Origin of the sequence: Pseudarthrobacter raffinosi (genome assembly GCF_023913735.1) — a bacterium.
Taxonomy (GTDB): Bacteria; Actinomycetota; Actinomycetes; order Actinomycetales; family Micrococcaceae; genus Arthrobacter; species Arthrobacter raffinosi.
Window position 1 is genome coordinate 56247 of the sequence record NZ_JAMXBH010000012.1, and the last position, 55302, is coordinate 111548.

Annotated in this window: 57 protein-coding genes, 1 tRNA gene and 1 other RNA gene (2 of these 59 running past the window's edge); 35 read left to right on the forward strand and 24 right to left on the reverse strand. The window is 65.4% G+C overall.

The annotated features are described in order from the left end of the window. The 4 genes from manD to NG698_RS12640 all read left to right on the forward strand — a co-directional run. Positions 1–1031, forward strand: partial view of a D-mannonate dehydratase ManD gene (manD, locus tag NG698_RS12625; protein ID WP_056348669.1) — the 3' portion only. Its footprint begins 199 nt before the window's first position; only the last 1031 of its 1230 coding nucleotides appear in the window; its start codon lies off the left edge, out of view; its stop codon occupies positions 1029–1031. Between the two features lie 56 nt (positions 1032–1087). Beyond that, positions 1088–3367 carry a gluconokinase, GntK/IdnK-type gene (locus NG698_RS12630; protein ID WP_252610239.1) on the forward strand — a complete coding sequence of 760 codons (2280 nt, stop codon included), beginning with the start codon at positions 1088–1090 and terminating at the stop codon, positions 3365–3367. A 127-nt stretch (positions 3368–3494) separates the two neighbouring features. Then, entirely contained in the window at positions 3495–4076 is a 582-nt protein-coding gene (pyrE, locus tag NG698_RS12635) for an orotate phosphoribosyltransferase (protein WP_252602161.1), read from the forward strand. 70 nt (positions 4077–4146) lie between these two features. Next, entirely contained in the window at positions 4147–5187 is a 1041-nt protein-coding gene (locus tag NG698_RS12640) for an alpha/beta fold hydrolase (protein WP_141139321.1), read from the forward strand. Here NG698_RS12640 and NG698_RS12645 read toward each other — a convergent pair. Then, complete coding sequence (locus NG698_RS12645) at positions 5184–6014, reverse strand: HAD-IIA family hydrolase (RefSeq protein WP_252602164.1); 831 nt, start codon at positions 6012–6014, stop codon at positions 5184–5186. The genes NG698_RS12640 and NG698_RS12645 overlap by 4 nt on opposite strands. A 61-nt stretch (positions 6015–6075) precedes the next feature. Between NG698_RS12645 and NG698_RS12650 the strand changes: the two genes are divergently transcribed. The 6 genes from NG698_RS12650 (at position 6076) to NG698_RS12675 (ending at position 9894) form a co-directional block, all read left to right on the forward strand. After that, a complete protein-coding gene (locus NG698_RS12650; protein ID WP_256471047.1) occupies positions 6076–6759 on the forward strand; it encodes a TrmH family RNA methyltransferase in 684 nt (227 codons plus the stop codon). Positions 6760–6981: 222 nt separating this feature from the next. Further along, positions 6982–7185, forward strand: coding sequence for a hypothetical protein (locus NG698_RS12655; RefSeq protein ID WP_252602169.1), 204 nt, complete (start codon positions 6982–6984; stop codon positions 7183–7185). Between the two features lie 36 nt (positions 7186–7221). Beyond that, positions 7222–7899 (forward strand): lipase family protein, encoded by a 678-nt coding sequence (locus NG698_RS12660; RefSeq protein WP_252610076.1) that lies wholly within the window; start codon positions 7222–7224, stop codon positions 7897–7899. Continuing rightward, on the forward strand, positions 7869–8237 hold the full coding sequence (locus NG698_RS12665) for a lipase family protein (protein WP_252610078.1): 369 nt from the start codon (positions 7869–7871) through the stop codon (positions 8235–8237). The genes NG698_RS12660 and NG698_RS12665 overlap by 31 nt, the downstream gene beginning before the upstream one ends. 212 nt (positions 8238–8449) lie before the next feature. Beyond that, the gene (gene fbaA, locus NG698_RS12670) at positions 8450–9469 is read left to right on the forward strand and encodes a class II fructose-bisphosphate aldolase (RefSeq protein ID WP_056348649.1); all 1020 of its coding nucleotides are present in this window, start codon (positions 8450–8452) and stop codon (positions 9467–9469) included. A gap of 2 nt (positions 9470–9471) precedes the next feature. After that, on the forward strand, positions 9472–9894 hold the full coding sequence (locus NG698_RS12675; protein ID WP_252602174.1) for a DUF3151 domain-containing protein: 423 nt from the start codon (positions 9472–9474) through the stop codon (positions 9892–9894). 153 nt (positions 9895–10047) lie between these two features. Here NG698_RS12675 and NG698_RS12680 read toward each other — a convergent pair whose 3' ends face one another. Next, positions 10048–10677 (reverse strand): uracil-DNA glycosylase family protein, encoded by a 630-nt coding sequence (locus NG698_RS12680; RefSeq protein WP_056348638.1) that lies wholly within the window; start codon positions 10675–10677, stop codon positions 10048–10050. 308 nt (positions 10678–10985) lie between these two features. On the opposite strand from NG698_RS12680, the gene NG698_RS12685 reads away from it, so the two are divergent. From NG698_RS12685 to NG698_RS12705, 5 genes are all read left to right on the forward strand, one after another. Beyond that, the gene (locus NG698_RS12685; RefSeq protein ID WP_252610081.1) at positions 10986–12050 is read left to right on the forward strand and encodes a M14 family zinc carboxypeptidase; all 1065 of its coding nucleotides are present in this window, start codon (positions 10986–10988) and stop codon (positions 12048–12050) included. A 244-nt stretch (positions 12051–12294) separates the two neighbouring features. Next, entirely contained in the window at positions 12295–13584 is a 1290-nt protein-coding gene (locus tag NG698_RS12690; RefSeq protein ID WP_056348633.1) for an adenylosuccinate synthase, read from the forward strand. Positions 13585–13839: 255 nt separating this feature from the next. After that, positions 13840–14181 (forward strand): YegP family protein, encoded by a 342-nt coding sequence (locus NG698_RS12695; RefSeq protein WP_252610083.1) that lies wholly within the window; start codon positions 13840–13842, stop codon positions 14179–14181. Positions 14182–14461: 280 nt separating this feature from the next. Beyond that, a complete protein-coding gene (locus tag NG698_RS12700) occupies positions 14462–15013 on the forward strand; it encodes an RNA polymerase sigma factor (RefSeq protein WP_252602176.1) in 552 nt (183 codons plus the stop codon). Continuing rightward, on the forward strand, positions 15010–15792 hold the full coding sequence (locus NG698_RS12705; RefSeq protein WP_252610085.1) for a hypothetical protein: 783 nt from the start codon (positions 15010–15012) through the stop codon (positions 15790–15792). Before NG698_RS12700 ends, NG698_RS12705 begins: the two co-directional genes overlap by 4 nt. A 47-nt stretch (positions 15793–15839) precedes the next feature. Here the strand turns inward: NG698_RS12705 and NG698_RS12710 are convergent, their stop codons facing one another. The 4 genes from NG698_RS12710 to acs are packed head-to-tail and all read right to left on the reverse strand — an operon-like array spanning position 15840 to position 21089. After that, the gene (locus tag NG698_RS12710) at positions 15840–16334 is read right to left on the reverse strand and encodes a CoA-binding protein (RefSeq protein WP_252610087.1); all 495 of its coding nucleotides are present in this window, start codon (positions 16332–16334) and stop codon (positions 15840–15842) included. Further along, positions 16331–17686 (reverse strand): O-acetylhomoserine aminocarboxypropyltransferase/cysteine synthase family protein, encoded by a 1356-nt coding sequence (locus NG698_RS12715; RefSeq protein ID WP_252602182.1) that lies wholly within the window; start codon positions 17684–17686, stop codon positions 16331–16333. Before NG698_RS12715 ends, NG698_RS12710 begins: the two co-directional genes overlap by 4 nt. Further along, complete coding sequence (gene sfnG, locus NG698_RS12720; RefSeq protein WP_252610089.1) at positions 17686–18876, reverse strand: dimethylsulfone monooxygenase SfnG; 1191 nt, start codon at positions 18874–18876, stop codon at positions 17686–17688. Before sfnG ends, NG698_RS12715 begins: the two co-directional genes overlap by 1 nt. Then, entirely contained in the window at positions 18873–21089 is a 2217-nt protein-coding gene (acs, locus tag NG698_RS12725) for an acetate--CoA ligase (RefSeq protein ID WP_252610091.1), read from the reverse strand. The genes sfnG and acs overlap by 4 nt, the downstream gene beginning before the upstream one ends. A gap of 273 nt (positions 21090–21362) precedes the next feature. On the opposite strand from acs, the gene NG698_RS12730 reads away from it, so the two are divergent. Further along, the gene (locus NG698_RS12730; RefSeq protein WP_252602191.1) at positions 21363–21788 is read left to right on the forward strand and encodes a CoA-binding protein; all 426 of its coding nucleotides are present in this window, start codon (positions 21363–21365) and stop codon (positions 21786–21788) included. Here NG698_RS12730 and NG698_RS12735 read toward each other — a convergent pair whose 3' ends face one another. Then, positions 21789–22817, reverse strand: a complete 1029-nt coding sequence (locus tag NG698_RS12735) for an isopenicillin N synthase family dioxygenase (RefSeq protein WP_252610093.1) — start codon at positions 22815–22817, stop codon at positions 21789–21791. Positions 22818–22862: 45 nt separating this feature from the next. Here NG698_RS12735 and NG698_RS12740 point away from each other — a divergent pair, with 45 nt between their 5' ends. The 6 genes from NG698_RS12740 (at position 22863) to NG698_RS12765 (ending at position 26192) form a co-directional block, all read left to right on the forward strand. Further along, the gene (locus NG698_RS12740) at positions 22863–23279 is read left to right on the forward strand and encodes an MmcQ/YjbR family DNA-binding protein (RefSeq protein ID WP_252602197.1); all 417 of its coding nucleotides are present in this window, start codon (positions 22863–22865) and stop codon (positions 23277–23279) included. Then, positions 23240–23824 carry a DUF1990 domain-containing protein gene (locus tag NG698_RS12745; protein ID WP_252610103.1) on the forward strand — a complete coding sequence of 195 codons (585 nt, stop codon included), beginning with the start codon at positions 23240–23242 and terminating at the stop codon, positions 23822–23824. Before NG698_RS12740 ends, NG698_RS12745 begins: the two co-directional genes overlap by 40 nt. Before the next feature lie 14 nt (positions 23825–23838). Next, the gene (locus tag NG698_RS12750; protein ID WP_252610107.1) at positions 23839–24465 is read left to right on the forward strand and encodes a hypothetical protein; all 627 of its coding nucleotides are present in this window, start codon (positions 23839–23841) and stop codon (positions 24463–24465) included. 34 nt (positions 24466–24499) lie between these two features. Then, entirely contained in the window at positions 24500–24817 is a 318-nt protein-coding gene (locus NG698_RS12755) for a putative quinol monooxygenase (RefSeq protein ID WP_252602205.1), read from the forward strand. Positions 24818–24839: 22 nt separating this feature from the next. Then, positions 24840–25133 (forward strand): DUF503 domain-containing protein, encoded by a 294-nt coding sequence (locus tag NG698_RS12760; protein WP_252610110.1) that lies wholly within the window; start codon positions 24840–24842, stop codon positions 25131–25133. 117 nt (positions 25134–25250) lie between these two features. Beyond that, entirely contained in the window at positions 25251–26192 is a 942-nt protein-coding gene (locus NG698_RS12765) for a type IV toxin-antitoxin system AbiEi family antitoxin (protein ID WP_252610113.1), read from the forward strand. A gap of 70 nt (positions 26193–26262) precedes the next feature. On the opposite strand, the gene purL is transcribed toward NG698_RS12765, so the two are convergent. The 3 genes from purL to purS are packed head-to-tail and all read right to left on the reverse strand — an operon-like array spanning position 26263 to position 29616. After that, positions 26263–28593: a phosphoribosylformylglycinamidine synthase subunit PurL gene (gene purL, locus NG698_RS12770; protein ID WP_252610115.1), complete on the reverse strand. Its 2331-nt coding sequence runs from the start codon at positions 28591–28593 to the stop codon at positions 26263–26265. Beyond that, a complete protein-coding gene (gene purQ, locus NG698_RS12775; RefSeq protein ID WP_252610117.1) occupies positions 28590–29363 on the reverse strand; it encodes a phosphoribosylformylglycinamidine synthase subunit PurQ in 774 nt (257 codons plus the stop codon). The genes purL and purQ overlap by 4 nt, the downstream gene beginning before the upstream one ends. Before the next feature lies 1 nt (position 29364). Further along, complete coding sequence (gene purS, locus NG698_RS12780; RefSeq protein ID WP_056348600.1) at positions 29365–29616, reverse strand: phosphoribosylformylglycinamidine synthase subunit PurS; 252 nt, start codon at positions 29614–29616, stop codon at positions 29365–29367. A 261-nt stretch (positions 29617–29877) separates the two neighbouring features. Here purS and NG698_RS12785 point away from each other — a divergent pair, with 261 nt between their 5' ends. The 3 genes from NG698_RS12785 (at position 29878) to NG698_RS12795 (ending at position 33963) form a co-directional block, all read left to right on the forward strand. Beyond that, on the forward strand, positions 29878–30063 hold the full coding sequence (locus NG698_RS12785) for a hypothetical protein (RefSeq protein ID WP_252566883.1): 186 nt from the start codon (positions 29878–29880) through the stop codon (positions 30061–30063). 30 nt (positions 30064–30093) lie between these two features. Further along, positions 30094–30384 carry a hypothetical protein gene (locus NG698_RS12790; protein WP_308293036.1) on the forward strand — a complete coding sequence of 97 codons (291 nt, stop codon included), beginning with the start codon at positions 30094–30096 and terminating at the stop codon, positions 30382–30384. Between the two features lie 414 nt (positions 30385–30798). Beyond that, positions 30799–33963 carry a S8 family peptidase gene (locus NG698_RS12795; protein WP_445260436.1) on the forward strand — a complete coding sequence of 1055 codons (3165 nt, stop codon included), beginning with the start codon at positions 30799–30801 and terminating at the stop codon, positions 33961–33963. An 81-nt stretch (positions 33964–34044) separates the two neighbouring features. On the opposite strand, the gene NG698_RS12800 is transcribed toward NG698_RS12795, so the two are convergent. From NG698_RS12800 to NG698_RS12815, 4 genes are read right to left on the reverse strand one after another with little or no spacing between them, the layout of a single operon-like run. Then, positions 34045–34398, reverse strand: a complete 354-nt coding sequence (locus NG698_RS12800; RefSeq protein WP_252602213.1) for a serine protease inhibitor — start codon at positions 34396–34398, stop codon at positions 34045–34047. Then, entirely contained in the window at positions 34395–35327 is a 933-nt protein-coding gene (locus NG698_RS12805) for a 3-methyladenine DNA glycosylase (protein WP_252602215.1), read from the reverse strand. The genes NG698_RS12800 and NG698_RS12805 overlap by 4 nt, the downstream gene beginning before the upstream one ends. Continuing rightward, a complete protein-coding gene (locus NG698_RS12810; RefSeq protein ID WP_252610119.1) occupies positions 35305–35880 on the reverse strand; it encodes an SSI family serine proteinase inhibitor in 576 nt (191 codons plus the stop codon). Before NG698_RS12810 ends, NG698_RS12805 begins: the two co-directional genes overlap by 23 nt. Positions 35881–35920: 40 nt before the next feature. Next, complete coding sequence (locus tag NG698_RS12815) at positions 35921–36400, reverse strand: MarR family winged helix-turn-helix transcriptional regulator (RefSeq protein WP_252610244.1); 480 nt, start codon at positions 36398–36400, stop codon at positions 35921–35923. Between the two features lie 85 nt (positions 36401–36485). Between NG698_RS12815 and NG698_RS12820 the strand changes: the two genes are divergently transcribed. Beyond that, entirely contained in the window at positions 36486–36728 is a 243-nt protein-coding gene (locus tag NG698_RS12820; protein ID WP_252602220.1) for a hypothetical protein, read from the forward strand. 132 nt (positions 36729–36860) lie between these two features. Next, complete coding sequence (locus tag NG698_RS12825) at positions 36861–37076, forward strand: hypothetical protein (RefSeq protein WP_252602242.1); 216 nt, start codon at positions 36861–36863, stop codon at positions 37074–37076. A 144-nt stretch (positions 37077–37220) separates the two neighbouring features. Here NG698_RS12825 and NG698_RS12830 read toward each other — a convergent pair whose 3' ends face one another. Beyond that, entirely contained in the window at positions 37221–38579 is a 1359-nt protein-coding gene (locus NG698_RS12830) for an aspartate kinase (protein WP_252602223.1), read from the reverse strand. Between the two features lie 216 nt (positions 38580–38795). On the opposite strand from NG698_RS12830, the gene NG698_RS12835 reads away from it, so the two are divergent. Both NG698_RS12835 and NG698_RS12840 read left to right on the forward strand, forming a co-directional pair. After that, complete coding sequence (locus NG698_RS12835; protein ID WP_252610122.1) at positions 38796–39764, forward strand: ABC transporter ATP-binding protein; 969 nt, start codon at positions 38796–38798, stop codon at positions 39762–39764. Next, on the forward strand, positions 39761–40912 hold the full coding sequence (locus tag NG698_RS12840; protein ID WP_252602229.1) for an ABC transporter permease: 1152 nt from the start codon (positions 39761–39763) through the stop codon (positions 40910–40912). The genes NG698_RS12835 and NG698_RS12840 overlap by 4 nt, the downstream gene beginning before the upstream one ends. Before the next feature lie 134 nt (positions 40913–41046). On the opposite strand, the gene recR is transcribed toward NG698_RS12840, so the two are convergent. The 4 genes from recR to NG698_RS12860 form a co-directional block, all read right to left on the reverse strand. Then, the gene (gene recR, locus NG698_RS12845; protein ID WP_056348564.1) at positions 41047–41646 is read right to left on the reverse strand and encodes a recombination mediator RecR; all 600 of its coding nucleotides are present in this window, start codon (positions 41644–41646) and stop codon (positions 41047–41049) included. Between the two features lie 63 nt (positions 41647–41709). Further along, on the reverse strand, positions 41710–45051 hold the full coding sequence (locus tag NG698_RS12850) for a DNA polymerase III subunit gamma and tau (RefSeq protein ID WP_252610124.1): 3342 nt from the start codon (positions 45049–45051) through the stop codon (positions 41710–41712). 66 nt (positions 45052–45117) lie between these two features. After that, an RNA gene (gene ffs, locus NG698_RS12855) (signal recognition particle sRNA small type) lies at positions 45118–45214 on the reverse strand. Between the two features lie 205 nt (positions 45215–45419). Then, entirely contained in the window at positions 45420–45746 is a 327-nt protein-coding gene (locus NG698_RS12860) for a YqfO family protein (RefSeq protein WP_252610134.1), read from the reverse strand. A 311-nt stretch (positions 45747–46057) separates the two neighbouring features. Between NG698_RS12860 and NG698_RS12865 the strand changes: the two genes are divergently transcribed. After that, positions 46058–46145, forward strand: a tRNA-Ser gene (locus NG698_RS12865). Between the two features lie 102 nt (positions 46146–46247). On the opposite strand, the gene NG698_RS12870 is transcribed toward NG698_RS12865, so the two are convergent. After that, positions 46248–47165, reverse strand: a complete 918-nt coding sequence (locus NG698_RS12870; RefSeq protein WP_252610136.1) for an oxygenase MpaB family protein — start codon at positions 47163–47165, stop codon at positions 46248–46250. A 165-nt stretch (positions 47166–47330) separates the two neighbouring features. Here NG698_RS12870 and NG698_RS12875 point away from each other — a divergent pair, with 165 nt between their 5' ends. The 3 genes from NG698_RS12875 (at position 47331) to NG698_RS12885 (ending at position 50371) form a co-directional block, all read left to right on the forward strand. After that, positions 47331–48707: a M23 family metallopeptidase gene (locus tag NG698_RS12875; RefSeq protein WP_252610139.1), complete on the forward strand. Its 1377-nt coding sequence runs from the start codon at positions 47331–47333 to the stop codon at positions 48705–48707. 80 nt (positions 48708–48787) lie between these two features. Next, positions 48788–49315, forward strand: a complete 528-nt coding sequence (locus NG698_RS12880; RefSeq protein WP_308293037.1) for a glutathione peroxidase — start codon at positions 48788–48790, stop codon at positions 49313–49315. 123 nt (positions 49316–49438) lie between these two features. Then, positions 49439–50371, forward strand: coding sequence for a phosphodiesterase (locus NG698_RS12885; RefSeq protein WP_252610142.1), 933 nt, complete (start codon positions 49439–49441; stop codon positions 50369–50371). Positions 50372–50434: 63 nt separating this feature from the next. On the opposite strand, the gene NG698_RS12890 is transcribed toward NG698_RS12885, so the two are convergent. Continuing rightward, positions 50435–51850 carry a stealth family protein gene (locus NG698_RS12890; protein WP_374209909.1) on the reverse strand — a complete coding sequence of 472 codons (1416 nt, stop codon included), beginning with the start codon at positions 51848–51850 and terminating at the stop codon, positions 50435–50437. Positions 51851–52131: 281 nt separating this feature from the next. After that, positions 52132–53061, reverse strand: a complete 930-nt coding sequence (locus NG698_RS12895; protein WP_252610145.1) for a hypothetical protein — start codon at positions 53059–53061, stop codon at positions 52132–52134. Positions 53062–53210: 149 nt separating this feature from the next. On the opposite strand from NG698_RS12895, the gene NG698_RS12900 reads away from it, so the two are divergent. Next, the gene (locus NG698_RS12900) at positions 53211–53510 is read left to right on the forward strand and encodes a type II toxin-antitoxin system VapB family antitoxin (protein ID WP_181577293.1); all 300 of its coding nucleotides are present in this window, start codon (positions 53211–53213) and stop codon (positions 53508–53510) included. Beyond that, positions 53503–54174, forward strand: coding sequence for a LytR C-terminal domain-containing protein (locus tag NG698_RS12905; protein WP_252603152.1), 672 nt, complete (start codon positions 53503–53505; stop codon positions 54172–54174). The genes NG698_RS12900 and NG698_RS12905 overlap by 8 nt, the downstream gene beginning before the upstream one ends. Before the next feature lie 24 nt (positions 54175–54198). On the opposite strand, the gene NG698_RS12910 is transcribed toward NG698_RS12905, so the two are convergent. Together NG698_RS12910 and NG698_RS12915 are read right to left on the reverse strand one after the other, a co-directional pair. Next, on the reverse strand, positions 54199–54828 hold the full coding sequence (locus tag NG698_RS12910) for a TetR/AcrR family transcriptional regulator (protein WP_252610147.1): 630 nt from the start codon (positions 54826–54828) through the stop codon (positions 54199–54201). Positions 54829–54876: 48 nt separating this feature from the next. After that, positions 54877–55302, reverse strand: the 3' portion of a protein-coding gene (locus tag NG698_RS12915) for a DsbA family oxidoreductase (protein ID WP_252610250.1). Its footprint extends 282 nt past the window's final position; 426 of the gene's 708 nt are visible here — the last part of the coding sequence; its start codon lies beyond the right edge, outside the window; the stop codon is at positions 54877–54879.

Here is a 55302-nt window from a genome sequence, read left to right on the forward strand (position 1 = left end):
GGCAGTTCCTGTACCGCAGCTCCTACTGGCGCCGCGGGCCGGTCACCATGGCCGCAATCGCCGCCGTGGACATGGCCCTGTGGGACATCAAGGGCAAGATGGCGAACATGCCGGTCTACCAGCTCCTGGGCGGCGCTTCACGCAACGGCCTGCGCGCTTACGGCCACGCTTCCGGCGCTGACCTCGAGTCGCTGTTCGATTCAGTCCGTGAGCACCTGGAACTGGGTTACAAGTCCATCCGCATCCAGACCGCTGTCCCCGGCATCAAGGCCGTCTACGGTGTGGCCGCGCAGGCCCAGGCCTCGGGCGAACGCTACGACTACGAGCCCGCCGGCCGCGGCGCGTTCCCCCAGGAAGAGGACTGGGACACCCGCGCCTACCTGCGCCACCTGCCCACCGTCTTTGAAGCCGTGCGCAACGAGTTCGGCCCGGAAATCCCGCTGCTGCACGACGGCCACCACCGCATGACCCCCATCCAGGCCGCCAAGCTCGGCAAGGCCCTGGAACCGTACGACCTCTTCTGGCTCGAGGACTGCACCCCGGCCGAAAACCAGGAGGGCCTGCGCCTGGTCCGCCAGCACACCACCACCCCGCTGGCCATCGGTGAAATCTTCAACACCGTGTGGGACTACCAGACCCTCATCAAGGAACAGCTGATCGACTACGTCCGCGCAGCCTCCACCCACTTCGGCGGCATCTCCCCGCTGAAGAAGGTCATGGACTTCGCCGCCCAGTACCAGATCAAGTCCGGCTTCCACGGCCCCACGGACATTTCCCCGGTGGGCTTCGCCGCGCAGTTGCACGTTGGCTTGGCCATCCACAACTACGGCATCCAGGAATACATGCAGCACTCGGACAAGACCAACGAGGTCTTCGAGCAGTCCATGACCTTCAAGGACGGCTACCTGCACCCGGGCGACAAGCCCGGTATCGGCGTCGAATTCAACGAGGAAGCCGCGGCGGCGTACCCGTACCAGCAGGCGTACCTGCCGTACAACCGCCTGGTAGACGGAACGGTGCACGACTGGTGACCGCCACTACATCGCCTTCCACAGCAGGAGGAGCTTCCGGCCCGCGCGTCATTGTTATGGGCGTCTCCGGCTGCGGCAAGACCACCATTGGTGACCTGGTGGCCCGCGAGCTGGGCGTTCAGTTCCTCGACGGCGATTCCCTCCACCCGGTGGAGAACGTCGCCAAGATGGCAGCGGGCACTCCGCTGACCGACGAGGACCGCTGGCCGTGGCTCGCCACGGTGGGCTTTGAACTGGCAGCTGCCAAGGGCGGCCTGGTTCTGGCCTGCTCGGCTCTTCGCCGCAGTTACCGCGACGCCATCCGCGCGCAGGCGCCGGGTACGGTGTTCCTGCACCTGCATGGCAGCAAAGAGGTTCTGAGGGCACGGACTGAAGGCCGCTCCGGGCACTTTATGCCGCCCGCGCTGCTGGAATCCCAGCTGGCCACCCTCGAAGCGTTGGAAGCCGATGAGGCAGGCATTGTGGTGGACATCGCCGCTCCAGTGGACCAGGTCGTGGCCGACGCGTTGGCCGGCATCGCAGCTGCGGTGACTGCCGCCGTCGGAAATTCCGCCGACGAAAGTGCCGCTGGTGCCGCTGGCACCCCAGTGCGCCAGTTCGACGTCGACCTCCAGGCCGCGCCGTTCAACCTCGATGACGCAGCGATCACCTGGGTGAACACCACCCTGGAATCGATGACGCTTGAGGAGAAGATCGGGCAGCTGTTCATCAACCACAACAACGATTACTCCCCGGAGTACCTCGACGGTGTGCTGGAGAATTTCCATGTGGGCGGCATGCGTTACCGGCCAGGCCCCTCCGCTGCCGTGCAGGAACACATCCGGCACGCGCAGTCGAAGTCCAAGGTGCCGCTGCTGGTGGCGTCCAACCCGGAAATGGGCGGCGCCGGAAGCTGCGACGACGGCACGTTTGTGTCCACGCACCTGCAGGCAGGCTCGCACCCGGACAAGTCCATCGCACGCCGGATGGGGCAGGTTGCCGGCGTTGAAACCGCAGCCCTGGGCTGCAACTGGGCCTTCGCCCCGATCGTGGACATCCACTACAACTGGCGGAACACGGTCATCTCCACCCGGGCCTTCGGCAACACGCCGGAGATCGTGGTGGAACGGGCCAAGGAATACTTCGACGGCATCAGTGAATCTCCCACGGCCTGCGCCATGAAGCACTTCCCGGGCGACGGCATGGACGAGCGCGACCAGCACGTGGTCACGTCGTACAACACGCTCGGTTACGACGAGTGGAACAAGACGTATGGCCACGTGTACCGCGAAATGATCGGGCACGGCGTGCAGTCCATCATGATCGGGCACATCGGTGCGCCGGAGCTTTCCCGGCACTTCCGCCCGGGCCTCGCGGACAAGGACATCCTGCCCGCAACCCTGGCCCCGGAACTGCTCCAGGACCTGCTGCGCGGCGAACTCGGCTTCAACGGGCTCATCCTCACGGACGCCTCGCAGATGATCGGGCTCACCCAGGCCATGAAGCGCAAAGACCTGGTTCCTGCGACGATTGCCGCGGGTTGCGACATGTTCCTGTTCTTCCGCAACGCCGACGAAGACTTCCAGTACATGCTGGACGGCTACAAGTCCGGCGTTATCACCGAGCAGCGCCTGCATGACGCCCTGCGCCGCATCCTGGCCCTCAAGGCCTCGCTGGGGCTGCACCTGAAGGCACGCAACGAACTGGTTCCGCCGGTGGAAGCCCTGGCGAAGATCGGCAGCGCGGAGCACCGCGCCGTCGCCGCAGAGATCGCGGACAAGACCGTCACCCTGGTCAAGGACACCGCGAACAACCTGCCCATCCGGCCGGAGACGCACAAACGGATCCGCCTGTACGGCATCTCCGGCGGCCCGGACTTCACCATGGCGGACCCGCTGGCCTACCTGGACACGGTCAAGGACGAACTGGAAAAAGCCGGCTTCGAGGTGCACCTGTTCAAAACCGCCGCTCAGCGCGAAGCCGCGGGGGAGACTGGCGTGAACTTCATGTCGGTCATCTCCGAGGAAGCCACCGGCGACTACGCGGACAAGTACGACGCCGCGTTTGTCTTCGCGAACGTCAAGGGCTTTGCCCAGGAAGCGGCAATCCGGATCAAGTGGTCCACCCCGATGGCCGCGGAAATCCCTTGGTACGTTACCGAGGTTCCCACGGTGTTTGTGTCGCTGAACCAGCCCAACCACCTCATCGACGTGCCGATGGTCAAGACCGCCATCCACGCCCATGCGGGAACTGTGGAGGCCATCCGCGCCACCATCGAGAAGATCATGGGCAAGTCTGAGTTCCAGGGGACATTCAACGAGAATGTCTTCTGCGAATCCTTCGACACCCGGCTCTAGGGTTATCGCTGGGGTTCTAGACTGACGACTCGCAGACGGACTGGCGCTACGCGGATACGCGTAGCGCCGTTCCTTTTCTGCGTCACAGGGCCATTTCCGCGTCGAGGCCTCCAGTAAACTGGACACCATGACTGCCACCCCTGATGCTGCTTCCAACACTGCTGCCCGTGCCCGCCTGCTGGAACTGATCAAGGAACTTGCCGTGGTCCGCGGCAAGGTGATCCTCTCCAGCGGTGCCGAGGCCGACTACTACATCGACCTGCGCCGCATCACGCTGCACCATGAGGCCTCCAAGCTGGTGGGACAGGTCATGCTGTCACTGACGGACGACGCCGGAATCGACTTTGAGTGCGCCGGTGGCCTGACCATGGGTGCTGACCCCGTGGGCACCGCCGTTATGCACGCTGCGGTGGACGCCGGCCGCACCGTGGACGCGTTTGTGGTCCGCAAAGCCCAGAAGTCCTACGGCATGGGCCGCCAGGTTGAAGGTCCGTCGGTTGACGGCCGCAAGGTCCTGGTGCTGGAGGATACGTCCACCACCGGCGGCTCCGCCCTCACCGCTGTTGAGGGTGTCCGGAAAGCCGGCGGCAACGTGGTGGCCGTGGCCGTCATCGTGGACCGGGACACCGGTGCCAAGGAAAAGATCGAAGCCGAGACCGGCGTGCCCTACCTGTTCGCCTTCGGCAAGGACGAGCTGGGCCTCTCCTAGCGGGTTCACGCCAGGGGTTACACGGCGCCGGGGTTGCAGCGGCGGCTTCCGCTGTGGCTACGGTAGAGGTGTGCCGTACAGGGGGGAAGCAGATCCGCAGGAACAGCCAGGTGCTCATCAAGCCCGACTGCTGGCCAATGCCGCCGCACTCAAGCGGTTTTCGCGCCGCGGGTTCCTGGCCGGCACGGGCGCCTCGGCCCTGCTGGCGGCGGACATGCTGGTCACCCGCCATGTCCAGGCGGAGCGGCAGGTCAACCGGATACTGCAGGTCGCGGACGACTTCGCCGACGCCTACTACCCGAACGCCAGCTGGTTCCTCTTCCCCGGCTACAAGACAAGCTGGGAAGAGGCGCTCTGGATCCTGAACGCAATGCGTGGTGCGCTGAACAAGCGCGGCCAGCTGGCCGCCGTCGGCTATTCCAACCTAGGGCTGGACATCGATGAGGTGGTGATCGCCGTCATCGAACACGTCCGGGCGAAAAAGCTGACCAAGCTTTTTTTCTACGGCCACAGCTTCGGCGGCATGGTGGCCACCCAGGTGGCAGCGCGGCTCCGGGAATTCCACGGCGTGGAGGTGGATTTCATCCTGCTGGACTCCAGCCCCTACAGCCGGAGCGACGTGCTGGACGAGAGCTGGTTCGACGGCGTGGTGTTCCTGTACGAGAGCGGCTTCCGGGTCCCGTCCGTGGTCCGCGGCAGCTACGAACTGGGGGAGCGCGTCATCCACAAGGACGAGCGGACCTGGCGGCAGATCCTGGACCAGACCATGGAGCAGCTGTCCCCGATCGCCCCGTCCAGTGTGCTCATCCAGTCCGAGTCGGCCTACATCTACCACTTCGACGGAAACCGGTTTGTGGACAAGCTCGGCGCGACGCGGATGGCGTACATCGGCAACCCGAAAGACCGCACGGTCCGTTACCAGACGGCCAAGGACGCGTGGTCGGCAGCGTTCCAACCCCACATGGTCTCCATGGACCTGCAAACGGACGGGGCCCTGCCGGCGCACGCGAGCCCGGGCTGGAATCCGCTCATCTACCGGCCCATCGTGGAGCGGCTGATGGACGACTTTTTCCCGCTGCCCCGCGGTGGCTCGAAGGTGACGGTCTTCTAGATCTGGTTCTTCAGGTCGGCCACGGAGTCCAGCACCTGGTTGGGCCGGAACGGGTAGGCGGCAATGTCTTCGCGCTGCGTAATGCCGCTGAGGACCAGGACCGTGTGCAGGCCTGCCTCCATGCCGGCGATGATGTCGGTGTCCATCCGGTCCCCGATCATTGCCGTGGTCTCCGAGTGCGCATCGATCTGGTTCATGGCGGACCGGAACATCATGGGATTCGGTTTGCCCACAATGTACGGTTCCCGGCCGGTGGCCTTCGTGATGAGCGCTGCGATGGCGCCCGTCGCGGGCATCGGGCCGTCCTTGGACGGGCCGGTGGCGTCCGGGTTGGTGGCAATAAAGCGGGCCCCGGCCAGGATCAGGCGGATGGCCATGGTGATGGCCTCAAAGGAGTAGGTACGGGTTTCGCCGAGCACCACATAGTCCGGGTCCTGGTCGGTGAGGATAAAGCCTGCCTCGTGCAGCGCCGTCGTCAGCCCTGCCTCGCCGATGGTGTAGGCGCGGTTCCCGGAGCCGGAACCCCGCACCTGGTCCTTCAGGAAGGTGGCGGTGGCCAGCGCGGACGTCCAGATGTTCTCCTCGGGGATCTCCAGCCCGGAGGCCCGCAGCCTGGCGGCCAGGTCGCGGGGCGTGAAGATCGAGTTGTTCGTCAGCACCAGGAACCGCTTGGACGTGTCCACCCAGCGCTGGATCAGTTCGGCGGCCCCTGGGACGGCATGATTTTCGTGGACGAGTACGCCGTCCATGTCTGTCAGCCAGCATTCGATCTCCTGGCCGCTGCGGTAAACCGCCGGTGAACCCTGTACCTGGTCTGCTTCTGCCACGTTTACCTCCGCCGGTGATGAATGCTCCAGTGGTCCAGTCTAGTGTTGAGGCGTGAAACAAATGCCCGGAAACCCAGTCGAACCTCTTCCGATTCCAGCGGAGGAGCCAGCGCCCGAGGAGGCGCCGGAGCCAAAGGCGGAGGTCGGCGTCGGGCCCTGGGAGGGTTCGTGGCCGGAAGGTGACCACTGGGATCCGGACCTGCTCGCCGACGGCGACCGCCGCAATGTGGTGGACCAGTACCGCTACTGGAAGCATGACGCGATCGTGGCGGACCTCGATTCGAAGCGGCACAACTTCCACATCGCCATCGAAAACTGGCAGCACGACCTCAACATCGGCACCGTGGTGCGCACCGCCAACGCGTTCCTCGCCAAGGAAGTCCACATCATCGGACGACGCCGGTGGAACAGGCGCGGGGCGATGGTCACCGACCGTTACCAGCACGTCCGCCACCACCCGACCGTTGAGGACTTTGTGGTGTGGGCGCAGGGGGAGGGGCTCGCGATCATCGGGATCGACATCTTCCCGGATTCCGTGCCCCTGGAGACGTATGAGCTGCCCAAGGACTGCGTCCTGGTGTTCGGCCAGGAAGGGCCCGGGCTGACGCCGGAGGTCCACGAGGCGGCCCTTGCCACCCTGTCCATCGAGCAGTTCGGCTCCACGCGCTCCATCAACGCCGCCTCCGCCGCCGCGATCGCCATGCACGCCTGGATCCGCCGGCACGTTTTCAGCCAGCCCGTCTGACCCGCGCCACGTCTGACCCCCGCCGAGATGGCATTTCACGGCCGTCCCGGGCTCCGGCATTGCCGTGACATGCCATCTCGATGCAGGCGCGGCTGGCCCCGGCGCTGAATCCGAGACGAAACTATCGGTAATCTTCGCGAATCCCCAGGCCCACAAGTTATCCGCCAGTAGCATGTGGCCGGATCACACTCACTGGCGAGTGTGGCACTGACTGGAGGTTCAATGAAGCATCCTTCTGTACGCGTCTGTTCGGCCATTATGTTGGCCGCGGTTCTCACCTTCGGTTGTGGCGCGGTGGCCTACGCCGCTCCGGCACCTGCCCTTACACCGGCGACGACGGCCAACCCGCTCGACTTCTATTTCACCCCCGCCTCACTTCCGGCCAACAACGGCGACCTGGTCCGGACGGAGCCGTCTGTCTTCTAGGTCGATCCGCTCAAGACCATCCGGGCCCAGGCCTCCGTGCAGCGCATCATGTACCGCTCCGTGAACAGTTCCGGGGCGCCCGTCGCCGTGACCGGCACAGTGCTGGTGCCGTACGCGGCCTGGACCGGGTCGGGCCCGCGTCCGCTGGTCAGCTACGCCGCCGGAACCCAGGGGCAGGGGGACCAGTGCGCGCCGTCCCGGGCCATGGCCACCGGCGAGGAATACGAAGGAATCTTCATCGCCGGGCTGCTGGCGAGGGGCTACTCGCGGGCGGTGACCGACTATGAGGGCCTCGGCACGGCCGGCAGCCACACCTACATGGCGCGCGAATCGCAGGCGCATGCCGTTCTCGACGCCGCCCGTGCGGCCCAGCGGCTGGGGAACCCGCAGATCATGCCCGGCGGCCCCGTAGCCCTGGCTGGCTACTCGCAGGGCGGCGGCGCCTCGGCAGCCGCCGTCGAGCTTGCACCCCAATACGCTCCGGAACTGAACCTCAAGGGTGCGTACGCGGGGGCGGTTCCGGCGGACCTTCCCGCCGTCGGACGAAACCTCGACGGCGGCCTGTATACCGGCTTCCTGCTCTATGCGGTGACGGGCATGGGCGCCGCCGGCGGACTGGACCTGAGCCCCACCTCAACGCCGCAGGGCGGGCGAAGCTGGCGGCGACAGACAACGAATGCACTTTGCAGTCGATCGCCTCAAGCGGCTTCCTGAACACTGCGCAGCTCACGGTTTCGGGGCAGAAGCTGAGCTCGCTGCTGGAGCTCCCCGAGCTAAAAACCGTCATTGCCGCACAGAAGATCGGCAACGGCCGGGCGTCGCAGGTCCCCGTACTGCTCTCGCACAGCGTCCTCGATGACGTCATCCCCTACGACCAAGGCAGGCAGCTGGCCAAGCGCTGGTGCGCCGCCGGATCGTCGGTGTATTTCGATGTCACGGCCGGGGCCACCCACATCGGCGGCTACGCGGCCGCCATCCCGCAGGCGTTCATCTTCCTGGAGCGCCGCTTCTCAAACCGGTCCGCAGTGAGCAACTGCTGGCTGTACGGCTAAACCCCCTGCACGAGATGGCATTTCGCGGCAGTCCCGGGCTCCGACACTGCCGTGAAATGCCATCTCGGTGCGGCATGTGAGCGTAAGTGTTACCGGCCCGCGTGACCCGAAACACTGCCCCTGCACAGAAATGGCTAGGATGGTGGCTAGCCGTAAGAGGTCTACTCTCCAGGGTCACAACCCATAGACGAAAACTCAGCATAGGAGTCACCATGCCCATTGCAACCCCAGAGATCTACTCCGAGATGATCGACCGTGCCAAGGCCGGAGGCTATGCATTCCCGGCCGTCAACGTCACCTCCTCGCAGACGCTGAACGCCGCACTGCGCGGCTTCGCCGAGGCTGAGTCCGACGGCATCGTCCAGGTGTCCACCGGCGGAGCCGCCTACTGGTCCGGCGCGGCCACCAAGGACATGGTGGCCGGTTCGCTCGGCTTCGCCGCGTTCGCCCGGGAAGTTGCCAAGAACTACGGCGTCAACATTGCCCTCCACACCGACCACTGCCCCAAGGACAAGCTGGACGGCTTTGTCCTGCCGCTGCTCGCAGCTTCGGAGGCCGAGGTCAAGGCCGGCCGCAACCCGATCTTCAACTCGCACATGTGGGACGGTTCGCACGAGCCGCTCAACGAGAACCTCAGCACCGCGCGCGAACTGCTGGAACGCACCGCCGCCGCGAAGATGATCCTCGAAGTTGAAATCGGCATCGTGGGCGGCGAGGAAGACGGCGTGGAAAACGCCATCAACGACAAGCTGTACACCACGGTGGAGGACGCTCTGGCCACCATTGAAGCCCTCGGCGCCGGCGAGAACGGCCGCTACATCACGGCCCTGACCTTCGGCAACGTGCACGGTGTGTACAAGCCCGGTGGTGTGAAGCTGCGCCCGGAGATCCTCAAGGACATCCAGGCCCAAGTGGGAGCCAAACTTGGCAAGAACAGCCCTTTCGACCTCGTGTTCCACGGCGGCTCCGGTTCCTCCGACCAGGAGATCGCCGACGCCGTCTCCTATGGTGTGATCAAGATGAACATCGACACCGACACCCAGTACGCGTACACGCGTCCCGTGGTGGACCACATGTTCAAGAACTACGACGGCGTGCTTAAGGTTGACGGCGAAGTGGGCAACAAGAAACTCTACGATCCGCGCGTCTGGGGTGCCTCCGCCGAGGCGGGCCTGTCCGCCCGCGTCGTCGAGGCAACCAAGCAGCTGGGTTCCGCTGGAAAGACCTTCTAGGAATGTCCGACGAGTTCCGCAAGAACCTCATGGGCCCGGAGCCAACGCTCCTGCCTGCCGAGACCGACGTCTACGCGCAGCTGGACGCCGGCGCCGAAGCCCTGGACCTGGTTGAAAAGCACCCCACATCGTCGCTGTTGTGGGCTGTCCTGGCGGAGGAGGCGTGGGCCGAGGGCCGCACCATCGATTCCTACGCCTACTCGCGCGTTGGCTACCACCGCGGGCTGGACTCTCTGCGCCGCAACGGCTGGCGCGGCGTGGGTCCCATCCCGTGGGAGCACGAACCCAACCGCGGCTTCCTGCGCGCGCTCTACTCGCTGGGCCGCGCGTCCGCGGCCATCGGCGAGGCCGAGGAACCGGAACGCATCGAGAAGTTCCTTAACGACTCGGACCCGGCAGCCAAGGCAGCCATCGAGGGCAAGTAGTTTGAAGAGCAACGCGGGGTCACTTCCTGCCCAATAAACCACGTCTTTGGGCAGAAAGTGACCCCGCATTGCTTGTTAACGAACGACGGCGGGCGGTCACCTTTTCAGAAAGGTGACCGCCCGCCGTCGTTCGGTGGTTGAGCGTTCCGTTGGTTAGACCTTCGCGAGCCCTGTGCGGGCCATGGCGTCGGTGTAGACGACGCGCATTTCCTCAAGGTACTGTTCCTGCCGCGCGGGCGTCCCGGCGAAGGCGCGGCCGCTGAGGGAGCGGACCTTGTAGGTCTTCAGCCCGCGGCGCCAGAGCAGCGGAACTTCGGTCTTCAACAGCAGGTTGGCCAGGCGGTTGGCTTCGGTGCCGTGGGCCACGATCACCGAGGCGCGGGGGACCACGGCGAGGAACTTCAGGAGCGGCTTGAGGCCGGCGGAAATCTGGTCCGGCGTGAACTTGCCGTTGACCTCGCCGGGGGTGTGCCACGGGTGTACGTTCCACGGCATCACGAACTCGGGGCGGAGGCCCAGCTTCCACTGGATGCCGAGCATGCGGGTGGCGGCGTCTTCGTCGCCGGCGGTGATGAAGCCGGACGGGTCAGCCTCGCCGATGTTGGAGTAGAGGCTGATGATGCGGCACTCGTCCACGTCGTGCATGGGGTCGACGTACGGGACTTCGGTGTGGGGCTTGACGCTCTGCAGGGAATCGCACAGCTCGTTGACGGCGGCAACGTTGGGCTCGTAGCGGCGGCTCAGGAGCTGTTCACGGAGGGATTCGGGGGCCAGGGCTGTCATATAGTGCAATGTCTCCTGCGGGGCTCGGCGATGCTGCCAATCCGGAAAATGGGCGCGTGATGGGCGCGCCCGTCCGGCGTGGTTTGAAATGTGGTGTGGACCGATTCCTGGTCGATCTCTATCAGTTTAGCAAGCCCCGCGAAATGCGGGGCCCGGCCCTAACCTCCCGTGATGGACGGCACAGGGCGATCAGTCTTTGTCAAGTTAATTGACAGCTTTCGTTTAGCTTGATTGGCTTCTGTGACAGCCCGCAATAAGGACGTTGCGGCTGGTCGCACCCTCCATGCAGTCGAGAGAGGTAACGTACCGTGAACAAAACCCTGGCAACTTTAAGGACCGCGGCCGTATCCGGAGCCCTGGTTCTGACGGCACTCGCCGCGCCGGCACCGTTGGCCCAAGCCGTGGGCGAAGGCCCCAACTATGACGGCAACGGCCAGATCACCACCTCGAAACTGGCAACCTATGACGAGTTGGTCTCCTTCCTGAAGGATCAGGACACCCGCCAGCCAGCCATGGATCTGGAAGTGATCGGCCAGACTGTCAAGGGCCGGGACATCCACCTGGTGAAGTACATTTCGGACCCGGCCAAGCCCACCATCCTGTACCTGACCCAGCAGCACGGAAATGAGCAGTTGACCACCGAGGGTGCCATGGCATTCGTGAAACACCTGGGAACCGGGAAATCGGGGGACATCCTGGACGGAGTGAACATCCTCATCGTTCCCATGCTCAACGCCGACGGCGCGATGGGAGATGTGAACTTCCCGCTGGATGATTACCTGGCCAAGGGCGACCGCCACATGACGCGGTACAACGCCGAGGAGGTGGACCTGAACCGCGACCACGTCGCCAAAATCCAGCCCGAAACCCAGGCCCTCCACACCAACGTCATGCGGAAGTACAACATTGACTACATGATCGACCTGCACCACCAGGGCACCCGGAGCGAACGCGACGGAAAGCTGGTCTCCGGGTCCATCCTGTACCCCACCACGCCCAATGCCGATCCGGCTGTTGTGGAAATGTCCAAGCAGTTGGGCGCCGTGGTCTTCAACAACGTCGATTCCACCGGTTGGGGCCACTTGGGCAAGTATGTGGGCGGCAGCGCCGAGACCATCAGCCGCAACGGCATCGCAGTGGAGTACGGGATTGCTACCCTGCTCTTCGAAATGCGTGGCATGTCTGATCACTATCTGGACGGCTACGCCCTCGGGCTCCGCAGCAACGGTTACCTGATCCAGCAGACAGTGACCACGCTGACGGCCACTGCGGCGGCCATCGCTGACGGTTCGATTGCCGACGCCGATACGTCCTTCTGGGACAGCCTGGACACCCAGACGTCCCGTCCCGGCGAGGAAGCTGACGACGAGTAGTAGACGGCGGGAAGTCTGCCCGTGGTCCTTTGCCGCGCGTGAAGGGCCACGGGCACCCTATTGAGTGGACAAAGTCCGTGATCGGCTAAACTTGGGTGGTAAGAGCCCCGGACTCTTGCGTGGTTGGCCGCCGTAGAGGTCCGGCCAGGCTATGGCCTTCGGGGCATTCTCATGAACGGCGCTACGCAGGCCTGCCATTTCGGTGGACGGACCTGTGCGGCCCGAACGAATGGGGGAGGATCCCATGCCAGCAATCGTGATCGTAGGAGCCCAGTGGGGCGACGAAGGAAAAGGCAAGGCCACCGATCTTCTGGGCGGCCGCGTTGACTACGTCGTAAAGCCCAACGGCGGCAACAATGCCGGGCACACCGTCGTCGTAGGCGGTGAGAAGTATGAGCTCAAACTCCTTCCGGCCGGCATTTTGAGCCCCAACGCGATTCCGATCATCGGCAACGGCTGTGTGGTGAACCTCGAGGCCCTGTTCCAGGAGATCGAAGGCCTGCAGGCCCGTGGCGCGGACACGTCCAAGCTGCGCATCTCCGCCAACGCGCACCTCGTGGCGCCCTACCACCAGGTCCTGGACAAGGTCACCGAGCGTTTCCTCGGCAGCCGCGCCATCGGCACCACCGGCCGCGGCATCGGCCCCGCCTACATGGACAAGGTGGCCCGCCTGGGCATCCGCGTCCAAGACGTCTTCGACGAGTCCATCCTCCGCCAGAAGGTGGAAGGATCCCTGCGCCAGAAGAACGAACTCCTGGTCAAGGTCTACAACCGCCGCGACATTGTGGTGGACGAGATCGTGGACTACTTCCTGGCTTTCGCCGAGCGCCTGCGCCCGCTGGTCATCGACAGCACACTGGTCCTCAACAACGCCCTGGACGAGGGCAAGGTTGTGCTTATGGAAGGCGGCCAGGCCACCTTCCTGGACGTGGACCACGGCACCTACCCGTTCGTGACCTCCTCCAACCCGACCGCCGGCGGCGCGTCCGTTGGCTCGGGCATCGGCCCCACCCGGATCTCCCGCTCCATCGGCATCATCAAGGCCTACACCACCCGTGTTGGCGCCGGACCGTTCCCCACCGAACTGTTCGATGAGATGGGCATGTACCTGCAGAAGACCGGTGGCGAGTTCGGCGTAAACACCGGCCGCCCGCGCCGCTGCGGCTGGTACGACGCCGTCCTGGCCCGCCACGCTTCCCGCGTGAACGGCTTCACGGACTACTTCGTCACCAAGCTGGACGTCCTCACCGGCATCGAGCAGATCCCGGTCTGCGTTGCCTACGACGTTGACGGTGTCCGGCACGACGAAATGCCCATGACGCAGACCGAGTTCCACCACGCAGTGCCCATCTTCGAGTACTTCGACGGCTGGACCGAGGACATCACCGGTGCCCGCACCCTGGAGGATCTCCCCGAGAACGCCCGCAACTACGTGCTGGCCCTCGAAAAGCTCTCCGGCACGCGCTTCTCCGCGATCGGCGTCGGCCCGGACCGTGACCAGACCATCGTGGTCCACGATCTGATCAACGACTGACAGCCTGTAAAGCACGACGACGGCGGGTCACCTGAAAGGGTGGCCCGCCTTTGTCGTCACTTGGGGGAATTTACACAGGCTTAACGCAGCCGGTCTTGTGAGGCTGTAGACGGGCCGGACAGACTCTTAAGCACACCCTGAACTGATCAGTTGATCATTCGACCAGACCCGCAGGTGCCGGACGCAGAGATGCTTCCGGGACCGCCCGTGGCGACGATGCCGCCCGGACGGGACCCCAGACCGGAAGGATTTATCATGGCCGGGAAGTTTGAAGTTTTCTTGGATTCGGATTCACATTTCAGGTTCCGCCTCACGGCGCCGGATGGCACGGTGATGGCTGTGTCCGGGGCTTTTGAGGACAAAGCCGCAGTGGTTGCCGGTATCGCCGCCGTCCGCGAATGCGCCGGGACAGGGCTGGTCACCGATCTCTGCCCCGCCGCCAAAGTTTCGCGGACCGCCCCCGCCCCCACGTCCGTGGTGGTCCCCGCCCAACTCCAGCCGAACTGCGGGGACCAACGCGTCCCCGCCACCAGGGCGCACACTTTTGTTATGGCCAAGGCACCGCGCCTGGGGGTGGCCGCCCCGCGCTGGATTTGAGGCGCGCTGGGCCTGAGCTGGGCTGGGCCAGAACGCGCTGGACGTAGCCAGCCCTGCCCGACGTTACGCTCCCGGAAGGTTTTTTGTCCGACGGCGTAACCCCTGCGGTGCGAAGAGCGATTACCCCTATGAAGCGCCGGCCTGGAACTTGTCCCCCATCATGTTCCAGGCCGGCTCTTTTGTTACTGGAAGGTAAGGTTGGCTGGCGAGGGCATTCCGCGTGCGACGTGCGGGCCCCAAGCTGAGCAAGCCCAGTCCCTCCACCGAAGGCCCTGTGTCCGTGACCGATGCACTGACAGACGACGTTCTGCGTGCGCGCGCCCGCGATCCGGAGCTCTTCAGTATCGTGTACCGAACGTACGCGCCACAGGTCCTGGGCTACCTCACAGCCCGCGGGGTAGAAGATCCGGAGGCGGTTATGCAGGAAGTCTTCATCGCCGTCCTGCCACGGCTGCAGAAGGTTACCGGCGGCGTGGCCGGGCTGCGCACGTTTGTCTTCTCCGTGGCGCACGCCAGGATGGTGGACGATCACCGGAGACAGCAGCGCACCCCCAGTAAACTCCCGTTCGAACCCGACCTCGACGGACGCGAGGAGTCCTCGGCCGAGACTGAAGTGCTGCACCGGATCTCGCCGCAGGAAGTGGCCGATCTCCTCAAAGAATTGCCGGATGAACAGCGGGAAGTGCTGTCGTTACGCCTCGTCGCGGGCCTCACGGTGGACCAGGTGGCCGCTGTGATGGGCAAGAGTGCCGGCGCCGTCAAACAGCTCCAGCGCCGTGCATTGATCCGGCTGCGCGAGCAGTCCGCAGTGAAGGAGTACGTGGCGCCATGACCTCCAATGCCAGCTCCCTGATCGGTACTGTGGACGAAATGCTCCTTGACGCCGGTGGAACCGATTCCGCCGGGCTCCGAAAAACCCTGCTCGCGCTGGGCTCCCTCGCCTCCCTGCCGGTCCCCGAACCCGGCCCCGAACTGGCCGCACTCTTGTCTGGCCAGACCCACCAGCTCGCCCGGCACCGGCTCCTCCGGAAGCACCGGACCACTGTTGTGGGCCTTGCCGTCATCGCGGGGATGGGGCTGGGCGTCACCGGGGTGGCCGCCACCGGCACATCTCCGGACGCGCAGGCCAGCAGTTCCATCCAGAAGTTGTTGCAGGACTGGGCTCCCGGCTGGTCCATCGCAGGGACTCCCGCCGCCAGCGGGACCGCCGCAAATCGGACAGAGGCGCAGTTGCCCGCGGAGCCGGCAACCCGCGACGACGCAGCGCCGGCACAGCCGGAAAATGTTGAACGGGAAACTGCCCCGCCGGCGAACGGTCCGGAAAACGCAGGCCAGAACCGGGGCGCGGAGCCGGCCGGCCGCGGAAACGGTACGCCGTCCGGCAAGTCAAGGACGGACGACGGCGGCGTGCCGGGGAACGCTGCGAGCGTCACCCGTGACGCCGCTGCCGAACTCGACAAGGCCGGAAAGCTGGTTGCCGATACCCTGGCCGAAGCCGGAACAGCGGCAGAGTCCCCGACGTCGGCCATGGTACCCCCGGCACTGACAGAAAAAACCGGGGCCGGCAAGGCCGGACCCGGTTCAATCTGGCTGAAGAAGTTCAGCCGTTAATCAGGTTTGCTTCAGGGAACGCCTGTCCGCCAGGAAGAGCATCTCCGTCAGGAAAGCAGCTGCCGCTTGGAGGAGATCACGCCGGTGTCGAAGCCGGCCAGGTGCAGCCCGCCGTAGAACCGGGCATGCTCGATCTTCACGCAGCGGTCCATCACCACGTTGAGCCCGGCGGCTTCCGCGTCCGTGGCCACGTCCTCATGCCAGGAGCCGAGCTGCAGCCAGAGGGTTTTGGCGCCCGCCGCGACGGCTTCGTCCAGGACGCCCGGGAGGTCACCGTGCTTGCGGAACACATCCACGATGTCCGGGCTTTCGGGAAGATCGGCCAGTGAGGCGTACGTCGGTTCACCAAGGATCTCCTTGACCACGGGGTTCACGAAGTACACCTTGTACCGCGTGGACGATTGCAGGTAGGTTGCCACAAAATAGCTCGCCCGGGACGGCTTGTCCGAGGCGCCCACGATCGCAATCGAGGTGGCTGCGCGCAGCAGGTTCAGGCGCTCCGGAGCGGAAGGTCCGGTCCAGGTACGTTCGCCGGTTCTCATACGTTCGCTCCAACCGTGCAGGAATCCGCTTCGGCGGTTGAACTCGCCTCGGTGGTTGAGCCCGTCGAAACCGAGGCCGCGTCCAGTGCCTGGTCCAGGTCCCACAGGATGTCGTCGATGTCCTCCAGGCCCACGGAAATGCGGACCAGGTCCTCGGGAACGCCCGCCGATTCCAGTTGGACCGGGCTCAGCTGCTGGTGCGTGGTGGAACCCGGGTGGATCACCAGGGTGCGGGAATCGCCTACATTGGCCAGGTGTGAGGCCAGCTGTAGGGATTCGATGAACTTCTGCCCGGCCGTGCGGCCGCCCTTCACGCCGAAGGAGAAGACAGAGCCGGGGCCCAGGGGCAGGTACTTCTTCGCGCGCTCAAAATGCGGGTGCGAGGGAAGCCCGGAGAAGTTGACGTAGGCCACGCGGGGATCGGCCTCGAGCCATTCGGCCACTGCCTGGGCGTTCTTGAGGTGCTCATCCAGGCGCTGCGGCAGGGTTTCCACGCCCTGCAGCAGCTGGAACGCCGAGAGCGGGGAAAGTGCCGGGCCGATGTCGCGGAGCTGTTCGCAGCGCAGCTTGGTGAGGAAGCCGTATTCGCCGAAGTTGCCCCACCAGGAGACATTTCCGTAGGACGCCACCGGCTCGGTCATGGTGGGGAACTTGCCGTTGCCCCAATCAAACCGGCCGCTCTCCACGATCACGCCGCCCAGCGTGGTGCCGTGCCCGCCGAGGAACTTCGTGGCGGAGTGGATCACGATGTCGGCACCGTGTTCGATCGGGCGCACCAGGTACGGCGTGCTCAAGGTGGCGTCGACCACGAGGGGGACGCCGGCGTCGTGCGCTACCTTCGCGAGGGCCGCCAGGTCCTGGACTTCCGACGACGGGTTGGCCACCACCTCGACGAAGATCGCCTTCGTGTTCTCCTGGACCGCCGCGGCATAGTCCGCGGGGTCGGTGCCGGGAACGAAGGTGGTGTCCACGCCGAAGCGGCGGAGGGTCACGTCCAGCTGGGTGACGGTGCCGCCGTACAGCTGGGATGCCGCCACGATGTGGTCGCCTGACTGCGTCAGCGCGGCGAAGGTGATGAACTCCGCGGCCATGCCCGACGACGTTGCCACCGCTCCGATGCCGCCCTCAAGCGAGGCGATGCGCTCTTCGAACGCTGCCACGGTGGGGTTGCCGATGCGGGAGTAGATATTGCCGTACTTCTGCAGGGCGAAGAGGTTGGCGGCGTCCTGGGTGTCCTTGAACACGAAGGACGTGGTCTGGTAGATGGGCACCGCACGGGCGCCGTGCTCGGCGTCGGGAGTGCCGCCGGCGTGCAGCGCGCGGGTGCGGAAACCGAACTTGCGGTCAGCCATCAGACAGCCACCGACTCGGCTACAGGTGTGTTGGAGAGATCGAGCTCGGTGCCGTGTTTGCGGGCCAGGTCGGCTTCGAGTTCGCGGACGATCGGCAGGATGTCCTGGCCGAAGGCGGCGACTTCCTCCTGGAAGTGCAGGTAGCCGGTGAGGAAGAGGTTCACGCCGATCTTCTTGTAAGCCACGATCCGTTCGGCGATCTGCTCCGGGGTGCCGATCAGCTGGGTCTTGAAGCCGTCGTTGTACTGGACCAGGTCCTCGAAGCTGGAGTCGGCCCACATGCCCTTGCCGTCCTTGGTGGACGCGCCGGCTTCCTGCACGGCGTCGCGGAAGCCCTGGACTGCCGGCTTGTGTGCCTTCTCAACGATTTCGCGCAGCGTATCGCGGGCTTCCTTCTCGGAATCACGGGCGATCACAAAGCCGTTGAGGCCGAACCGGGGAGCGGCCAGGGCGCCGTCGGTGCCGCGCTTCGTCTCACCTGAAGCGGCCACCACGCCGGCGATGTTCTCCTTGAAGCCTTCCAGGTCCTTGCCGTTGGAGAAGTACCAGTCAGCCACGCGGCCCGCGGTGGCCTGGGCCGCCGTCGAGTTGCCGCCGAAGAAGACCTCGGGGTGGGCGCGGCCGGGAACGTCGACGGGGGCCGGATTCAGGGTGAAGTCCGTGATGTTGTAGTACTTGCCGGCCTGGCTGTACTCCTGCTCGGTCCACAGTCCGCGCAGCACCTTGATGAATTCCTCGGTGCGGACGTAGCGTTCGTCGTGCTCCAGCCAGTCGAGGCCGAAGTTGGTGAATTCGTTCTTGAGCCAGCCGGAGACGATGTTGACGGCGGCGCGGCCGTTGGAGATGTGGTCCGCGGTGATGATGTATTTGGCCAGCACACCGGGGTGCCACATGCCCGGGTGGACGGCGGCGATGACCTTGAGGCGCTCTGTGGCGGCGAGCAGGGCCAGGGAGAAGGACGTGGCCTCGTGCTGCTTGTCGGCTCCGTAGGAGGCGGCGTATCGGGTCTGCGTCAGGGCGTATTCGAAACCGGAGTTCTCGGCGATCTGCGCGAGCTTCTTGTTGTAGTCAAAGTCCCAGCCGGTGCGCTGTTCGATGGTGGAGACCACCAGGCCGCCGGAAACGTTCGGCACCCAGTACGCAAACTTGAGCGGCTCTGAAAGGCGGGCAACGTTGCTGATGTCTGTCATGAGTTTTCCTTTACTAGGGCCCGCTCGCGCAGGACGTCCTGGATTCCGGCGATCGCCGGTTCGTTTTGGAGGGAGGTGGTGTCGCCCAGGGCGGTCCCCTCGAATAGTTGGGTGAGCAGCCGGCGCATGATCTTGCCGCTGCGCGTCTTCGGTACGTCAGGAACGACGACGACGTCGCGCGGCTTCGCGATCGGGCCGATCGCCTTCGCAACGTGGTTGCGGAGCTCCTCGGTGGTTGAGCTTGTCGAAACCCCGCGCTTTAGTACGACGAAGGCGACAATCGCGTGCCCGGTCTTGGGATCGGCCACCGGACAGACGCCGGCCTCCACCACGTCCGGGTGGGACACCAGCGCCGACTCGATCTCGATGGTGGACAGCAGGTGGCCGGAGACGTTCAGCGTGTCGTCCACGCGGCCCAGGATCCAGATGTCGCCGTCGGCGTCGTACTTCGCGCCGTCGCCGGCGAGGAACCAGCCCTGCTCCACATACTGGCTCCAGTAGGAGTCGTAGTAGCGGCGGGGGTTGCCCCAGACGGTGCGCGCAATGGCGGGCCCGGGCGTGTCAACCACAATGAAACCCTGGACGCCTGGCGGCACCGTATTGCCGGCGTCGTCCACGATCCTGGTACTGACGCCCGGCAGCGGGCGGGCCGCGCAGCCGGGCTTGAACTCGGTATCCGTGGGGGCGGGGGAGAGGATGGTGGCGCCGGTTTCGGACTGCCACCACGTGTCCACCACGGGTGCGGTGCCGGCGCCGACATTCTGGCGCAGCCAGCGCCAGGCCTCGGGATTCACGGCTTCGCCCACGGTCCCGAGCATCCGGATGGAGGAGAGGTCGTAGCTGTCCGGCACGCCGTCCGGGAACCAGCCCATGAGGGAGCGGACCAGGGTGGGCGCGGTGTAGTACTGCGTGACGCCGTAGCGTTCGATGATTTCGAAGTGGCGGCCCGGGTGCGGGGTGTTGGGGGTGCCCTCGAAGATCACCTGGGTGGCGCCGTTGGAGAGCGGGCCGTAGATCTCGTAGGTGTGCGCCGTTACCCAGGCGAGGTCCGCGGTGCACCAGTGCACATCCTGGTCGCGGAGTGCGGGGTCCGGGTTGCTGAAGAGGTGTTCGAAGCTCCAGGACGCCTGGGTCAGGTAGCCGCCGGAGGTGTGGACCAGGCCCTTGGGCTTGCCGGTGGTCCCGGAGGTGTACATGATGAACAGCGGCGTTTCGGCGTCGAACGCCTCCGGTTCGTGGACTTCCGCGGCGCTCCCGACGGCGTCATGCCACCACACGTCGCGGCCTTCAATCATGGGGACGGCGGCCAGGTCCTCCGGCGCCGTGGTGCGGTTGATGACCAGCACGTGTTCGATGGCGTTGTCCCCGGCGACGGCGGCATCCGCGTTGTCCTTGACGGGCACGGCGACACCGCGGCGGAACTGGCCGTCCGTGGTCACCAGGAGCTTGGCGCCCGTGTCCTCGACGCGGAACTTCAGGGCTTCGGCGGAGAAGCCGCCGAAAACGAGCGAGTGGATGGCGCCGATGCGGGCCACGGCGAGGGTGATGATGACGGTCTCGGGGATCACCGGCAGGTAGATGACCACGCGGTCACCCTTGGTGATGCCCAGGGCCAGCAGGGCGTTGGCGGCCTTGGAGACTTCGCGCTGCAGTTCCGCGTACGTGATGGCTCGGCGGTCCCCGGGCTCCCCTTCGAAGTGGAGGGCCACCGTGCCGCCGCGGCCATTGGCTACGTGGCGGTCCACGCAGTTGTAGGCGACGTTGAGCTTGCCGCCCTCAAACCAGGTGATCTCCGGGCCTTTGCCGGCTGCGGGGTCGGCCGGGACGCGGCGGTGGGCCGTGTGCCACGGCTTGCCTGTGATTCCTTCGGGCTGCGCCCAGTCCAGGCGGAGGGCCTGCTGTTCCCAAAATGCCACATTGTCCGGCTGGGCTTCGCCGCGTGTTTCTTCGTGCTCCGCCGTGTGCTGAGTGGTGATGGTGCTGCTGTGGCGCGCCGGCCCTCCCGACGGTGCGCCGTGCACTGCGACGTCGTTGGGCTCGGTCGAGGACCATCCCGATGAGCTGCTGGAAGGGCCGGGCGCGTCACGCAGCCCTGCTTCGACCGCCGTCGCGTTCGAAGTGGATTGGGGAGAGCCCAGTGTGGCGGCCGCTGCTGCGGCGCTGACGGGACTCGGGGTGGATAAAGGCGTGGCAGAGGATACTTCTGATGTCATAGATGTGCTCCATCGATCCTGGCGGTAGCACCCTTCGCTGTGTGCCGAGGATGGTCGCCTCAACGGGTACAGCGTTTGGTCAGGGATGCTGCGGCTTCATCGATCCAGGTCTCTCGGCCGCTCGGGATGGTCACTACCACTACAGCCGAACCGCATGCCTTGCGCCAAATCATGGTCTGTGGGACGTAATATTCGCTCACGCGAGTATTGACGCCAGCTATTCATTCAAATATTCGATCAGGGGCCGCTCAGGGGACGATGTACGCTTGCATCATGGTCCACGTCAACGATCCTGCCGTTATTGAGCGCCTGATGCGAAACAAAGGGCGGTGGGCCATCGTGGGCCTGACCACCAACGAGTGGCGTGCCGCCTACGACACCTCGCTGTTTATCCGCGACCGGCTCGGGATGGACATCATCCCCGTCAACCTTCCCGGCGACGCCGTCCACGGCGAAACCGGGTACCGTACCCTGGGTGAAATTCCCTCCGAAAAGCAACCCCTCGACGTCGTCGACTGCTTTGTGAACTCGCAGAAGGTCGGTGCGGTGGTGGACCAGGCAATTGCCGTGGGCGCCAAAGCCGTGTGGCTGCAGCTGGGTGTTATCGACGAAGCGGCAGTGGACCGTGCCAAGGCCGCCGGCCTGGACGTGGTGATGGACGTTTGCCCCGCGCAGCAGGCGTGGAAGTACAACCTCTGATCAGCGCTGCATCAGCTCCGGGTAGTGGTGTTCGGTCACATCGGGATGGGCGCGCATGCGGCCCTTGAGCATGTTCAGGCCAAAGGACGCAAGCATCGGGTTGGACGGATCGTCGGAGATGCCGCGTGCCTGGGCTTTGAGCTCCGGAGGCAGCGGCACCGGATCGATGACAGCGTCCAGCCGCGGCGACCAGAAGAACGGGACTGAGTAGCGGTCCACGCCCGGTGGCGGCGCCTTGACCCGGTGGATCGTGGCGGCAAGGAATCCTTCCGTGGCCACCTCCAGCATTTCGCCCAGGTTCACCACGAGTGCCCCGGGAACAGGCTCAACCGGCGCCCATTCAGTTGTCCCGGGCGGCAGCACTTCGAGGCCGCCCACCTCGTCCTGGAGGAGGAGGGTGACAAAACCGTAGTCAGCGTGGGAGCCAACGCCCTGGTTCCCGGCCGCCTCCACCACACCGCCGACGTAATGCACCAGCTTGCCCATCCACGCGGGTTCGTTGCCGAAGGGCTCGTCGAAGTGGTCCTCCGGCAGTCCCAGGGAAACCGAGATGCCCCTCAGCAGCTCCATGCCCACACTGGACATCAGGTCGGCCCAGGCCATGGCCGCCGGCTTGAGCTCCGGCAACGCTTCATCGGGCCACATGTTGTGCCCTTGAAGAAGCCAGTACGGCTGGTCGGCCGGATAGTTGTGGACGGGCTCGCGCTCGGGGGAGTAGTCGATCTGCTCGCGGGCGTCGGCCCGTCCCTGCGTGACTTCGGTGCCCATCCGGGTGTAGCCGCGGAAGTGCGGGGAAATCCTGTTGTCCAGCTTCATCCGCTCCTCGAGGGGCAGATCGAAGAAGCGTTTGATGAGGGCCAGCAGCTCGTCGGCCTGGCCGGGGGCGGCGCCGTAACCGGTGATTTGGAAGAAGCCCACGTTGTGGGCGGCGTCCCGCAGCTGGTCAATGAATTCGGGGCTGAAGGAGCCGTACGGCTGGCGTGCGGCGCTCATGTCCAGAACGGGAATGGTGGCCTGATCGGGTGACATCTTCGCAGACTAGCACCGCCGGGAAGGGCTTTGTAGGCTCGGTCCATGGACGCAGCCCAACTCAAGGCAATATGCCTGTCATTTCCCGGTGCCTTCGAGGATTTTCCCTTCGGCCCGGAGACCTCCGTGTTCAAGGTCCGGGCTGCCGTGGCAGGTGGCGCGCGGCATGAAGCCAAGATGTTTGCCGCGTCCGCCATGAACCCCGACGACTGGTCCGTGAGCCTGAAATGTGAACCCGCCCTGGCTGAGCAGCTGCGGGCCGCCCACCCTGAAATCACCGGCGCGTGGCACATGAACAAGACGCACTGGAACGGCGTGCGGCTGGATGGAAACCTGCCTGATGCCATGGTCCGTGACATGGTGGAGGATTCCTACGACCTGGTGGTGGTCTCCCTGAGCCGCAAGCAGCAGGAGCAGCTGGGGTGGGCGCGGCTGTCCGGGTCTTCGGGCGGGCCCCGTTGACGGGGAAGCGCCTGGCTCCCGGCGGCCTCAACTATCCGGGCATCGGCTTCACCGAACACGGCCGGGCGCCGGAAGGTTACCCCTGCCTCGTATCGCGGGAGTACCTGGGCGATGGACCGGCGGTCTACCGCCGGGTGGCGCACGGAATCCTTATATGGGAACTGCAGCGTCGGTCTGGACTGCGCGTCCGGACCGAGTCCGACGTCGTGATCCCCGGCGCACGCGTGGTGAGCGGGTTCGGTGTCGGGCCTTTCCGTATCAATGCCCCGTGCGAGGTGGTCTGGGTGCGGCGGCCGGTGCCGGGAGACGGCCCCCAGTCAGCGGGCTTCGGCTACGGCACGCTGCCCGGCCATCCTGAACGCGGCGAGGAAGCCTTCGAAGTTGAGATCGGCGCTGACGGGCTGGTGTTCCTGAAGATCACCGCCTTCAGCAGGCACGCGAACTGGTTCTACCAGGCGGGAGGCCTGCTGGCCCGGGCGGCGCAACGGCACATCACTTCGCGATACGTTGGAGGGGCACGCCAACTCGCCGCAGGTGAAAGCTGATCAGGAGAAGGTACATGCTGGACCAATCGACCCTTGACCGCCTATGGAATTTTGGGGATCCCGAGCTGTCCGAACAGCGCTTCCGGGACGCCCTTACTGACCCGACCTACGACACGTACGAAAAGGCCGAACTCGCCACGCAGCTTGGCCGGGCCATTGGCCTGCAGGGCCGCTACGAGGAGGCGGATGCCTTGCTGGACTCCGTGGACGGCGAGGAAGAACCCACCGTCGGCGTGCGGATCCTGCTGGAACGCGGACGCGTCCTGAACTCCAGCGGCCACGCCGCCATGGCCGTGCCCCTGTTCGAACAGGCAGCCGAGCTCGGCGACCACCTCGGCGAGGAGTTCCTCGCCGTCGACGCGCTGCACGTGCTGGCCCTGGCAGACTCCGCCCACGCTGAACTGTGGACCCGGAGCGCCCTCGAATACGCGTCCACCGCCCACGATCCGCACACACGGCGCTGGATGGTGGCGCTGCACAACAACCTCGGCTGGACTTTCCACGGCGCCGGCCGGTTTACCGAGGCGCTGGTGGAGTTCCAGCTGGCCGAACAGTGGGCGGAACGGGCAGGAACCCCGGCGCAGCAGCAGGCTGCACGTGAGGCCATCCAGGCCTGTGACCTTGCCCTGGCCGCAGGTTGAACAACCCATACCCCTGCAACGGAAGGAATACCGCATGATCTTCATCGTCGTGAAATTCAAGGTCAAACCCGACTGGTCCGAGCGCTGGCTCGGCCTCGTGGACGCATTTACCCAAGCCACACGCGCGGAGCCCGGCAACCTCTGGTTCGACTGGTCCCGCAGTGTGGATGACCCCAACGAGTTTGTCCTGGTGGAAGCCTTCAAGGACGACGCCGCCGGGGACCACATCAGCAGCACACACTTCAAGCAGGCCATGGCGGACATGCCGCAGGCGCTGGCTGAGACGCCGCACATCATCAGCCGCCAGCTCGACGGCGACGGCTGGGACCGGATGGGCGAACTCACCATCTGACCCCGATCGATACGATTACTGTATGTGGATCGGCTGGATTGAATTCGACATCCTCCTGGGCGACGTCCAGAGCCTGAAGGAGAAACGCTCCGTCATCAGGCCGCTGCTGGCCGAGCTCAAGCGCCGCTTCGACGTGTCCGTCGCGGAGGTGGGGGACCACGACCAGTACCGGCGCTCGCAGGTGGGCGCCGGCCTGGTGGCAGCAGACCGGGCGCACCTGCTGGAGGTGCTCACCGCCGTCGAACGCTTTGTGGCCGCCCGGCCCGAGTTTGAACTGCTCAGCTCAAGGCAGCGGGAGCTCCGCAGCGACGACTGACCCCATCGATTGCTCCGTAGGCGCCCTTTTGAGTGCCCAAAACGGCGCCTACGGAGCAATCGATGAAGGCTGTGGATAACTTCTGCAGCGCACACCGTATTCTGCTCTGATGAATCCATGAAGACCCAGCGCCCGCTGCCCGAGGAACTACAGGACCGCCCGTTCACAGTTGTCGAGGCGGTGCGCGCCGGAGTGTCGCACAAGCGGCTGCGACACCGGACACTGCATCGGCTCGGCAAGGGGATCCGGTCGGAAAGCCCGACGGCGGAGCTCCCCTTGACTGACAGGGTCCGGCCCTTCATCGAGGTCAATGAGCGATGCGCCGCGTCGCACCTCACCGCGGCGGAGATGCTTCTGCTGCCGCGACGTCAGCAGAAGGGGACTCCAGAGATGTTTCATGTCATCAGGCCTGAGGGATCGGCACACCTGAACAGGCCGCACGTCATTGTGCACCGCATGAAGCTTTACAGCGATGAGGTCACCACAGTTGACGGGATTCCCGTGACCACTCCGGAGCGAACCTGGCTGGACATGGCGGAAATGCTCACGGTGGACGAGCTTGTGGCCATGGGGGACAGCTGTGTTCGCGTGCCGAGGGCGGCGTTTGAGGACAGGGACATGCCGCTTTGCAGTTTGGCTAATCTGCAGCGAATGATCGACAGGCACAAGGGAAAGCGCGGGCTACGCAGGGCCAAGGAAGCCATCAGACTCATCCGCGTGGGATCTGACTCGCCGCAGGAGACTCTGTTGAGGCTGGCCATTGTGAGGGCGGGGCTGCCGGAACCGGAGTTGAACGTGCCGATCATCGGCGACGACGGTATACGCCATCACGAGCCGGACCTGTCCTACCGCAAGTACCGGATCGGGATCGAGTACGAAGGTGAACAGCACGGTGAGGACGGGCAGATCGTCCGGGACATCACGCGTTCTGAAAAGTACCACACGCTGGGGTGGACTGAAGTCAGGATTTCCAAGCGGCACATGCTCAATGACGCCAAGCCTGCGGTCGCCAAGGTTCGTTCCGCCCTTGTCCAGGCGGGGTGGCGGCCCCGGCCTTAACGAACGATTGCTCCGGAACCGCCGTTATGAGGGTTCAAAAGGGCAGTTACGGAGCAATCGATGGAGGGTACTAGCCGAAGTACTTCGGCAGGGTCGCCTCGTGGGCTTCGCGGAGGGCGGCCAGGGACATGGTGTCCACGCCGTTGATCTCGAGGTTGCCGCTGGCTGCGTCCACCACGCCGATGCGGGTGTGGGCAAAGCCGCGGGCCGTGCACATGTCCTTGAACCGGACCTCTTCCGAGCGGGGCACGCCGACAACCGCGCGGCCCTGGGACTCGGAGAACAGCGCCGTGAACAGGTCCACGCCGTCGCGGTCCAGGACGTCCTGCAGGGCGATCCGGGCACCCACGCCGTAGCGCAGTGCGGACTCCACCAGGGCTGCCGCGAGGCCGCCTTCGGAGAGGTCGTGCGCGGAGTCCACCATGCCGTCGCGGGACGCGTTGATCAGGATTTCACCCAGCTCGCGTTCGGCGGCGAGGTCAACCTTGGGCGGCAGTCCACCGAGGTGACCACGCATGTTGGCCCACTCGGAACCGTCCAGTTCAGCCGCCGTCGTACCCAGCAGGTAGATGGCCTGGCCGTCCTCACGCCAGCCTGACGGCGTGCGGCGGGCAACGTCGTCGAGCTTGCCCAGCACTGCCACCACGGGGGAGGGGTGGATGGGCGTGGTGCCGGTCTGGTTGTACAGCGAGACGTTGCCGCCGGTGACCGGGATGCCCAGCACCATACAGGCATCGGACAGGCCGCGGATGGCCTCCGCGAGCTGCCACATGACGTCCGGGTCCTCGGGGGAGCCGAAGTTCAGGCAGTCGCTGACGGCCATCGGTACGGCGCCGGAGGTGGCCACGTTGCGGTAGGCCTCGGCCAGCGCCAGCTGTGCGCCGTGGTACGGATCGAGGTAGGTGTAGCGGCCGTTGGCGTCGGTGGCCAGGGCAACGCCCAGGCCGGTTTCCTCGTCGACGCGGACCACGCCGGCGTCGTCCGGGAACGCCAGGGCGGTGTTGCCGCCCACGTACCGGTCGTACTGGTTGGTGATCCAGTCCTTGCTGCACATGTTCGGCGAGGCCACGAGCTCGGTGACGGCGGCAGCCAGTTCCGCGGGGGCGGAGGGGCGGCCGGTGTCCTGGACGGAGCCGGTGAAGGAATCGGCCTGGACGGAGTCCTGCCATGAGGGGCGGGCGTACGGGCGGTCATACACGGGGCCGTCGTGGGCCACGGTGCGCGGGTCGACGTCCACGATGACTACGCCGTCCCAGGTGATGATCAGGCGGCCGGTGTCGGTGACCTCGCCGAGCCAGGAGTACTCCACGGCCCACTTGTCCATCACAGCTTCGAACGCGGCGATGTTCTCCGGGGTGACCACGGCCATCATGCGTTCCTGCGACTCGGACATCAGGATTTCGCCCGGGGTCAGCGTGGGGTCGCGCAGCAGGACGGAGGTCAGTTCAACTTCCATGCCGCCGTCGCCGTTGGAGGCGAGCTCGGACGTTGCGCAGGAGATGCCAGCGGCGCCGAGGTCCTGGATGCCCTCAACGAGGGAACCCTTGAAGAGCTCCAGGCAGCACTCGATCAGGACCTTCTCGGCGAAGGGGTCGCCCACCTGGACGGCGGGGCGCTTGGACGGCTTGGTGTCGTCGAAGGACTCGGAGGCCAGCACCGAGGCGCCACCGATGCCGTCGCCGCCGGTGCGTGCACCGAACAGGACCACCTTGTTGCCCTTGCCGGACGCGTTGGCGAGGCGGATGTCCTCGTGGCGCATCACGCCGACAGCCAGCGCGTTAACCAGCGGGTTGCCCTGGTAAACAGAATCGAAGACCATTTCGCCGCCGATGTTCGGCAGGCCCAGCGAGTTACCGTAGCCGCCGATGCCGGCAACGGCACCGTGCATAACGCGGGCGGTGTCCGGGTGGTCGATGGCGCCGAAACGCAGCGGGTCCATCACGGCAACCGGGCGGGCGCCCATGGAGATGATGTCACGGACAATGCCACCGATGCCGGTGGCAGCACCCTGGTAGGGCTCCACGAACGACGGCGAGTTGTGGGACTCGATCTTGAACGTCACGGCCCAGCCGTCGCCCAAGTTGGTGACGCCGGCGTTTTCGCCGATGCCCACCAGCATGTCCTTCTTCATCTCGTCGGTCACCTTTTCGCCGAACTGGCGCAGGTGGTTCTTCGACGACTTGTAGGAGCAGTGCTCGCTCCACATCACGGAGTACATGGCCAGCTCGGCGCCGGTGGGGCGGCGGCCCAGGACCTTCACTACTTCATCGAACTCGTTCTGCTTCAGGCCCAGTTCGGCCCACGGCAGGTCGGTGTCGGGCGTTTTGGCAGCGTTCTCGACAGTGTCGATATTGAACTTCTTGGTCTCGACAGGCTCGACCACCGAATTGATCTCGGTCATTTGTTGCCTCCCACAATCTTGTTCAGTACGGAGGTGAAGAAACCCAGGCCGTCGGTGTCGGACCCGCCGATCCCGTCCAGGGATTCGGGGCCGAAGCCAACTTCCACCGCGTGCTCGGGGTGCGGCATCAGGCCCACCACGTTGCCGGCGGCGTTGGAGATGCCGGCGATGTCGCGGCGCGAGCCGTTGGGGTTGAAGCCCACGTAGCGGAACACCACGCGGCCTTCAGCCTCGAGCGCGTCCAGGACCTTGTCGTCCGCGATGTACTGGCCGTCCTGGTTCTTCAGCGGAACCGTGATTTCCTGGCCGGCCGTGTAGTCGAGGGTCCAGGCGGTGTTGCTGTTTTCCACTCGCAGGACCTGGTCGCGGCACATGAACTTCAGGTGGTCGTTCTTGATCATGGAGCCGGGCAGCAGGTGCGACTCGGTCAGGATCTGGAAGCCGTTGCAGATGCCCAGCACGGGCAGCTTGGCATCGGAGTTGGCGGCGTCGATGATTTTGGACATCAGCGGCGCGAAGCGGGCAATGGCACCGGCGCGGAGGTAGTCGCCGTAGGAGAAACCGCCGGGGATCACGACGGCGTCCACGTCACCCAGGGTGGTGTCCGCGTGCCAGAGCGGCACTGCAGTGCCGCCGGCGAGCCGGACTGCACGGGCGGCGTCGCGGTCGTCAAGGGTGCCTGGGAACGTTACAACGCCGATCCGGGCACCGGCGAGCCGGGGCTCGGCGGCGACGGCGATTGCCTCGCCGATCAAGGGAAGTTCAGTCATCTCAGGCCTCGACGACCTCGACGTTGACGACGTCTTCGATAACGGGGTTGGACAGCAGGGTCTCGGCGGCTTCGCGGGCCTGGGCCAGGATTGCGTCGGTCACCTCGCCCTCAACCGTCAGTTCAAAGCGCTTGCCCTGGCGGACAGAGCTAAAGCTGGTGAAGCCCAGACGGGGGAGTGCACCCACGATGGCCTTCCCCTGCGGGTCCAGAATCTCGGGCTTGGGCATGACGTCAACAACGATCCGGGGCATCCGGCAACTCCTGTGCGTGAGCATTGGGTAAGGGCGCAGCGGAGTCACGCCGTCTTACGCCGTTCCGGGATGCTGGGGACGTTCTTTTTCGAACAGTGTGGACGGGCGCTCCGCGAGCTTGCTAGGCCATTCTACCGGGCCGAGCGCCGCACCCTGTATTCGGTGGGATCGGCCACAGTCATCGCGGCGGGGCGGGCTTTCGGGAGGTGGAGGACGACGGCGGCTATGGCCTCGTGGAGCAAGCGTCACTAGGATTACCGCATGGCTGAAAAATCGAAATCTCTGCTGTTGCCGATGATGGCCGTGGCCGTTTTTGCCGGGTTGGGCCGGATGGTTATGCAGAAGATCAAGGCGGACCGGGCTGCCCGGGAAACGCGCGTGGCCGGCCCCGTGGACGAAAAGACCCGCCAGTGGATCAGTGACGTGGTTCGGACGCCCAGGCAGTAGGCGCCCACTCCTTATCCACGCCTCAAGTCTTTGCCCAAGCCTCAACCGGGCGTCCCTGAGCGGGGGCGCCCGTTTTTGTGCCCGCTGCACGTGCCGGTGCTGGCTCTCCAGCCGTCGCAGCCCGAGACGGTCCCTGTCCTCGCCGTCCAGGACCTCGAGGAACAGGCGGCTCCGTTCGACCTCGGCACGCAGGACAAGTACCGCAACGGCCAGAAGGTGACCCTGGAGGGTTTCGACTACGGCCAGTGGTACTACGTGTACCTGAACAAGAAGAGCTACCGGATCGGCTGGATTTTCCCCACCACCGACAACACGGTGTAGTTCATCCTGCCCTCAGGTGTGCAGAGCGGCCGCGACGGCGTGGTGGTGCTGGACAAGGACGGCAAGCAGGTCTCCTTCGACCGCCTGCAGGTAACGCCCAAGGGTTGAGCCAGGTGATTTCCTAGCACCAAAGAAGACCTCCGCGCGGAGCTGGACATTTCCAAAGTCCGGCCCGCGTCGGGGTCTTTCTTTTGTGCCTTCCCGGCCCCGCCTTGTAGCTGCATGATTGACGTATACACCTGATGTGTCCTATGTCATATTCAGCTCTCAGTCTGTACTGTTTGTAACGGCTGGTCACAGCATTACAAAATCTGTAATGTCGTGTGCCGTTCCCAGCTGCTCCAGACCGGCAACGTGGCCGGCCGTTCCTCGTGAAAGGTGTAGTCGCTCGTGAAATCAACTGGAAAAAGCCCCATTCGGGGCGGGGGACTCCGGAAAGCAGCGGCATTGGCCGTGGGCTTGCCGCTGCTCCTTTCTTCGATGGCGATGAGCCCCGCTACCGCGGCGCCCGCTGAAGCAAACACGGCAGTTGCCTCAAAGAAGATCAACCCCGGCGACTACCCCGCCGGCCGCTACATTGTGGTCCTGGCCGAGAAGCCGGCGGCCACCTACGACGGCGGGACTCCCGGACTCGCAGCGACGAAGCCCCAGAAGGGCAGCAAGCTTGACGCCGACCGGCCGGAAGTCCAGCAGTACCGGGCGCACCTTGAGGGCAGGCAGAACGCTGTGGCCGGGTCCGAAAGCGTCCGGATCAAGCGCCAGTACACGGCTGCCATCAACGGGTTCTCGGCCGATTTGATCGCCGACCAGGCCGCTAAGCTCGCCAAGGACCCGGCCGTCCTCATGGTGGCACCGGACACGGAGAACGCGCCGGATTACTCCACTACAGACTTCCTTGGGCTCAGCGGTGAAAATGGCATCTGGAAGACTGCCTTCGGCGGGCAGGAGAATGCCGGCAAAGGCGTCGTAGTGGGCGTTATTGACTCCGGCTACACACCCTCCAACCCGTTCTTCGCCGGGGACGACGTGCAACCCCTCGCCGGCCAGGCCCAGATGGGCGCCCCGTACCGCACCGCAGACGGCAATATCGCCATGCTCAAGTCCGACGGCGACACCTTCGTTGGTGAGTGCCAGAAGGGGCAGGGGACCGGGGCTGCGTTTGACGGCAGCGCCTGCAACTCCAAAGTACTGAGTGCCCGCTACTTCGCTGACGACTTCATGGCGTACGTGGCGCCGGAGAACCGCGCGCCCGAAGAACTGATTTCGCCTGTGGATGTGGGAAGCCACGGGACGCACACCGCCAGCACTGCCGCGGGCAACGCGAACGTCCGGGCCAACCTTGGTGCAACCGATATGGGCATCACCAGCGGCGTTGCGCCGGCGGCTAAGATCTCCGTCTACAAGGTCTGCTGGGAGGACGACAACCCAGCCACAGGAGGGTGCTACAGCTCCGCCTCCGTGGCCGCGATCAATCAAGCCATCCTGGACGGCGTGGATGTGCTCAACTACTCCATCTCCGGCAGCACCTCAACCACCACGGACCCGGTTTCCCTGGCTTTCCTTTCCGCGGCGTCCACGGGAATCTTTGTTGCCGCATCCGCCGGAAACTCGGGACCCACGGCAAGCACCGTAAACCACGGCGCTCCGTGGCTGACCACAGTGGCCGCGAGCTCCTTCTCCACGGAGTTGCAGGGAACCGTCGAATTTGAGGACGGCAGCAAGTACCGCGGCGCCAGTCTTATGTCCGCTCCCGTTCCTGCGAGCAACGTTGTGCTGGCGGCAAGTGCCGCAGCCGCCGGCGCAGCAAACCCGGAACTGTGCGCACCCAAGGCGCTGGATCCCGCCAAGGTGACAGGGAAGATTGTTGTCTGCGACCGCGGGGTGGTGGACCGCGTAGCCAAGAGCGCCGAGGTGCAGCGCGCCGGCGGCATCGGCATGATTCTGGTCAACGTAACCACCTCCTCCGAGGACCTTGACCGCCACGCAGTCCCGACAGTGCACGTGAACCCGCCAGCCACGCAGCAGATCAAGGACAAGATCATCGCCAACCCCGGCATCAAGGTCTCCCTGGTAAACACGGACACCACCGGCCTTCCGGCCGCGCCTCAGCCTCAGATCGCCGGGTTCTCCTCCCGGGGCCCGCTGCTTGCCGCCGGCTCAGACCTGCTCAAGCCTGACGTGGCGGCGCCGGGTGTGGCAGTGCTGGCAGGCGTTTCGCCCATCGGTTCCGGCGGCGACCAGTTCGGCATGATGTCCGGGACGTCCATGGCCGCGCCGCACGTGGCCGGATTTGGCGCCTTGATCCTGGCCAAGAACCCCACATGGTCTCCGGCCACCGTCAAGTCAGCCATGATGACCACGGCAGCTGATATCAAGAACGCAGACGGCAGCCGGAACGGTGACGTGTTCGCAACCGGCGCTGGCCACGTGGACATTGCGCGGGTCCTGGATCCCGGCCTCGTCTACGACAATTCCGAGGACGACTACCTGAAGTTCATTCAGGGAACGGGCCTGGACATGGGCATCCGGGGTCTCGGAACAACCGCACCGCGGGATATGAATGTTGCCTCGTTCGCGCTGGGGGCACTCACCGGCAAGACAGAGGTCACGCGGACTGTCACCGCGCTGACCCCAGGCGTTTACCGGGCCAAGGCCAGCGTTCCTGGCGTCAAGGTGACGGTCACGCCGTCGATCCTTAGCTTCAATGCTGCCGGCGAGAAGCGCACCTTCAAGGTCAAGTTCGAGAACACCAGCGCTGCCCTGGGGCAGTTTGCCATGGGCAACCTCATCTGGCAGGGTGCCGGCAAGAACGTGGCATCGCCGGTGGCCGTCCGCCCGCAGTCAGTGGTGGCACCGGCAAACCTGGCGTTTACCTCGGAAGGAGGCCAGGGGCAGGGCGACATTCCGGTGGTTTCGGGCACCAACGCGCCTGTGAAGATTACTTTGGACGGACTGTCCAAGGCTGACTCCTCGGCCATCGAACTGGTGCCAGGGCCGCTGGCCCTGGAAACGGACGCGTCCAACTTCGCCAAGGAGGTCACCGTTCCGGCAGGATCGCCGTTGGCAAAGTTCTCCGTCTTTTCCTCGGACGAGGCCGCCGACTTCGACATGGTGGTCTTCAACCCGGCGGGCCAGGCCCTGCTGGCCCAGACGGCCTCTGCCAGTGAATCAATTTCGGTTCCGAACCCGGCTCCGGGCGTGTACACGATTTTTGTGAACCTCTACGCAAGCCCCAATGGGCAGCCCACGAAGGCGTCCGTGGACGCTGCGGTGTTGGGAGCCAACGTGGGAAATGCCACTGTGACCCCCAATCCGCTGCGGCTCGGGAACGGCCAGTCGGGCATTCTGAAGCTCCAGTGGAAGGACCTCGCTGAAGGCTCGTATATCGGCCGAGTGACGTTCGCGGGTTCGAGCGCGCCCACCTTCGTATCTGTGGTTGTCACACCAGGCAGTGCTTTGGTGGTCCCTGCTGATGAAACTGCCGATGACCCTGCCAACGACAAGAAGGACAAGGTCAAAAAGGAAAAGAAGAAGCAGGAGGTCCCGGAGTTCTCCGGAAACCGCAATATGGATCTCTAGCCCTTCAGCAACAGCATGGGAACGCCGCCGGACCGCTTGGTTCCGGCGGCGTTCCCGTTTTGCGGAGGCTGCCGCCGATGGTCAGATTTCGCCGCGGGAACCAGTTGTCCCGCCGAACAGGGGAGCCATGGCGCGCCAGCGGGAGATTTCACAGCCATCGGTTCGCCGGAAAGTCACACTGACGGGACGGCCGTTGATGGAGCCGGTCACAACGGCCACCTGCGGCCCGCCGTATTGCTGCGTGCAGAGTTTCGGGGGGGCCGGTTTGGGAAAGAAGATGTCCTCACCGAAGCGTTCCATCGCTGACAACGCTGCTGCGGAATCGGGCACGGTACAACCGTCAGCAGGGCGGCCATCGCGGACTATCAGCCGGAACTCGTACTCGGGGGAGTCGGGGTCTTCCGTGACCCTGATGGTCAGCTCGAGGTCCTTCATACGGTCCCCGCAGTTCGAAGCGGTGCCAAGGCCTGCGCCAGGCGACCTCGGAGCCCAGTAGCCTCACCGGCGAAGGCGCGCTGATGCTCAACGTAGGCCGCTTTGCCTTCCGCGGTTTCGATCCGAATGGGCGGGTAACCCCACTCCGCGAGGTCGTAGGGGGAGGCCTGCATGTCCATGGCCCGGATCCGCCAGGACAGTTCGAAGCAATCCATGACCAGTTCGCTGGGAAGCGCGGGCAGCAGTTTGTACGCCCACTTGTAGAGGTCCATGTTGGCGTGCAGGCAGCCCGGCTGTTCCATGTGCCGCTGGTTTTCGCGGCTGGGCGCCAGTTCGTTCAGCGCAATCGCGTCGGGCGTGTAAAAGCGGAAGGCGTCGAAGTGTGAGCACCGTATCCTGTTGTCCTCCACCACTTTGTCCGTGCCGGCCGAACCCAGCCTCAGTTGCAGGTATTCATGGCGCAGGTCGAATTTGTCCTGTCGGTAGACCATGGCCCATTCGTGCAGCCCGAAGCAGCCGAACTGCGCGGGCCGGGCAGCGGTGCCGCGAAGAATGATGTCCGCGAAGGCCACCGCCTCCTGCCGGTCGGCCAGGAACCGGGCGCGGTCAAAGGTCACGGCAGGGGTTCCTGGCGGCAGCCCAAGGGAGGCGAGTTCGCCGTCGTCGAGCGTTTTGTAGTGCTTCCAGCCCATGCGGGCGGACGCCGCTTCCGCGGTCAGTACGACGCCGGCTCCCGGGTGCCAGCGCAGCAGCTGGCCAGGCTTCTGGGTGTAGTAAGTGAAAAGAAAGTCCTCCACCGGGTGCTTCCTACCTGCCGAGCGGCGGGCAAGGTAGGGATCCGAGTAACGGCGGACGCGTTGGGCGTGCGCTTCTTCGCGGGCACGCCAGGCCTCGGCCGTCAGCAGGCTACGTTGCTCCACCGCTGGCACCCAGGACGTCCTGGGCTGCGTTCCAGGCACCGATTTCGCAGCCGTTGGTGCGCGCGAACGTGGCATCCACGGGAGTATCGTCCACAATCCCGGTGACCGTGGCGGTCTGCGGGCCGCCGTATTGTTCGGTGCAGGCCACGTCTTTGCTCTTGGGGGCCGGGCTGAGGAGCGCAGCGTTGTTCTTGAGGGCAGCGCACGCAGCCTCCGGCCTGGGGTGCTTGCTCTCAGCCGTGGGGAGGCCGCCGCGGCAGACCAGCGTGTAGTTCACTGCCGCTTCGGTGGGAGAGGGCCTGACCATGATGGCAAGCTCGGCGTTGCCGGCGCCGGGGCCTGCCGTCGGGGCCGGGGGTGCTGAAGGGGACGGCGCAGGGACGGTGGTCTCGGTGTCCGGAGCGGGGGAGCCGGAGGCGCCCGGGCTGGCGGAGGAGCTGGTTGTGGGGCTGGCTGTGGGGCTGGCGGATGAAGTCCCGGTCCCGTCAGGCGTGCCCGTACAAGCGGCGAGCCCGGCAATGGCGAGGACCGCCAGCAATGGCCGTACTGTTCGCAAACGCATGGACCCTCCTAGGTTGCTGCCATTTTACGCCTTGCCGCATTTATTCCCCGGCGGGTTGCCCGTTGGATCCGGCGGAGGCGGCGATGAGCCCCATCATGGATTTGTGCAGCGCGCCCACCTGCTCACGGGTCAGCCCCAGGCGTTCCATCATGGTGCCCGGGACAGCAATGGCCTGCTGACGCAGCGCGGCGCCGGCCGGGGTCAGGCCCACGGCAAGGGTGCGTTCGTTTCCGTCCACCCGCTGGCGGGTGACAAAGCCGGCCTCCTCCAGACGCCGAAGTAGCGGTGAGATGGTGGCCGGGGCCTGCGCCAGGGCTTCACTGATGCTGCGCAGGGTGCGGGGTGCTGACTCCCACAGGCACAGCATCACAAGGTACTGCGGGTGGGTGAGTCCGAGCTTTTCGAGGACGGGCTTGTAGGCGCCCACCACGCTTCTGGATGCCACGGTGAGGGCAAAACAGAGCTGTTGCTCCAAGAGGAGGTCATCGTCCTGCTGCCGCGCAGCGCCGGCCAGTACCATCATAACATTTCCTCCAATAGTTAGTGCACTAATTGTTAGCGTACACTGGAGCGGGTAATTGTGTTCTATCGAAGAGGTCACTTTCATGGGCAAAGGCAAGTCAGGCGATAAGGGCAACGCATCCCAGCGGTTCATGCGCGCAACCGGCAAGCTCAGGGCGATTTTCGGCCCGGCCAACCGCAGTTCCCTGGTGCATGACATGACCGAAGAGAACCGGGCACTCCTGGTTCAGCGCGAGCGGGAAACCCAGCAATGGGAAACGGTCACCCGCCCGGACGGCAGCACCTATGTTGTGCCCAGGAACCCGGACGACCAGTCCCTCCGCTGACGCTCCCCGGCCTCCCCACCATGCCCAACCTCACCAGACCAATTTTCGGGCGGCGGGCGTAAAATAAGGGCACTGACTCCACAAGGAGGCAGTGGCTCTTTCGCCCGCAACGCGGGAAGGGGGGTGGAAACAATGGGACATGCGCTCACCGGTTTTATGCACGCGACTGACAGGCTCCGCTTTGTCTTCGGGCCGGCAACGCGTCTGGACACGGATTCGCCCGTGGTCCACAAGCATGATGAGTTCGAGCAGGCCTCTGACGAGGATCTTTCTCACTTCGTGGTGGAAACCGATTCCGAAGGTCATCACTACGCCGTGCGCCGCGAAGAATTGGACAAACAGGGCTGAAACAAAAGCAACGCGGGGTCACTTCCGGCCCGATAACCTTCGTTTATCGGGCCGGAAGTGACCCTCCCCGCCCGCGCCCTAGCCTCGCAAGCTCGGCCAGGGAACCCTGCGGGGCGTGGGCCCTCGTTGCTTTCTAAGAGCGGCCTAGCGCCCGGTGCCGCCGTAGACGGTTGCCTCGTCCTCGCTGTCCAGGTCGAAGGCTTTGTGGATTGCCCGGACGGCGTCATCGAGGAGATCGGCGTGTGTCACCACGGAGATCCGGATTTCCGAGGTGGAGATCATGTTGATGTTGATCCCGGCGTCGGACAGGGCCTTGAAGAACGTCGCGGAGACGCCCGGGTGTGACCGCATGCCGGCCCCGATCAGGGACAGTTTGCCGATCTGCTCGTTGTATTCGATGTTCTCGAACCCGATGTCCGGCTGCGCGGCCTTGAGCGCTTCCAGGGCCTCCGCGCCTTCGACGATGGGGAGCGTGAAGGAAATATCCGTCCGGCCCGTGCCGTGCGTGGAAACGTTCTGCACGATCATGTCGATGTTCGAGTGGGCGTCGGCAATGACCTGGAAGATCGCGGCCGCCTTGCCGGGGATGTCCGGGACACCCACCACAGTGACCTTGGCTTCGGAACGGTCGTGTGCAACGCCGGAGATGATTGGCTGCTCCAAGGCAACTCCCTCTTGAGTGGTGATCTTGTCTTCGGCGCTGGGGATGACCCAGGTGCCTTCGTTCTGGCTGAATGAGGACCGGACATGCAACGGCACACCGAACCGGCGCGCATATTCAACGCAGCGCAGGTGCAGGATCTTCGCACCGGACGCCGCGAGTTCCAGCATTTCCTCGCTGGAGATGGTGTCGATTTTCTGGGCGGAAGGCACCACTCGGGGGTCAGCCGTATAGATGCCGTCAACGTCTGTGTAGATCTCGCAGACATCGGCGTCGAGTGCGGCCGCAAGCGCGACGGCGGTGGTGTCCGAGCCGCCGCGGCCCAGGGTGGTGATCTCGTTGGTGCTGCGGCTCATGCCCTGGAAGCCGGCCACGATCGCGATGTGCCCCTTGTCCAGGGCCGTACGGATGCGGTGCGGATCGACGTCGATGATTCGAGCCTTGCCATGGATGCCGTCGGTGATCATGCCGGCCTGGGAGCCGGTGAAGGACTGCGCCGAGGCGCCGAACTTGTTGATGGCCATGGCGAGCAGGGCCATGGAGATGCGCTCACCGGCGGAGAGGAGCATGTCCATCTCGCGGGCGGGGGCGGAGTCTGTCACCTGGGCGGCGAGGTCCAGCAGTTCGTCGGTGGTGTCGCCCATGGCCGAAACGACCACCACCACTTCGTTGCCGGCCCGCTGCGCGTCGACCACGCGCTTGGCGACGCGCCTGACTCCCTCGGCATCCGACACGGAAGAGCCGCCGAACTTCTGCACAATCAGCTGTTTGGTCACGGCAGTGCCTTCGGGCAGCTCCTGTGGCTGCGTTGCTGTGTGCACTTCGGAAGTGGGCGTACTCATGCGCGTACCTTCACTGGATCAATCGGAGTTCTGGAGGTCAGGCACGGCCTTGCGGCTGGACGGCGTGACGTGTCAGCCCAGTTTATCGCCGCCTGTGGCCGGACGCGGAATTGTGTCCAAATCTCAGCCTTCCGGCGGATACTGCGCCCGTCGGCTCAGGCGTAGGCTCATATAGTCAGTATGCATGAACGGCTTTGGGGGACAGGTGCTCGGGAAATGACAGAAAACTGGGACAGAATAGGCATTCCGGCCCAGCCGGAAAGCCCGCGCCAGGACGGCATCAGCGCCACCGCGGTGAGCCGCAGCTTCGGGCAGGTGCACGCCGTCGAGCACATGGATTTCCATGCTCCGGCGGGAAAAGTCACCGCACTGATCGGCCCGAACGGTGCCGGTAAAACCACGCTGTTGCTCATGCTGGCTTCACTGCTGGCGCCGGATTCCGGCACTGTCACGGTGGATGGGCTGGATCCGCAGAACCACCGCGCGGAAGTGCGGAAAAGAATTGGCTGGATGCCGGATACCCTGGGCGTGTGGGAGTCCCTGACCGCCCGTGAGATCCTCACCCAGATAGCCCGTTTCTACCGGCTGCCCAAGGCCGGAATCCCGCAGCGCGTTACAGAGATGCTGGACCGGGTCCGCCTGAGTGACCTTGCAGACCAGCCGGCCCGTGTCCTGTCCCGGGGGCAGCAGCAGCGCCTCAGCCTGGCCCGCGCACTGATACACGATCCGTCCGTGCTGCTGCTCGATGAGCCGGCGTCGGGCCTGGACCCGGGATCGCGGGTGGAGCTGCGCGTGATGCTGCGGCAGCTTGCGGCGGAGGGGAAGTCCATCGTTGTCTCCTCCCACGTGCTCAGCGAGCTGGACGAAATTGCGGACGCAGCGGTGTTCGTCAACCGCGGGAGGACGGTCCGGCACCAGACCACGGACGCGGCTGCCGCCTCCGGCAGGCGCTACGCCATCTCGGCAACCGACGGCGCAGCGCTCGCCGCCAAACTCACGGACTTGGGCCTGACGTTCCGGGTTGAGGACGGCCGCCGGCCGGCCGTCAGCCTGGTGTTGCTGAACGACGACGCCGCCCGCCTCCTCCGCGACCTGGTGCTCGCCGGCGTCGGGGTCAGCTCCTTTGCCCCCGCCTCGGGTGCCCTGGAAGAGACTTACATGAACCTTGAGGGGGAGCGGCGATGAGCCAGCTGACAGAACAAACGCAGCGCCCGCCGGCTTCCGGCTTTGGTGCCGGCTACCTTGCCGGCATCCGGGATGTGGTGGTCCTGGAACTCAAGCAGCGGCTCCGGTCCCGCGGCTGGTACATCATGCTGGCCATCTGGTTCATCCTGACGGGCCTGGTGACCTGGCTGACCTGGGCCAGCTGGAACGCCCAGCGCGAAGCCCAGCGCGCCTATTCCAACTTTCTGCCGCCCGACACCGGTCCGGGGTCCATGATCTTCGAAGTGGTCCTGGCTTTTGTCCTCCTCTTCGCATTGCTGGTGGCGCCCGCACTGTCTGCCAATGCCGTCAACGGCGACCGCGCCGGCGGGACCCTGGCCATCCTTCAGGTGACCCTGCTCCGTCCCGGCCAGATCCTGTGGGGCAAGTTCTTCGCCGCGTGGGCCGCCGCCCTGGCCTTCCTGGTTGCCAGCACGCCGTTCCTGGTCATCGGAGTGGCCCTCGGCGGCATGACGCCCGGCCATGTCATCGTGGCCCTGCTGATGCTCGCGGTTGAGGTGGGTGTGGTCTGTGCCATCGGCGTCGGAATTTCCGCGCTGGCGGGGCGTCCGCTGTTCTCGATTGTCGTCACGTACCTTGCCGTGGCCGGGCTGGTTTTCGGTTCCCTGATTGCCTTCGGCCTGGGTACCGGGCTCTCGCAGGGCACCGTTATGGCCAACCAGGCGCAGTACCGCAACTACGAACCGCTGCGGCCGGTACCCGACGAAACAGCGCCGCAGGAACCGGAGTACACCTGCTCCGGACCGCTGCGTGCCCAGCCAGCAGTTCGCACCGAAAGGGTGGCGTGGATGCTGGCCATGAACCCTTACGTGGTGGTGGCCGATGCCATCCCCTACACGGTCCGCGTCAACAGTGGCCTCGGAATGTCGTCACCGGTGGGGGCCATCGAATCCATCAGCCAGGGTGCACGCTACGCCATGGCCGGTCCGGAGGGCACCTACCCCTGCGCCAACGGGGAGGCCAAGCCGCAGTACCTGGCACAGTCCACTCCCTTGTGGCCGCTGGGGCTCGGCCTGCAGCTGCTGCTTGCCGGGCTGCTGATGTGGCTGGGCTGGCGCTCGCTGCGCACCCCGGCACACAGGCTGGCACGCGGAACCCGCATCGCCTAAGCCGGTGTGCCCGACGACGGCTCAGCCCGGCCCCCTGAACCCAGGCCAGGCTGGCCAGGCCGGGTCGGGGCGCCGGTCTTCCTTAGCCTGTCTGCCTTAGCCTGTCGGCCTGACCAGGTCAGGGGCAGGTCCGCTCAGGTCAGGGCGTTGCGGCGGCCTTCGAATGCACGCCCGAGGGTGACCTCGTCGGCGTACTCAAGATCGCCGCCCACAGGCAGCCCGGAGGCCAGACGGGTCACCACGATGCCGATTGTCTTCAGCATCCGGGCCAGGTACGTGGCCGTTGCTTCGCCTTCGAGGTTGGGGTCGGTGGCGATAATGACTTCCTGGATGGCGCCGTCGTTCAGCCGGGTCAGGAGTTCCCGGATCCGCAGCTGCTCGGGCCCAACGCCGGCAATGGGGTTGATGGCTCCGCCCAGCACGTGATAGCGGCCGCGGAAGGACCGGGTGCGCTCCACGGCGAGGACGTCCTTGGACTCCTCCACTACACAAATGACTGACGGGTCGCGCCGGGGATCCCGGCAGATGTTGCACAGTTCCTGCTCGGTGACGTTGCCGCATACAGTGCAGAACTTCACGCGTTCCTTGACCATGGTGATGGCTTCCACGAGTCGCTTCATGTCCTGCGGGTCCGCTTCGAGGATGTGGAAGGCAAGCCGCTGGGCGGATTTGGGACCAACACCGGGAAGCCGTCCGAGCTCGTCGATCAGCTCCTGGACTGCACCTTCGTACACGTTTTCCTCTTTTGGCTTGGCTTGGGTAGTGAATGGAGTTGCGGGAGTACGTGCGCCAGGTGCCTAGAACCTCGCAACGATGGGGCTTCCGTCCGGGGACCGCTCCTCGATCAGCTTCCCGCCCAGAATACGCTCGACGGCGGCGCGTCCAAAGACACCGGATTCCTCGATGGTTTCATCGTCCGCGCTCGGTATGTCCTGGACGTAGGTTGCGGCGGCAGCCCTGGCCGGCGCCTTGGCACGCCCGGCTTCGGCCTCGGGGCTGTTGGACAGGCGCTGGTAAAGACTCTGCCGGGCGGCAGCAGCGGACTCGGATGTCGCCGGTGCCGGCTGCAGGGGTGCGGCAGCCGGAGCAGTCGATGCCATGGCGTACTCACGAACTTCAGCCGGTTCGGGAACGGCTGCTTCCACTGGCGGGACTGCCGGGGCTTGGCTGGCTGGCGCCGGGTTGTTGGGCGCCGCGGATTCTGGTGCGGGGCCTTGTAGTGCGGGGGTCTCTGGCGCGGAGCTCTGCGGTGCAGCTGAATGTTGTGCTGCTGAATATAGTGCGGGGATTTCGGTGGTTGCGGTGGGGGCTACGGGCGGCAAGCCCCAGCTGGCGTCGGCATCGGACTGGCTGACGACAGCTGACGTCTTGGGGACCTGGGCGGTGGCCGGCTCGTAGCTGGGCGCAGGAGCGGTTTCCGCGGCCTCTTCCGGGACGGACGTGTTCAGGCTTTTGCCAACATTGGGCTCGGTGCCAACCACCCATACGCCCGGCGCCTGCTCGACGGCCCGGCCCCACGGATCCAGTGCCGGATCGGGTTGTGAAGGAGCGGCCGAAGCCGCACCGGAGGACCTGCTAGCTGGGGAGGTCTTTGCTGCTGCAGCCTTTGAAGCACCTCGAGCGGGCCGCTTGGCGGGTGCGGCCGCTGAAGGCTCAGGCTGTGAAGGCGACAGGCGTGGGGCAGCCGCAGCCGAGGGATCCCAGTCCATGGGTGGTTCCTCGTCCAGCGGCGGAGCATCTTCGTCGCGCGGGGGACCCCAGTCGTTATCGGAGTAGGCATACGAACCGGCGGTGGCATCCGGCTCAGCTGGTACCGGCTGTCCCTGGGCGGCCTCAGTGGCTGCCGACGCGCTGACGTCGCCAGTGTGCTGGACAGTTTCCGCAATAGCTGCTGCGCCTGCAGTCGGTGCAGGTGCAGCAGTGGCAGGAGGCACGGCCGGTTCGGGAGCACGCGTCGCGGAGGAGGGGGCTGGCGAAGGTGCCGGCGCGGTGGCCAGCACGTCAGGCGTGGAAACGGCGCTGGCAGGGGCCAGTCCCCACGCGACATCGGCTGAACTGGCCGGAGCTTCCGGGCTGGCTTCCGGACTAGCGGGAGCTTTTGGGTTTGGCTCAGCGCTCGCTGCCCTGTTGGCGCCACCGGCGACTGCGGTGATCTGGCAGTCGATGCCCACTGTTTTGTGGATCGCCTGCCGCAGGTTTTCAGCGTGATCAGCCCGGCCGAAGGCGCCAGCCAACCCGGTAGTGCTGAACGACAGTGTCAGGACCTGGCCGTCAAATGCACCCACCTGGGCGTTCGGCTCAACCAGGGCCCACGTGCTGCGCTTGATCTTGGAGAGTGTCTGCAGAACTTCCGGCCAGGCACGGCGCAGGACTTCGACGTCGCCTGTCCCGGCGGCCCCAGTGCTTGCCGCGCCAGTTCCTGTCGCACCGGTCGGTGCGGCAGTGGCAGGGGCATGGCCAACCGAAGCGGGCGCAGCCGGGGCAGGTGCAGCGGTGGCAGGAGCCGTGACAGCGTCGGTGCTTGCCGGCGGGGTAGCCGGGGAAACTGTGCGGGGGGCGTCTGCCCCGGTCTCTCGGGTGGGCTGACCGGATGCCTGCGGAGTGGGAGCGGGCGGCCTGCCTGTGGACTCGTCAACCGGCCAGTCGTTGGTGCTGACCTTGGGCGGCGTCAGCGACGGCCTGGTCTGTTCGGCTCCGGATACCTGTGGCCGGGCCGACCCGGGACCGGCAGCCGCTGGCCCTGAAGGCAGCTGCGCAGCAACCGGCGCCGCAGCGGGCGCCTCAGAAACGGCTGGCGCAGAAACTGGTTGTACGGAAACGGGTGCAGCAGGAGCCGGCGCGGAAGCTGCTGGTACGGAAACAGGTGCAGCAGGAGCCGGAGTTGCCGCTGTCGGCACCGCGGAAACCGCAGCGGGTCCAGCCGAAACCGCAGCACCAGCCGGAGCGGGAGCGCCGACGTCGTTCCCGGCGTAATTCAGGCGCCGCTCCACGCGGTCGATCCGCGCAGCGATGCCGCGTTCCGTCTGTTCCGAACTGGGGAGCAGGATGCGGGCGCAGAGAAGCTCAAGGTGCAGGCGCGGAGACGTGGCGCCGGTCATCTCGGTCAGCGCAGTGTTGGTGACATCAGCGGCGCGGGAGAGTTCGGAAGCCCCGAGGTTGTGCGCCTGGTTCTGGAGCCGGGCGATCTGGTCCGCAGGCATGCCGCGGAGGATGACCTGGGCGCTTTCGGGCATGGCCTGGACGATGATGAGGTCGCGGAAGCGTTCCAGCAGGTCCTCGACGAAGCGGCGGGGATCGTGGCCGGTCTGCACCACGCGGTCCACAGCCCGGAAAACGGTGGCGGCATCTGAGGCGGCCACAGCTTCCACGACGTCATCCAGCAACGATGCGTGGGTGTAGCCGAGGAGGGCTACGGCAAGTTCGTAGTCGAGGCCGTTGGGTCCGGCTCCGGCCATCAGTTGGTCCAGCACGGACAGGGAATCGCGGACGGAGCCGCCGCCGGCCCGGACCACCAGCGATAGAACGCCGGGAGCCACGGGAACGTTTTCCTGGTTGCAGAGCAGCTCCAGGTACGCCATCAGCGGCTCCGGCGGGACAAGCCGGAAAGGGTAGTGGTGCGTGCGGGAGCGGATGGTGCCGATGACCTTGTCCGGCTCCGTGGTGGCGAAGATGAACTTGATGTGCTCCGGCGGCTCTTCAACGATCTTCAGCAGGGCGTTGAACCCGGCAGAGGTGACCATGTGGGCCTCATCGATGATGAAGATCTTGTAGCGGTCGCGGACCGGAGCGTACGTTGCGCGCTCGCGGAGGTCGCGGGCGTCGTCGACACCGCCATGGCTGGCGGCGTCGATCTCGATGACGTCCAGGGAGCCTGAGCCGCCGCGGGCCAGTTCAATGCAGCTGGGGCACGTACCGCAGGGCGTATCTGTGGGGCCTTGGGCGCAGTTGAGGCAGCGGGCCAGGATGCGGGCGGAGGTGGTCTTTCCGCAACCGCGTGGGCCGGAGAAGAGATAGGCGTGGTTGACACGGTTTTTCCGCAGTGCCGTCATCAGCGGCTCGGTGACATGTTCCTGCCCGATAACGTCAGCGAAGGAGTCCGGGCGGTATCTGCGGTAAAGGGCGGTGGTAGTAACAGTCACGAGAAAACCCTACCAATCCGGGCAGACAATCAGGATCCCTCGCGGACGGCCGCCCTGTGGGGAAATAGTAAAGACCCCCCATGCACCCGCCAGAGCCCGTTTACCCTTGCTACCTTCCGGTCCTGGGGGAGTTCAACAGGATGACGCCACATGAGGGGCCGCAGACCAGTTTACCCGAAGATTCAGGAAGGTCCGGACGGCCCGGACTGCGGCCGGCCGTGGCCCGGCCGGGTGCCCACTCGCGGCCCGGAATTTCCTGATGAGCTGCCCGGACCCGCTTGAGCGGTGCTGGCCCGCACCGCTCAAGCGGGCCACGGCCGCGAAAGCTGGCGCAAAGGCGAAAGCGGGTTCAAAGGCCCGGACGCCAGCTAGCGTCGCCAGCCGTCCACCGGCCAGGTCATGAATGCGGGCTCCTCGTAAGGGTGCGCCGCGCGCAGGGCCAGCACAACGGCGTCGAGCATCTCTTCCTCCACAACGCACTCCACCCGGGTTTCCGGCACGCGTTCGACCGCACCGACGGCCCCGACGAACGGCTCGGCGCCAGGCGACGGAGTGAAGCGCCCGGTGCCGGGGGAGGTGAATGTGCAGTGCGAATAGTTCCCGATCCTGCCCGCGCCGGCGTCCCCGATTGCCGCGAGCAGCGGCTCCGTGTGTGTCTCCGGAACGTAAACCACCAGGGCGTGCAGCTGTGTCATGGCCTCATCCTGCCAAGAAGGCAGGCTAATGGGCAGCGATTTTCATTGCTTATCCGGCGGGTAGGGCCGATCATGGATATGTACACCGATTGGGGCAATCTCAAGGTTGTGAGCTGCGGGGCCTGGCTGGAGGGCCGGACCCGGCAGCTCAACGGTGTATCGGAGGAATGGGCGCATTGGGGGCGTCCATTTTTACGTTAACGGGCCAGCTGGAGCCCGGATTGCCGCGTGCGGTAACAGTCCGACGGGCCAATTGGGCGATGCCGGAATGTTCAGGTAGTCTAGTATCTGCTTTTGATTCGAAAGCAGCTGGAGAATTCGCCTAGCGGCCTATGGCGCACGCCTGGAACGCGTGTTGGGTTAACGCCCTCGGGGGTTCAAATCCCCCATTCTCCGCCAGCCAAAAACCCGGTTCTGACCTCGTCAGGGCCGGGTTTTTGCTGTCCTCCAGCCAGGCGATGACCCATGGCTGGAGCCCAGCTGCCCAGCTCGGCGGCCAGGTCACGTGCCCGCGTAGCCCAGGCGGTGGAGGCGCTCCCGGGCCGCTTGTTCGCTGGGTCCAGGCCCGCGTCCAAGGGCAAGATGTACGACGCCGAGAGTCACCTTCGTTGCCAGCCTCACGGGGAGCGGGAACGGCCCCAGCCGGGGGACCTGGAGCCCCAGCATGCGGCGGTACTTCGGCTCAAGGCTGTAGACGGCGCCGGCGAAGATGATCCGGTAGCCGGGGCGCAGCAGCGGATGCAGTGGCGGGTTGCGGATGAACTCAACGGTCTCGGCAACCCTGCTGTCCGCCACCAGCTCACCGTTGTTATACCAGCGGTCCAGTTGCTCCCGCATTTCGGCCTCGCTCAGGGGCGGATCCTCCACGCCCATCAGCCGTCCGGCCTGGGCCCACTCGCGGACATAGGCGTCGGGGCCGCCGGGGATCCCGGCACCCCAGATTTTGTGGGCCGAGAGGAAGGCGTCCACGAACGCGATGTGGACCCAGCGGGCGAGTTCCGGATCGTTGGCCGAGTAGCTCCGCTCGCCGCCGTGCCCGTCACTGTAGGTCCCCTGTACAGGCTCGTGCAGGCGACGGACCCGGGCGGAAGCCTCGTCGGCGGCGGCCTGTGGGCCATAGGTGACGGTGAAGATCCAGCGGATGGTCCGGGCCAGCCGGCTGAGCGGATCTGCGCGGAAGTCGGAGTGCTCGTGGATTCCCGCCAGCGCCCCGGGGTGCAAGGCCTGCATCAGGAGCGCGCGGACCCCAGCCACAATGGTAGCCATGGAGCCGTGCACCGCCCAGACGGCCGAGCCGGGAAGGTGATAGCCGGCGTCGTCCCCTTCGGCCAGCCGCGGAACCCAAGCGGGCTGACCGTCAGTGCTGCCGGTGAATACCCGTTTGATTTCGCCCTGCCATTCCCTGAGGAAATTTCGCATGTCACTATTCTCGTCCAGAAGCCGCGGGCACGGTTCTGAGGGGTGATCCACATAATGTCCGCAGCGGGACCGGCGCGGGGGTTCACAGGCCCGGGTCTTTGTGGTCCCATGAGATGGTAAGTCCGTCTGGATCCGGGGTCTGGCGGGCCAACCCGGGAGTAACGAGTGGGCAATCATCGGGGATCCGGCCGGGAGAAGGAGCCCGCGGGCGGCTGCGCCATAGCTGTGCGCGTGCTGGCCGCCAGCGCCGTTGCTGCCGCGTCACTCATCGCCGTCGGCCTCCCTGGATCGTCCCCCGTTGAACCCCGCCCGGCAGCTTCGCCGGCGGGTGCCGGACATGTTGGCCTGCCTGAGCTGGCCGGTGCTTTCCTGACGGACAGCCGGGCCTTGGTTCCGTTTAACCGCACACTGGTCAGGACGATCGCCAAGGGCGGGAGCGCTCCCCTCAACGTGGCCGCCACCGGGCTCACCCGCCCCCGGGAGGGGTCCCTCATGGCGCCCCTTGAGTTCCTCACTTCAAGCTCTCCATTCGGGTACAGGGTCAGTCCTATCACCGGTGCGGGCGGCGATTTCCACCTGGGCCAGGACTTCGCTGCAGGCTGCGGCACCAGGGTTTATTCGGCCGACGCCGGCGTGGTCCGTGCCGCCGGGTGGCACCCCTGGGGCGGCGGCAACCGCGTGGAACTAGACCACGGCAACGGGCTGATCACCACGTACAACCACTTGGAGGCTGTGGCGGTCCGGACGGGGGACTCCGTGCAGGTGGGCCAGGTCATTGCCCGTGTGGGCACCACGGGATGGTCCACCGGCTGCCATCTGCATTTCGAAACCATCCTCAACGGCAAGCACACCAGCCCGCTGAACTGGACACTTCTGCGCATTCGTCAGTTGGACGAACTCGAGGACATAGCCATGGTCAGCTATGCCAAACCCGTGGACGTCGGCGCGCAACGCTGGGCCATCCCGGTCGCAGAGGACAACAGCCACACGGTCCTGGGCGGCGAAGAGGAACTGTCCGAACCGCCGCCGGTGGAGGGATCAGTGACAACGTCGGGACCGCCGGACGAGGCACCCACGGAAGAGCCGTCGTCGGACGCTACCTCGCCTGAATCCGCATCGCCGGACCCGACTGCGACTGAAACAGCGACAGAATCTTCGACAGAAACAGCCGCTTCGACGGCATCGCCCTCCCCAACGCCTTCCACGCCCCGGGCAACGAGGACGCCGACGGGAACCTCAAGCGCCACGCCGACGACGACGTCACCCACCCCCACGGGCACCTCACCTGCCCCCACGGGCACTTCGCCTGCGCCGACGACGAGCGCGTCGCCGTCTCCGACGCCCACTGTCTCCAGGTCGTCGCCGTTCAGGCCTACCTCGCGCCTGACGCCGACGCCGGCGCCAACGGTGGAGCCAACAGCAACAACGAGTAGCGGGTCCTCAGCCGAAACAGCGTCGCCCTCGCCCTCGTCTTCTACGACAGCTACATCCACCGCCACGCCTACCGACACCGCAACATGGTCCGAGTCGGCGGGACCCTGACAGAGAACTCCCAGACTGCACCCGTACCCTTGATGGTTGGCAACGAATCACCTGCATGACCGACCTTCAAGGACGGCGCTGTGACAGACCTATACACCATTCCGCTCACCCTCAACGACGGCACCGAAACCGATTTCGGCCGGTTCAAGGACAACGTGGTGATGGTGGTGAACGTGGCGTCAAAGTGCGGGTTCACTCCTCAGTACGCGGGTTTGGAGACGCTCTCCGAGAAGTTCCGGGACCGCGGCTTCGACGTGCTCGGAGTTCCGTGCAACCAGTTCGCCGGCCAGGAGCCGGGCAACGACAGCGAGATCGCCGAGTTCTGCGAGCGGAATTTCGGTGTTACCTTCCCGCTGACGGCCAAGGCCAATGTGCGTGGCAAGGACCAGCATCCGCTCTACGCCGAGCTGACCAGGTTCAAGACCAGTGTGCTGCCCGGCCTGGTGAAATGGAACTTTGAGAAGTTCCTGGTCAACCGCAAGGGCGAAGTAGTGGCACGCTTCGCGCCCGCCGTCGAACCGGACTCCGCCGAAGTTATCGATGCCATAGAAATGGCACTGGCCGAATTTGACGGACCGGCGGCCACAACGGCACTTTCCGGGGCGTAAATCTTTTGGTTTTTTCCAACTTGGCCGCAGTAATTTACCCACAGTTTGCCAATTGTCTGATTGGATAATAGTTACTGAAGGGTAGAAGGGAAACGCCGTTTCCCACCAACCACAGAGGCAGCAATGAAGCACATCGAGGCCGAACACCCCCGGCCACGCCACTTCCTTCTCCACCTGAGCGACCCCCACCTGTTGGGAGGTCCGGATCCCCTTCACGGCGCAGTCGACAGCGAAGCCAAGCTCATTCAGCTTTTTGAAGAGGTCAAGGCTTCCGGTGCCCGGCCCGAGGCCGTGATCTTCACGGGCGACCTCGCCGACCGGGGCGACCCTGAAGCCTACGCAAAGCTCCGGGCCATTGTTGATCCCGCCTGCGAAGACATGGGCGCCCAAGTCATCTGGGCCATGGGCAACCACGACAACCGCGCCAACTTCCGGACCGGGCTCTTGGACGAGCCGGCGAGCGATGCGCCGGTGGACCGAAGCTACTTCATCAATGGCCTGCGCATCATCACCATGGACACCTCGGTCCCGGGTTACCACCACGGCGAGCTAAGCCCGTCACAGCTGGGGTGGCTCACCCGCCAGCTGGATACCCCGGCCCCCGACGGCACCATCCTGGCGCTCCACCATCCGCCGGTCCCGTCGGTCTTGGACCTTGCCGTGCTCGTGGAACTGCGGGATCAGGCAAGCCTGGCCTCCGTGGTCCGCAACTCCGACGTCCGGACCATTCTTGCCGGGCATCTGCACTACTCGACCACCGCCACCTTTGCGGGGATTCCTGTCTCCGTCGCCTCGGCCACGTGCTACACCCAGGACCTCAACGTCGCCGTGGGCGGTACCCGCGGCCGGGACGGCGGGCAGGCCTTCAACCTGGTACACGTGTACGAGCACACCATTGTCCACTCCGTGGTTCCGCTGGGGAGCGCGGCCACCGTCGGCGAGCATGTCACCTCGGAAATGACTGCCGAGAGACTGGCCGCGGCGGGCGTCAGCATCCCTGACAACGCCAAAACAGGAGGCGTCAGGAAGGTAGCCCTTCCGAACTACGCTATCTAGCGCGCGAAGCCCGGCGGGTCGGAAGCCCTGACGTGGGCGCGACCAACGTCAGGGCTGCGAGCGTCAGAGCTCCCAGGGCGCCTTGATGGGGTAGTACTTCTCCAGGAAGTCGGTCACGGTCTCGGCGCGCTCGTCCGCGGGGACTTCGGGGAAACTGCCGTCGTTGAGGCAGAAGAAGTCCATGTTCCGCTTGGCCAGCAGCTTGGGCAGGGAGTTCAGCCCGGCGCGGGCGGTGGTGTCCACGTAACGCACCTTGGCTGCGGTCTGCGTGACCGCACGGCCTGTCAGCAGCGCGTAGTAGTGGTAGAAGGAATTGGTGACCGAGATGTTGTCCGCGGCGCGGAACCTGCTCGCCGCCGTCTTCTGGAACTCCTCCGGGAACTCACGCTCCATCCTGGCCACAACGCTGCGCCGCAGCGGGGCGGCGGTGTGTTCCAGGTGCCGCGTGGTGATCCGACCGAACCGGTTCCAGAGCAGCTTGCGGTTCACGCGGGCGGCGTTCTCGAAGCCACTGCGCTCGGCATCGTTGTCGCCCAGCCCGATCCGGGTCTCGGCCTCGATGAACTTCGTGACGCCGCCCGGGGTGAAGAACATGTCCGGGCCCACCGAGCGGCCGAAGAACATGTCGTCATTCGAGTAGAGGAAGTGCTCGGAGAGGCCCTCGATGTGGTGGAGCTGGCATTCCACTGCCTGCGAGTTGTGCGTGGGCAGCACTGCGGGATCGGCGAAAAACTCATCGCTGCGGACAATGGTCACCGACGGGTGCTCCGCGAGCCACTCCGGGGCGGGGGAGTCTGTGGCGATAAAGATGCGGCGGATCCAGGGCGCGAACATGTAGACGGAGCGCAGGGCGTATTTGAGTTCGTTGATCTGCCGGAAGCGGGCTTCGTGGTCGTCGCCTTCGCCGAGAACCACACCCTGCTGCTGGGCACGGCGGGCCGCGATGTATTCGGGAGAGCTGCCATCAACCCACGAAAACACCAGGTCGACGTCGAAGCTGATGTCGCTGGCATGGTCGGCGAACATGTTCTCGATGGTGGGCCAGGTGTGGCCGTACCGTTCAACCGTCCCGCGGACAGCGTCCTGGGACTGCATGGTGCGGCGGGTCAGGGAGTTTTCGATCGGGAGGATCAGCTGATCGCCCTCAAAGCTCCAGAGCTCAATCTGGACGCCGGCGGAGGAACCGAACTCGAAACCGCCGTCGGGTTCAACCCGCGGACGGTAGAGGCGGAAGATGCGGGCCTGACGGTTGGGGGAGAGATCCCCGTCGGCAACCAGCACGGAGGACTTCTTTTTCGCGTCCACGGTCATGGAGTACACGGGCTCGTTGCGGCAGGCTTCCACCAAGGCCGCCCGCAGCTTCTTGCGGTCTTTCCAGTCCAGGGCGATGACCGGACGGTCGTTGTTGCCGCGCACCAAAAGGTAGTCCAGCCCGGCCTCCGCGAGGACGCCCCGCAGGAACAGCAGGTCCTCAACCATGGCCTGGTACGGCGTCCGGTTGTGGTTGATCAGGGCATACCTGCCCTTGTGCCGGACGACGTCCGGCCGGTGCTTGAGCCGCGCCTCAGCAGCCGGAGATGTCACCTCCGCATGCGTGCGCGGTTCTACGGACGCCTGGCCGCCGTAGTAGATCTCGTCCTGGACAGGTGCTTCTGTAATGGTTGTCTCCGTCGCGGCTAAATGGTAAGCGTTCTTATCTGAATAATAGCGCGACCCCCAAAATGGCAGTCTCAAACGGGCGCCGCCGGCCGGGGACGGGCTCAGCCGGCCATGGCCTCCCGCCAGCTGCGCAGGTAAGCTCCGCCGGCGTCGTCGTGAATGACATCTTCCCCAAGCCCGAGATCGGTGGCGGTCAACACGTCATAGGGCTTTACCGGAACGCCGTCCGCCGGGCGGACATCAACGTGTTTTACGGGGTGGTCATTGTGGTGGAGCCAGTCCGCCATGGCGTAGTCCGTGCGGGAATCACCTACCGTCCGCCACGCCAGCGGCGTGATGCCCTGTGCCGCCAGCAACTCCACGGCGCGGCTGGCGCCGAGGTCCTTGCCCAGCCGCACTGACTCAATATCGGTGGAAATGATGGTGGGATCGACGCGGTAGTCCACCTCGTCGTCGGAATTCGGTGCGTGGTGCTCCAGGCGGACCACGCCCATGCCGTGGCGGGTCATGAGGTCCATGGCGTCGGAGTCGAAAAGCTTCTGTTCGGCCAGGTAGTCGGCGGAGGGCACCTCGATGTGCTGCTCAACGGACACCATGGCACGTTTCGTCTCGTCAAAAGACATGTGCCTGGAGTAGTCCTCGGCCACGAGCCGGCGGACGTCATCGCCGTAGGCCTTGGGCACGGCCAGTTCGTGATCAACGTGGATGGGGCCGGGCCCGGCGGCGGTGTAGCTGAACCACACGGCGCCCTTCTCGCAAATGGCGTGGATGACTGTCCCGGCGGGAATGCCGGCGGCGATCATCGGCTCCATGACCTGCTCCCGGATGAAGGTATCGGAGCGGCCGGTATTGAAAATGACCGGAATTCCGGCAGTGGCCAGCGCCACGAGATCGGCAATGATGCCGGGTTTCACGTTACGGGTCACGGGGCTGGCCACGGGTCCGTCAACGTCGAGCAGGAGGGCGAGGGGTGGGGTGGACGGCAGGCGGACGCCGGGCGTGGTGCTGGCAGGGAATTCGGGTGCAGTCATGGCTCCATTGTGTCAGCCACGGGCCTCTGATCCTGCGCCGGCGGCGCGATGTCCACGGCATGTGACAGATGGTCACTGTTTGGCTACAACCTTGGGATGCTGCGGGCCGGACACTTCTCTTGGGCCCCCAAGCTGCTTAGGGTGGCATGGTGATCTTCAAAGCTGTGGGCGAGGGACGCCCGTATCCCGACCATGGTTTCAACACGCCCAAACAGTGGGCGTCGCTGCCGCCGCGCCCTGTCCGCCTGGACGAACTGGTGACCACCAAACGGACGCTCGACCTCGAAGCGCTCCTGGCCGAAGACTCCACCTTTTTCGGAGACCTCTTCCCCCACGTGGTGCAGTACCAGGGAATCCTGTACCTGGAGGACGGGCTGCACCGCGCCGTCCGGACAGCGCTGCACCAGCGGACCGCCATCCACGCCCGCGTGCTGGTCATAGATGGCTAGGAAACCCAAGGACGCCAGCGTCCTGCACGGCCACCACGTTGTCACCGGCCCCGAACTGCGGGCCACGTTTGAGGCTGCCGGAGACCCCGACAACCCGGTGCGGGTCCGCCGCCGCGTGGTGCATGGAGTGGTCCTGGTATTGCTGCTGGGCCTCATTGCCGGCGCCATCATCGTTGCGTTGGCCATCATGAGCGGACAGCTGAAGCTTCCGACGACGTTGGGCAGCAATGAGCCCCGGACCACCTGTCCCGGGGCCACCTTTGACTACACCCCCAACGACAAAATCAACCTCAACGTCTACAACTCCACCAGCCGCCCCGGTCTGGCCCGCTCCGTGGCGGATGAGTTGCTGGTCCGTAAGTTTGTGGTGGGTGCCGTGGCCAACACGGAGGCCGGCTTCCGCGGCGTGGCTGCGGTGGTTTCAGGGGCTGCCGGGCAGTCTGCGGCCTTCAGCGTCCAACGGAACCTGCCCGGCTCCGACTACTTCCAGGACGGCCGGACGGACGCCAGCGTTGACGTGATTCTTTCCAGCGATTTCCAAGAGCTGGCCGCCGCGGACCGTGTGGACCAGACGCCAGGGACGCTCAGCTGCCCGCGTGAAAGCCGGCGGATCGCGGACGATGCCAAGTGGCCGGTGATTCCGACGGCCGGCGCCACACCCTAGGCCCAGGCTCTAGGCCCCCACGCCCTAGCTGATGAGCAGGGGTGCGCCGTCGTCGTCGAACCTTGCTCCGGCGCCCAGCTGGATGAACCGCACGGTCCGAGCGATCCGGGCCTCAAGTTCGGCGGGCTCGTTGCTGCCGCGTGCGGCGCTGGAGGAGAGCGTGCCGTGGATGAGCTGCGCCTGCTGGCCAATGTCCGCTTGCGGCAGGTACCCCTGCGCCATGCCGTCCCGGAGGATGCCCTGCAGCAGGACGCTGAGTTCACCCACGTGGTCGGCCAGTTTCGCAAAGGACGACGGCGACAGCACCGCCGCCATCGCGGGTCCGGGCGGGAGGTGGCGGCGGCTAAGGTCCTCCACCTGGGTGCGCACGTACAGGGCCAGCCGTTCGACGGGGTTCTCGAGCCTGCTCAGAGACTCCCGGAGTTCGGCGAGGAAGCGCTCGGTCTCATCCAGGGCGTAGGAGATCAGGAGTTCTTCGATGTCCGCGTAATAGTTGTACACCGCGGTCCGCCCCACGCCGGCATGCCGGGCGACGTCCGTCATGGTCAGTCCGGGCAGGCCGTGCGTGAACAGGAGTTCCCCGAACGCTGTCAGGACCCTGCGTTGAGTCTCGGCGCGTTGCGCGGCGTTGTTGGCCGCCGAAATCCTGGGCATGCAGACACTTTACCGCGATGTGTCAGTAAACTCTCTCATCGGGCCGTGTCAGACCGCGCAGCCGTCCGGGCCGCAGGCCTCGCCGTCGTTGCCGTCCGCGGCGGTGACCAGAACCAGGGGGTTGGTCTCCTGCCAGGCCTGGTTGAGCGCCGCCGTGAACGTTTCGGCGGGCTGGGCACCCGAGAGGCCAAACTTGCGGTCAATCACAAAAAACGGCACGCCCGTGATGCCCAGGGCGCGGGCTTCCTCGAAATCGAAGCGGACGTCGTCGGCGTACTTGTCCGTGGTGAAGAGCTCGGCGACGTCATCGGTGTTGAGGCCCAGCTCCTGGCCCAGGGCGGTGAGGTACTCGGCGCTGCCGATGTCCTTGCCGTGCTCGAAATGGTCGCTCAGCAGGCGTTCCTTCGCGGCATCCTGCTGTCCGTGCTGCGCCGCGAGGTGGATCAGTCGGTGGGCGGTGAAGCTGTTGGCCAC

What these genes read in the sequence shown, in the direction of transcription:
- NG698_RS12895 (WP_252610145.1), bottom strand. Translation starts at nt 53,061, where the DNA reads ATGACTGCACCCGAATTCCCTGCCAGCACCACGCCCGGCGTCCGCCTG.
- NG698_RS12765 (WP_252610113.1), top strand. Translation starts at nt 25,251, where the DNA reads ATGAAGACCCAGCGCCCGCTGCCCGAGGAACTACAGGACCGCCCGTTC.
- NG698_RS12730 (WP_252602191.1), top strand. Translation starts at nt 21,363, where the DNA reads ATGGTCCACGTCAACGATCCTGCCGTTATTGAGCGCCTGATGCGAAAC.
- NG698_RS12740 (WP_252602197.1), top strand. Translation starts at nt 22,863, where the DNA reads ATGGACGCAGCCCAACTCAAGGCAATATGCCTGTCATTTCCCGGTGCC.
- NG698_RS12680 (WP_056348638.1), bottom strand. Translation starts at nt 10,677, where the DNA reads ATGACAGCCCTGGCCCCCGAATCCCTCCGTGAACAGCTCCTGAGCCGC.
- NG698_RS12885 (WP_252610142.1), top strand. Translation starts at nt 49,439, where the DNA reads ATGAAGCACATCGAGGCCGAACACCCCCGGCCACGCCACTTCCTTCTC.
- NG698_RS12710 (WP_252610087.1), bottom strand. Translation starts at nt 16,334, where the DNA reads ATGAGAACCGGCGAACGTACCTGGACCGGACCTTCCGCTCCGGAGCGC.
- NG698_RS12630 (WP_252610239.1), top strand. Translation starts at nt 1,088, where the DNA reads ATGGGCGTCTCCGGCTGCGGCAAGACCACCATTGGTGACCTGGTGGCC.
- purQ (WP_252610117.1), bottom strand. Translation starts at nt 29,363, where the DNA reads ATGACTGAACTTCCCTTGATCGGCGAGGCAATCGCCGTCGCCGCCGAG.
- NG698_RS12810 (WP_252610119.1), bottom strand. Translation starts at nt 35,880, where the DNA reads ATGCGTTTGCGAACAGTACGGCCATTGCTGGCGGTCCTCGCCATTGCC.
- NG698_RS12755 (WP_252602205.1), top strand. Translation starts at nt 24,500, where the DNA reads ATGATCTTCATCGTCGTGAAATTCAAGGTCAAACCCGACTGGTCCGAG.
- NG698_RS12705 (WP_252610085.1), top strand. Translation starts at nt 15,010, where the DNA reads ATGACCTCCAATGCCAGCTCCCTGATCGGTACTGTGGACGAAATGCTC.
- sfnG (WP_252610089.1), bottom strand. Translation starts at nt 18,876, where the DNA reads ATGACAGACATCAGCAACGTTGCCCGCCTTTCAGAGCCGCTCAAGTTT.
- purS (WP_056348600.1), bottom strand. Translation starts at nt 29,616, where the DNA reads ATGCCCCGGATCGTTGTTGACGTCATGCCCAAGCCCGAGATTCTGGAC.
- NG698_RS12800 (WP_252602213.1), bottom strand. Translation starts at nt 34,398, where the DNA reads ATGAAGGACCTCGAGCTGACCATCAGGGTCACGGAAGACCCCGACTCC.
- NG698_RS12750 (WP_252610107.1), top strand. Translation starts at nt 23,839, where the DNA reads ATGCTGGACCAATCGACCCTTGACCGCCTATGGAATTTTGGGGATCCC.
- NG698_RS12835 (WP_252610122.1), top strand. Translation starts at nt 38,796, where the DNA reads ATGACAGAAAACTGGGACAGAATAGGCATTCCGGCCCAGCCGGAAAGC.
- NG698_RS12870 (WP_252610136.1), bottom strand. Translation starts at nt 47,165, where the DNA reads ATGCGAAATTTCCTCAGGGAATGGCAGGGCGAAATCAAACGGGTATTC.
- NG698_RS12785 (WP_252566883.1), top strand. Translation starts at nt 29,878, where the DNA reads ATGGCTGAAAAATCGAAATCTCTGCTGTTGCCGATGATGGCCGTGGCC.
- pyrE (WP_252602161.1), top strand. Translation starts at nt 3,495, where the DNA reads ATGACTGCCACCCCTGATGCTGCTTCCAACACTGCTGCCCGTGCCCGC.
- NG698_RS12690 (WP_056348633.1), top strand. Translation starts at nt 12,295, where the DNA reads ATGCCAGCAATCGTGATCGTAGGAGCCCAGTGGGGCGACGAAGGAAAA.
- NG698_RS12815 (WP_252610244.1), bottom strand. Translation starts at nt 36,400, where the DNA reads ATGGTACTGGCCGGCGCTGCGCGGCAGCAGGACGATGACCTCCTCTTG.
- NG698_RS12695 (WP_252610083.1), top strand. Translation starts at nt 13,840, where the DNA reads ATGGCCGGGAAGTTTGAAGTTTTCTTGGATTCGGATTCACATTTCAGG.
- NG698_RS12825 (WP_252602242.1), top strand. Translation starts at nt 36,861, where the DNA reads ATGGGACATGCGCTCACCGGTTTTATGCACGCGACTGACAGGCTCCGC.
- purL (WP_252610115.1), bottom strand. Translation starts at nt 28,593, where the DNA reads ATGACCGAGATCAATTCGGTGGTCGAGCCTGTCGAGACCAAGAAGTTC.
- NG698_RS12840 (WP_252602229.1), top strand. Translation starts at nt 39,761, where the DNA reads ATGAGCCAGCTGACAGAACAAACGCAGCGCCCGCCGGCTTCCGGCTTT.
- NG698_RS12860 (WP_252610134.1), bottom strand. Translation starts at nt 45,746, where the DNA reads ATGACACAGCTGCACGCCCTGGTGGTTTACGTTCCGGAGACACACACG.
- NG698_RS12820 (WP_252602220.1), top strand. Translation starts at nt 36,486, where the DNA reads ATGGGCAAAGGCAAGTCAGGCGATAAGGGCAACGCATCCCAGCGGTTC.
- NG698_RS12760 (WP_252610110.1), top strand. Translation starts at nt 24,840, where the DNA reads ATGTGGATCGGCTGGATTGAATTCGACATCCTCCTGGGCGACGTCCAG.
- NG698_RS12735 (WP_252610093.1), bottom strand. Translation starts at nt 22,817, where the DNA reads ATGTCACCCGATCAGGCCACCATTCCCGTTCTGGACATGAGCGCCGCA.
- NG698_RS12655 (WP_252602169.1), top strand. Translation starts at nt 6,982, where the DNA reads ATGAAGCATCCTTCTGTACGCGTCTGTTCGGCCATTATGTTGGCCGCG.
- NG698_RS12675 (WP_252602174.1), top strand. Translation starts at nt 9,472, where the DNA reads ATGTCCGACGAGTTCCGCAAGAACCTCATGGGCCCGGAGCCAACGCTC.
- NG698_RS12910 (WP_252610147.1), bottom strand. Translation starts at nt 54,828, where the DNA reads ATGCCCAGGATTTCGGCGGCCAACAACGCCGCGCAACGCGCCGAGACT.
- NG698_RS12650 (WP_256471047.1), top strand. Translation starts at nt 6,076, where the DNA reads ATGCCCGGAAACCCAGTCGAACCTCTTCCGATTCCAGCGGAGGAGCCA.
- NG698_RS12905 (WP_252603152.1), top strand. Translation starts at nt 53,503, where the DNA reads ATGGCTAGGAAACCCAAGGACGCCAGCGTCCTGCACGGCCACCACGTT.
- fbaA (WP_056348649.1), top strand. Translation starts at nt 8,450, where the DNA reads ATGCCCATTGCAACCCCAGAGATCTACTCCGAGATGATCGACCGTGCC.
- NG698_RS12830 (WP_252602223.1), bottom strand. Translation starts at nt 38,579, where the DNA reads ATGAGTACGCCCACTTCCGAAGTGCACACAGCAACGCAGCCACAGGAG.
- NG698_RS12890 (WP_374209909.1), bottom strand. Translation starts at nt 51,850, where the DNA reads ATGGTTGAGGACCTGCTGTTCCTGCGGGGCGTCCTCGCGGAGGCCGGG.
- acs (WP_252610091.1), bottom strand. Translation starts at nt 21,089, where the DNA reads ATGACATCAGAAGTATCCTCTGCCACGCCTTTATCCACCCCGAGTCCC.
- NG698_RS12715 (WP_252602182.1), bottom strand. Translation starts at nt 17,686, where the DNA reads ATGGCTGACCGCAAGTTCGGTTTCCGCACCCGCGCGCTGCACGCCGGC.